This window comes from Marivita sp. (assembly GCF_051251565.1).
In the GTDB taxonomy this organism is placed as follows: Bacteria; Pseudomonadota; Alphaproteobacteria; order Rhodobacterales; family Rhodobacteraceae; genus Marivita.
Genome location: NZ_JBPOFB010000020.1, coordinates 1 through 43,541 on the forward strand (window position 1 = coordinate 1; position 43,541 = coordinate 43,541).

At 56.1% G+C, this 43,541-nt stretch carries 37 protein-coding genes, 1 pseudogene and 2 riboswitches; of the genes and pseudogenes, 24 read left to right on the plus strand and 14 right to left on the minus strand.

Translation table 11 applies throughout. The features are described 5' to 3' along the window. Window positions 1-45: 45 nt before the first annotated feature. The 7 genes and pseudogenes from ACSHXH_RS16875 to ACSHXH_RS16905 form a co-directional block, all read left to right on the plus strand. Window positions 46-306 (plus strand): annotated as a pseudogene (locus ACSHXH_RS16875) (recombinase family protein); the annotation flags it as partial. After that, window positions 292-447: a helix-turn-helix domain-containing protein gene (locus ACSHXH_RS16880; protein ID WP_435673003.1), complete on the plus strand. Its 156-nt coding sequence runs from the start codon at window positions 292-294 to the stop codon at window positions 445-447. The pseudogene ACSHXH_RS16875 and the gene ACSHXH_RS16880, both read left to right, overlap by 15 nt. A gap of 282 nt (window positions 448-729) precedes the next feature. Beyond that, on the plus strand, window positions 730-2,319 hold the full coding sequence (locus ACSHXH_RS16885; protein ID WP_435672969.1) for an acetate--CoA ligase family protein: 1,590 nt from the start codon (window positions 730-732) through the stop codon (window positions 2,317-2,319). 1,093 nt (window positions 2,320-3,412) lie between these two features. Then, the gene (locus tag ACSHXH_RS16890) at window positions 3,413-4,375 is read left to right on the plus strand and encodes a hypothetical protein (protein ID WP_435672970.1); all 963 of its coding nucleotides are present in this window, start codon (window positions 3,413-3,415) and stop codon (window positions 4,373-4,375) included. A gap of 238 nt (window positions 4,376-4,613) precedes the next feature. Next, window positions 4,614-5,579: a hypothetical protein gene (locus tag ACSHXH_RS16895; RefSeq protein WP_435672971.1), complete on the plus strand. Its 966-nt coding sequence runs from the start codon at window positions 4,614-4,616 to the stop codon at window positions 5,577-5,579. Next, a complete protein-coding gene (locus tag ACSHXH_RS16900) occupies window positions 5,579-7,375 on the plus strand; it encodes a hypothetical protein (RefSeq protein ID WP_435672972.1) in 1,797 nt (598 codons plus the stop codon). Before ACSHXH_RS16895 ends, ACSHXH_RS16900 begins: the two co-directional genes overlap by 1 nt. A gap of 27 nt (window positions 7,376-7,402) precedes the next feature. After that, the gene (locus tag ACSHXH_RS16905) at window positions 7,403-8,062 is read left to right on the plus strand and encodes a class I SAM-dependent methyltransferase (RefSeq protein ID WP_435672973.1); all 660 of its coding nucleotides are present in this window, start codon (window positions 7,403-7,405) and stop codon (window positions 8,060-8,062) included. Between the two features lie 86 nt (window positions 8,063-8,148). Here the strand turns inward: ACSHXH_RS16905 and ACSHXH_RS16910 are convergent, their stop codons facing one another. The 3 genes from ACSHXH_RS16910 to ACSHXH_RS16920 form a co-directional block, all read right to left on the minus strand. Continuing rightward, window positions 8,149-8,346: a hypothetical protein gene (locus ACSHXH_RS16910; protein WP_435672974.1), complete on the minus strand. Its 198-nt coding sequence runs from the start codon at window positions 8,344-8,346 to the stop codon at window positions 8,149-8,151. A gap of 12 nt (window positions 8,347-8,358) precedes the next feature. Further along, window positions 8,359-8,592 (minus strand): hypothetical protein, encoded by a 234-nt coding sequence (locus ACSHXH_RS16915; protein ID WP_435672975.1) that lies wholly within the window; start codon window positions 8,590-8,592, stop codon window positions 8,359-8,361. 427 nt (window positions 8,593-9,019) lie between these two features. After that, window positions 9,020-10,195: an acyltransferase family protein gene (locus tag ACSHXH_RS16920; protein ID WP_435672976.1), complete on the minus strand. Its 1,176-nt coding sequence runs from the start codon at window positions 10,193-10,195 to the stop codon at window positions 9,020-9,022. A gap of 536 nt (window positions 10,196-10,731) precedes the next feature. Beyond that, window positions 10,732-10,844: riboswitch (guanidine-I (ykkC/yxkD leader) on the plus strand. Window positions 10,845-10,935: 91 nt separating this feature from the next. Between ACSHXH_RS16920 and ACSHXH_RS16925 the strand changes: the two genes are divergently transcribed. The 5 genes from ACSHXH_RS16925 to ACSHXH_RS16945 are packed head-to-tail and all read left to right on the plus strand — an operon-like array spanning window position 10,936 to window position 15,232. Continuing rightward, a complete protein-coding gene (locus ACSHXH_RS16925) occupies window positions 10,936-11,994 on the plus strand; it encodes a putative urea ABC transporter substrate-binding protein (protein ID WP_435672977.1) in 1,059 nt (352 codons plus the stop codon). A 24-nt stretch (window positions 11,995-12,018) separates the two neighbouring features. Further along, a complete protein-coding gene (locus ACSHXH_RS16930; RefSeq protein WP_435672978.1) occupies window positions 12,019-12,831 on the plus strand; it encodes an ABC transporter permease in 813 nt (270 codons plus the stop codon). Then, the gene (locus tag ACSHXH_RS16935) at window positions 12,828-13,595 is read left to right on the plus strand and encodes an ATP-binding cassette domain-containing protein (RefSeq protein ID WP_435672979.1); all 768 of its coding nucleotides are present in this window, start codon (window positions 12,828-12,830) and stop codon (window positions 13,593-13,595) included. Before ACSHXH_RS16930 ends, ACSHXH_RS16935 begins: the two co-directional genes overlap by 4 nt. Next, window positions 13,576-14,820: an agmatinase family protein gene (locus tag ACSHXH_RS16940; protein WP_435672980.1), complete on the plus strand. Its 1,245-nt coding sequence runs from the start codon at window positions 13,576-13,578 to the stop codon at window positions 14,818-14,820. Before ACSHXH_RS16935 ends, ACSHXH_RS16940 begins: the two co-directional genes overlap by 20 nt. Further along, window positions 14,810-15,232, plus strand: a complete 423-nt coding sequence (locus ACSHXH_RS16945) for a hypothetical protein (protein ID WP_435672981.1) — start codon at window positions 14,810-14,812, stop codon at window positions 15,230-15,232. The genes ACSHXH_RS16940 and ACSHXH_RS16945 overlap by 11 nt, the downstream gene beginning before the upstream one ends. A 21-nt stretch (window positions 15,233-15,253) precedes the next feature. On the opposite strand, the gene ACSHXH_RS16950 is transcribed toward ACSHXH_RS16945, so the two are convergent. The 3 genes from ACSHXH_RS16950 to ACSHXH_RS16960 are packed head-to-tail and all read right to left on the minus strand — an operon-like array spanning window position 15,254 to window position 18,287. Then, on the minus strand, window positions 15,254-16,279 hold the full coding sequence (locus ACSHXH_RS16950) for an ABC transporter substrate-binding protein (protein ID WP_435672982.1): 1,026 nt from the start codon (window positions 16,277-16,279) through the stop codon (window positions 15,254-15,256). Next, complete coding sequence (locus ACSHXH_RS16955) at window positions 16,249-17,622, minus strand: sensor histidine kinase (RefSeq protein ID WP_435672983.1); 1,374 nt, start codon at window positions 17,620-17,622, stop codon at window positions 16,249-16,251. The genes ACSHXH_RS16950 and ACSHXH_RS16955 overlap by 31 nt, the downstream gene beginning before the upstream one ends. Next, entirely contained in the window at window positions 17,619-18,287 is a 669-nt protein-coding gene (locus ACSHXH_RS16960; protein ID WP_435672984.1) for a response regulator transcription factor, read from the minus strand. The genes ACSHXH_RS16955 and ACSHXH_RS16960 overlap by 4 nt, the downstream gene beginning before the upstream one ends. Window positions 18,288-18,390: 103 nt before the next feature. Here ACSHXH_RS16960 and ACSHXH_RS16965 point away from each other — a divergent pair, with 103 nt between their 5' ends. From ACSHXH_RS16965 to ACSHXH_RS16990, 6 genes are all read left to right on the plus strand, one after another. Continuing rightward, a complete protein-coding gene (locus tag ACSHXH_RS16965) occupies window positions 18,391-19,377 on the plus strand; it encodes a tripartite tricarboxylate transporter substrate binding protein (RefSeq protein ID WP_435672985.1) in 987 nt (328 codons plus the stop codon). Between the two features lie 119 nt (window positions 19,378-19,496). Further along, on the plus strand, window positions 19,497-19,985 hold the full coding sequence (locus ACSHXH_RS16970; protein WP_435672986.1) for a tripartite tricarboxylate transporter TctB family protein: 489 nt from the start codon (window positions 19,497-19,499) through the stop codon (window positions 19,983-19,985). A 13-nt stretch (window positions 19,986-19,998) separates the two neighbouring features. Further along, window positions 19,999-21,522: a tripartite tricarboxylate transporter permease gene (locus ACSHXH_RS16975; protein ID WP_435672987.1), complete on the plus strand. Its 1,524-nt coding sequence runs from the start codon at window positions 19,999-20,001 to the stop codon at window positions 21,520-21,522. Continuing rightward, window positions 21,512-22,720 carry a CaiB/BaiF CoA transferase family protein gene (locus tag ACSHXH_RS16980; RefSeq protein WP_435672988.1) on the plus strand — a complete coding sequence of 403 codons (1,209 nt, stop codon included), beginning with the start codon at window positions 21,512-21,514 and terminating at the stop codon, window positions 22,718-22,720. The genes ACSHXH_RS16975 and ACSHXH_RS16980 overlap by 11 nt, the downstream gene beginning before the upstream one ends. Then, complete coding sequence (locus ACSHXH_RS16985; protein ID WP_435672989.1) at window positions 22,717-23,496, plus strand: citryl-CoA lyase; 780 nt, start codon at window positions 22,717-22,719, stop codon at window positions 23,494-23,496. Before ACSHXH_RS16980 ends, ACSHXH_RS16985 begins: the two co-directional genes overlap by 4 nt. Then, a complete protein-coding gene (locus tag ACSHXH_RS16990; protein ID WP_435672990.1) occupies window positions 23,483-24,514 on the plus strand; it encodes an AbrB family transcriptional regulator in 1,032 nt (343 codons plus the stop codon). Before ACSHXH_RS16985 ends, ACSHXH_RS16990 begins: the two co-directional genes overlap by 14 nt. Here the strand turns inward: ACSHXH_RS16990 and ACSHXH_RS16995 are convergent. The 4 genes from ACSHXH_RS16995 to ACSHXH_RS17010 are packed head-to-tail and all read right to left on the minus strand — an operon-like array spanning window position 24,476 to window position 27,781. Then, on the minus strand, window positions 24,476-25,210 hold the full coding sequence (locus ACSHXH_RS16995; protein ID WP_435672991.1) for a GntR family transcriptional regulator: 735 nt from the start codon (window positions 25,208-25,210) through the stop codon (window positions 24,476-24,478). The two genes, ACSHXH_RS16990 and ACSHXH_RS16995, sit on opposite strands and share 39 nt — an antisense overlap. Further along, window positions 25,203-26,363 (minus strand): acetylornithine deacetylase, encoded by a 1,161-nt coding sequence (gene argE, locus ACSHXH_RS17000; protein WP_435672992.1) that lies wholly within the window; start codon window positions 26,361-26,363, stop codon window positions 25,203-25,205. The genes ACSHXH_RS16995 and argE overlap by 8 nt, the downstream gene beginning before the upstream one ends. A gap of 4 nt (window positions 26,364-26,367) precedes the next feature. Next, entirely contained in the window at window positions 26,368-27,552 is a 1,185-nt protein-coding gene (locus tag ACSHXH_RS17005) for a M24 family metallopeptidase (RefSeq protein WP_435672993.1), read from the minus strand. Window positions 27,553-27,592: 40 nt separating this feature from the next. Continuing rightward, complete coding sequence (locus tag ACSHXH_RS17010; RefSeq protein ID WP_435673005.1) at window positions 27,593-27,781, minus strand: hypothetical protein; 189 nt, start codon at window positions 27,779-27,781, stop codon at window positions 27,593-27,595. Here ACSHXH_RS17010 and ACSHXH_RS17015 point away from each other — a divergent pair. The 3 genes from ACSHXH_RS17015 to ACSHXH_RS17025 all read left to right on the plus strand — a co-directional run bounded on the left by ACSHXH_RS17015 (window position 27,707) and on the right by ACSHXH_RS17025 (window position 31,257). Continuing rightward, window positions 27,707-29,080, plus strand: coding sequence for an aminotransferase (locus ACSHXH_RS17015; RefSeq protein WP_435672994.1), 1,374 nt, complete (start codon window positions 27,707-27,709; stop codon window positions 29,078-29,080). The two genes, ACSHXH_RS17010 and ACSHXH_RS17015, sit on opposite strands and share 75 nt — an antisense overlap. A 163-nt stretch (window positions 29,081-29,243) precedes the next feature. Then, window positions 29,244-30,044, plus strand: coding sequence for an HAD-IIB family hydrolase (locus tag ACSHXH_RS17020; RefSeq protein ID WP_435672995.1), 801 nt, complete (start codon window positions 29,244-29,246; stop codon window positions 30,042-30,044). After that, window positions 30,037-31,257, plus strand: a complete 1,221-nt coding sequence (locus tag ACSHXH_RS17025) for a glycosyl transferase (protein WP_435672996.1) — start codon at window positions 30,037-30,039, stop codon at window positions 31,255-31,257. The genes ACSHXH_RS17020 and ACSHXH_RS17025 overlap by 8 nt, the downstream gene beginning before the upstream one ends. Here ACSHXH_RS17025 and ACSHXH_RS17030 read toward each other — a convergent pair. Further along, window positions 31,248-33,014 (minus strand): sugar phosphorylase, encoded by a 1,767-nt coding sequence (locus ACSHXH_RS17030; RefSeq protein ID WP_435672997.1) that lies wholly within the window; start codon window positions 33,012-33,014, stop codon window positions 31,248-31,250. The genes ACSHXH_RS17025 and ACSHXH_RS17030 overlap by 10 nt on opposite strands. Before the next feature lie 174 nt (window positions 33,015-33,188). Here ACSHXH_RS17030 and ACSHXH_RS17035 point away from each other — a divergent pair, with 174 nt between their 5' ends. Continuing rightward, entirely contained in the window at window positions 33,189-34,067 is an 879-nt protein-coding gene (locus ACSHXH_RS17035) for a BadF/BadG/BcrA/BcrD ATPase family protein (RefSeq protein ID WP_435672998.1), read from the plus strand. 7 nt (window positions 34,068-34,074) lie between these two features. Here the strand turns inward: ACSHXH_RS17035 and ACSHXH_RS17040 are convergent, their stop codons facing one another. Both ACSHXH_RS17040 and ACSHXH_RS17045 read right to left on the minus strand, forming a co-directional pair. Continuing rightward, window positions 34,075-34,893, minus strand: a complete 819-nt coding sequence (locus tag ACSHXH_RS17040) for an ABC transporter substrate-binding protein (RefSeq protein ID WP_435672999.1) — start codon at window positions 34,891-34,893, stop codon at window positions 34,075-34,077. Between the two features lie 3 nt (window positions 34,894-34,896). After that, window positions 34,897-36,729, minus strand: a complete 1,833-nt coding sequence (locus ACSHXH_RS17045) for a TonB-dependent receptor plug domain-containing protein (protein WP_435673000.1) — start codon at window positions 36,727-36,729, stop codon at window positions 34,897-34,899. Window positions 36,730-36,859: 130 nt separating this feature from the next. Next, window positions 36,860-37,065, minus strand: a riboswitch (cobalamin riboswitch). 370 nt (window positions 37,066-37,435) lie between these two features. Between ACSHXH_RS17045 and ACSHXH_RS17050 the strand changes: the two genes are divergently transcribed. Further along, the gene (locus ACSHXH_RS17050) at window positions 37,436-40,414 is read left to right on the plus strand and encodes a DUF4214 domain-containing protein (RefSeq protein ID WP_435673001.1); all 2,979 of its coding nucleotides are present in this window, start codon (window positions 37,436-37,438) and stop codon (window positions 40,412-40,414) included. A gap of 259 nt (window positions 40,415-40,673) precedes the next feature. Further along, a complete protein-coding gene (locus tag ACSHXH_RS17055) occupies window positions 40,674-41,633 on the plus strand; it encodes an extracellular solute-binding protein (RefSeq protein WP_435673004.1) in 960 nt (319 codons plus the stop codon). Between the two features lie 28 nt (window positions 41,634-41,661). Here the strand turns inward: ACSHXH_RS17055 and ACSHXH_RS17060 are convergent, their stop codons facing one another. Next, complete coding sequence (locus tag ACSHXH_RS17060; RefSeq protein WP_435673002.1) at window positions 41,662-43,341, minus strand: ABC transporter permease; 1,680 nt, start codon at window positions 43,339-43,341, stop codon at window positions 41,662-41,664. Between the last annotated feature and the right edge of the window lie 200 nt (window positions 43,342-43,541).

Consider the following 43,541-nt stretch of genomic DNA (forward strand, 5'->3'; position numbering starts at 1 on the left):
GGAAAAGCCCCGTCGCCTTCGAGCGGAAAGTAGCTTAAACGAGCACTTGGGGCGGCACAGAAGCGTGACAGGTCCATCATCTGGAGCATCGATAGGCTTGCTCGTGACTTGCGTGATCTACAGGACATCATCAGCACTCTGAATGACAAAGGGGTCAGCATTTCGTTTCTGAAAGAGAAACTCACTTTCTCAGGAGATAGCGACGATGCGTTCGCTCGGCTTCAGTTGCAGATGATGGGGGCGTTTGCTGAGTTTGAACGGAACATCATCAGATCAAGACAAGCAGAGGGTATCGCTCGTGCGAAGGCTCGTGGCGTCTATAAGGGACGCAAGAAAACTACTGATGAAAATCGTCTGCGTAAGATGAAAGCTGAAGGTCACAGCGTCACAGAGATTGCTGAACTTGTTGGCGTCAGTCGGATGACTGTGTACCGGTCGCTGGGATGACCGCATAGGCAGCCCTGCACTTATATCACGAATGCCGCTAAGAAGATCAGTTCAGTTGGCGGCTCACTTCGAGACGTGCAGATGCTAGCAGGATATGCGTCACTTGCTGTTATCCAAAGATATATCGAAGGCGACGGTGAGGCACGGGCGAAGGTGGTGGAATTGGTTTAGTGCTGAACAGGCTGATGACTTGAGCTACCGTGGCAATCTTCACCGTAACCTGTACAAAGAAGCAAAAACTTACTAGCTCATGTGTGCAAATTACAAAAAGTGAACGAGCCCTTGAAAATAGATATCAACCAAATTGAGGGATACGCCTACGGTGCCGTACAGCCTTCAATCACTTTGCGTTTTTTGGAAGACACAATTGACGTACAAAAGCATGAAGCAGGCTTCAAAAAAATACTGGATCAGCTTCCTCGCTTTGAGGATGACCATAGGTTTTTCACTGGCGATGAAGCGATCGAGCACGCCACCCCACAAGCCCTATTCGTCACAATTTTAGATACGCTCAACCACTTCTGTGGAGACCAGAGATTTACACCTATTCGTGTGTTTGAAGAAGATCGATCGCAGTGCTTCTCCTTGCCCACGCTGTCTACTGCAATGTCACGATTTAACATGAACGCAATACAGGCACTGCTGAAGTTAGCGAACAAAGGCGCATTGGGCAAAGAGCTCGCTGGCTTTTTAGAAAAGCAAAAGCGTTTAGCAAGACAGTTTCTGCCGGCGGGCACAAATGCGGGTAACTTCATAGCGGCGGCAGCAGAGCGCAAAATCCCGTTCAAAATATTCAATGGAAGGCACATCATTTTTGGATACGGCAGTGGTTCACGTATTTTTAACAGCTCGCTAACAGATGAAGAGAGCGCAATCGGCGTTCAGCTGGCAAAGAGTAAAGTCGACACCAACCGACTACTGAAAATGTCAGGTATTCCTGTCGCCGAACAAGCACGAGTGCGGACCATTGATGATGCGATACGCTTTGCTGAAAAGATTGGCTATCCGGTAGTTCTTAAGCCCGAAGCTGAGGAACAAAGTCGGGGTGTTTATGCCAATATCATTGATGAGAGCGAACTAAAGGAATGCTGGAAACTTCTTTCTACTAGCTCGTACACATCAATATTGATTGAGAAGCACGTTCCTGGACATATATATCGTATCAACACAATTGATGGAGAGGTCGCTCGAGTAGTACGGCGGAACCCCCCAGTAGTCGTTGGAGACGGAGTATCTACCATAGATGAGCTTATCTCCGAAATAAACAAAGAACCTCTAAGAACGGATCCAAACTCTTCTGTGTCGATGATCATCGTTGATGAAGACGTTGTTAGAAGCCTCGCACATCAGTCTTTGACCACTAGCTCGGTTTTGGAAAAAGAACGCACGTGCTATATTAGTTCAAGCTGTCGAAACGATACTACAACTGACTTCTTAGACGATTTTCACCCAGATAACCGAAAGCTTTGCGAAAAAATCAGTCGTATCATGAGGCTAAATGTAACCGGAATTGACGTGATCGCTGTTGGTGCATCTCAGAGCTGGCGTGACGGAAATTTTGTCATTTGCGAAGTGAATTCACAGCCTCAACTAGGTGTTTCGCATATGCATATTTACGATGATTTTATTACGCAAAAAATCAAAGTGAAGCCGTTTATAAGGCTTATTGTATCTTCCGCCTCCCCAGATGAGAACAGTTTGTTCGACCCGATTTACGATAATATGGAGGTCAAGACATCGCCAGAGATTGCTTTACGGCAAGGCTGCCCGGTCCAGTATTTTAATGAACTCGAAATATCCGACGACGTTCCAGATGAGGAGCGGAAGAAGATTAAGCGTATGTTTGTCAGCGTTCAGCCAGAACTCGGTTAGTGATAAGTATCACTTGGTGGCATTGTTTATCTGAGACAAAGTTAGACACGAATTTAGACAAATTCCGCTAAGCCATTGATTATAAACGTTGTCGGTGTATTGAAAATCCTCGTGTCGGTGGTTCGATTCCGCCCCCGGGCACCATTAAAATATAATAATGTGTGTATTAGGTTATTCCGATGACGGGCGTCAGATTACCTGAAATGTTCATCGGTCTCAGTCCGGCATCTCTTGCGGGGTAGCTTACGGCGAGCAAGATAACCACAGCCACTATCCAGTCGACCGCGCTTTGAAACGATGGACGCATCATGGGCTTATTGCGCGGATGTAACCAAGAGCGGCTCAGGCGCTTTTTGTCGGAGAAGCCCCTTCTCTTGTCCTTCATTTTAGCCCATGATTGTAGGTTTTCTGGTCGCGCAGAGGGCAGGTCTGTGGTCGGCCCAGAGACTGGGCGACAACGGTTCGACAGTCATTTACGCACATTGACGTTCTGCGATTATCAAGTATCGCCAGAGCGCCCAGTCGAGGCGGTCCGTATGCCCTCAACCCATTGCTGCGCTCATGTCACATTCTGATGTTCCGAAAACGCATCGCTCGTGGCTTTGTCAGATGCCCCTCTGTGACCACTGTGCCTACTCAAAACGTTCGAAAACTCACCGATCAAATTTTGTGACCCGCGATCGAAATGTGCTTCACCTAACTTCACTTCCACAGTGAGGAGAGAATTGGAGCAGCATATCAGATCTGCAACACAAGAAATCGGAAAAGTTGTTTCTTCATGCCCTTCTTGATCAGGCTGTAAATGTCGTATGTCGATAGCTCGCATTTACCCCATGAACTACACAGCGTGCTATACACGGGTTAAAGATACAAATTTGGCAACGCCAAATGGTTTCGCGTTACTCAGCGTCACATTGCAACGTGTCATCGCACATCGATGGTGCCCTCCTTAACTTTCAGCGCTCACATTTCTCGAAAGAGAATCAACCCAAACACGGAAAATCTGGGCCAGAGGTGTCAGGTAAGCATGTTTAATGCTAATAGAGTCAGTGTAAATTCACAGCTCGGAGAGTACAAATTAATGTGGAGCCGCATGAAGAGCCCACTTTGGGCTGTGACCTCATATTTCAACCCATGCAAATATCAAAAAAGGTACGGAAATTTCATCAAGTTTCGGGAAGCACTGAGCGCACCGCTTGTTGTGGTTGAATTGGAAAAATATGGAGAGTTCGAACTCTCTAAAGATGATGCTGATATTGTCATCCAATTGCAAGGTGAAGATGCCATATGGCAGAAAGAAAGACTCATTAATGTTGGTATAAGTCATCTGCCTGATCATGCAGATTACGTTGCGTGGGTAGATGGCGATTTGGTTTTCGAAAACACTGACTGGGTGAAGGATACAATTGATAAACTAGCTGGTGGGACAGATTTGGTTCAGTTGTTTTCGGGGATTCTTCACCAAGGTGAGCATGAACAACAAAAATCTGCAGATTTTAGCATTTTTCCATCTGACTATGTTCAAGAGGTTTCCGTAGCAAAGGTTTTGCGTGATGGCGGAGACATATTTGATAGCATTGGTGTACGAAAATTTCATAATTTGCATAGTACCATTCACGTCCCCGCATCGGCGGCGGGTCATGCTTGGGCAGCTAGGATAAATAGAAAAACAAAAACACAATTTTACGACGCTAACATACTTGGGGCTGGAGATCGTATAGATGTTGCTACGTGTTTCACGCCTCAAGAGGACAGGGATAAGATTATCGAGCGCCATGTCATGTCCGACGCTCATTATCAGCACCAAAGAAGATGGATGAGAAACCAAGGAACCAGGACCGTTGGCTATACTCCCGGACGTGTCTTTCACTTTTGGCATGGTGACTTCAAAAATCGCCGGTACGCAGAGCGTAGTAAGATTTTGATTAATCATAATTTTGATCCCACAAGAGATATTGAATTATCCGATACCGGTGCGTGGCAATGGACGAGTCCAAGCAGCCAATTGGCTAAAGACGTTGCACATTACTTTAGAGGGCGGCGGGAAGATGGGTAAGTCAACAAGATCAACTTTAGGGATATCTGACGAAAACCATCGGACACAACTGACACTGCCCACGGAAGATGAGAAAAAACAACTATTGCACGGCCAGAATACCTAAAGATACACGCCACAATGCCTGGATATACTTGTTCCGTCTAACCAACCAAGCGACCAAGTCGGCCATATGTTTGCGGCTTGGATTACGCGCCATAGCCTTTGAGGATGCTAATTAGTAAAGGAAAGGTGGAGCATGAGCGTTGATCTCGCAAGCCCTTTGTGGGTTGTCACATCCTACTTCAACCCATGTAAATACCGAAAAAGATTTGATAACTTCCAAACTTTTCGGCAAAATTTGTCCGCACCGCTCCTCGTGGTGGAGTTGGAGAAAAACGGAAATTTTGAGCTCACTCAATCTGATGCGAATGTTGTTCTCCAACTAACTGGAGAAGATTCGATTTGGCAAAAAGAACGTCTAATTAACCTTGGAATTAGCGCATTACCAAACCATGTAAAATATGTCGCATGGGTAGATTGTGACGTCATTTTTGAAAATGACAATTGGATGTCTGAAGCAATTGCGAAAATGGACAATGGCGCAGGTGCAGTACAGCTTTTTTCCTCTGTTATTCATCAATCCAAGGAGCAATGTGCTGAAAATGTGCCAATTGCTTCCATTCCAAAAGGTGTAAAACATGAAATTGGAATGTCAAAATATATTGCCGAAGGAGGTTGTCTCTATGATTATTTTCGTCCACACGACTCGCTTAACTCGCATGAAAGTGAAAAGCAGATCAGGCCAGCACATGGCCTTGCATATGCCGCACCGATTGAACGTAAAACATCGCATCAATTGTATGATGCAAACGTTATTGGCGGAGCTGATACTGTCGTAATTGCAGCTGTCCAATCTCAAATTTCGGAATATCAGAATTTCTTTAGTATCTCATCCAGCCACTTTCGACACATGCAAGATTGGGCTGCTTGCGGAAAATCCGGGAAACTTGACTTCATAGATGGTCGAATACTTCATCTCTGGCATGGTGATTTGACCAACCGCCAATACTTAGCCCGACATAATGTTCTATTGCAGCATGATTTTGACCCAAATCGCGATCTTAGGCTTGCCGATAACGGTACTTGGTGCTGGACAAACCCTGATAGCCAACTTGCGAGAGACGTTGCCTCATATTTCCACGCGCGCCAGGAAGATGGTTGATGAAACCAGACTCCTATTTCTTGGCAACCGACCGCTGGATGTACCGAAAAGGCGCCGCCTTTGGAATGAAGGGCGCGTCGCTCACCATTCACATTAAGGTCAAGGACATTCCTGAGGCGGATTGGTCTGCGCTAAACGATCTGTTTGCTGAGATATTTGAAAACGATATACCTGCGATAGAGTGGCCCTCACCCTTGGTCGGGCCAGAAGCGTTGCATCATGTCGTCATGTGGATGGTCCACACCTTGAGGTGGGCAAAAATTCCAGTGCGCAAAGAGTATCGCGTCCTCTCCCCAAGAAACAAAGCTGGGACGGTCCAATTGGTCGTGCCCACTTTGAAGCCGCCTGCAACCATTGCCGCGTTCCGAGAGTTCTCTGCCGCGCTGCCTGATATCTTGCGTGCTTTGCCGGATCGAGCCGGGCTGGAGACGGTGATGCGCAAGCTTATGGTCGAAGTGCAGGCGTGCACTTACCCCCACCGCGTGCGCGGACAGAACCCCGTGTTCTTTCACTATATCGCGCAGAAAATGGACCTGCCCATTTTCGAGAAAGATGGCCCTTATCTTGTGCTGGGAACAGGTGTGCATGCGCACCGACTCTCAAGCACCATTACAGGTGCGACCCCCTCTCTGGCGGTGAAGTTGGCCCGCAACAAACATGTAACAGGTGAGTTATTGCGTAACGCGGGACTGCCCGGTGCGACGAACCTTTTGGTGCAATCACTTGAACAGGCTTGCACCGTTGCGCGGGACTTGACCTACCCCGTCGCAATCAAACCCGCGGATAAGGACGGCGGACAAGGGGTTTTTGCCGGAATTGAAAATGAAGAGACCTTGGCTTGGTGCTATGAGCGCACGCGCGAAGTGTCCAACGCGATCTTGATTGAAAAGCATTTTGAGGGAGTTGGTCATCGGATTACTCTGTTTCAGGGAGAGCTCATTTCTGCCACGCGAAAGCTTCCAGCCGGCGTAGTGGGGGATGGTTTGCGCGATGTCGCAGCCTTGGTGACCGATGAGCAGCAACAGCGAGACCTTGCAGAGAAAACGACAGACGCGCGGCGCGCGCCCTTAATCATAGACGAAGAAGCCATGGGCATGTTGCGCCAACAAGGCCTTGGTCCGGATGATGTGCCCGCCAAGGATAGATTTGTTACATTGCGGCGAAAGAACAACGCAAGCGCGGGAGGCTCTTCGGAACAGTTGGATTGGGATATAATTCACCCAGCCAACCTCGAAGTATGCATTGCAGCGGCAGATTTGTTGGGTCTGGACGCAGCAGGCGTGGACTTGCTTATTCCAGACATCACCGTGCCTTGGCATCAAAACGGCGCCCTGATTTGCGAAGTAAATGCGCAACCACAGGTCGGGTTTGAAGTTGCTGAGAGAATCGTGAAGCGTCTTTTTCCATCAGGAGCACGCATTCCGCTGACACTATTGGTTGCGCAAAAACCGAATGCCCTTTCCCTGGCGACATGCAACGCAATTGCGCAACAATTTTCTTGCAATGCGATCAGCACGGCAAACTTTATCGCTGCTGATGGTGTTGTGGTGCGCAGGTCATTCCAAAATGGGTTTTACGCTGCCCAGACTATTCTTACGGATCAAAGGACAAAAGAAGCGCTTTGCGTTCTGTCACTTGACGATGTCCTCAGGTCTGGATGGCCCACAGACACGTTCGATCGGCTTTTGATTCATCATGACGTCAAGGGATCACCCTTGGAACAACTGAAAACAGACGCATCGGGCTATTGTGAAAAGATCCTGCATTTGCGCCCAACCAACCGTAGCCCTCGTTAAAACTGTCAGAAATTAGAAAGAGATACCATGAATTCCAATTGGCTTCGGCAAGTCATCGAGACCCCAGAACTGCAAGGAATGGGTCATAGCCAATCTTTAGAGGATCTGAACCTTGGTTTTGGATGGGTGTATTACGGGCTGGCGCGCGCGTATCGCCCCAAGCATGTCGTCTGTATCGGCTCCTATCGTGGATTTGTCCCGATGATGTTTGCCCGCGCGTTGCGGGACACTGGTGCAGGCGGGCAAGTCACGTTTATTGATCCGTCTTTTGTCGATGACTTTTGGAAAACGCCATCACAGGTAGAGGATTGGTTCGAGCAATACGATGTACCCAATATCCATCACCATCAGATGACCACTCAGGAATTTAAGGCGTCGGGCCTGATTCAAGATCTACCGCCAGTCGATTTCCTATATGTAGATGGATATCACAGCGAAGATCAGGCCCGGTTTGACCATGAAACCTTCTTGCCTCATATGAACGAAAACGGGTTGGTCTTTTTCCATGACAGCGTCACGCGGAAAATGTCAGATATATACGGCACAGACGGGGCGTATCCCTATTCGGTTTGTGACTATATCTCGACCCTCGCGGCCCAAGATAACATGCAGGTGATTGATTTTCCCTTTGAAGATGGCCTTACATTGGTTCGCAAGACGACCGCCTCGGAAAAGCCTATGAGCTGAAGCCATAAAGTTCGCTCACGTTCTCGACGGGACTTACCCCAGCAATAAAGGCGATTTGCCAAGCCTTTTGGCGGGAAAAGGTATGCTTACATGCGGGTGCGGGTTTCAGGGTGAAGCGTGGTGTCTGAGGTGCCCAAGTCAACCAATTCGTCTGGGCCCGTTTCAAGATTGAACAGGATCAGGTCAAAACCTTCGCAGCGAATGTATTTCCAACGGCCACCAAAGATCATCTTGGTATGGGCACCTCTCGTCCATCCACGCGAACAGGCGGCCCAGATTGTCATCAAGCTGATTGATCAAGCCCAATAGGCTGGAATGACGTGTTCCCGCACATGGTCGCGCGAATAGCTGCGACAGACCCGGGCGTCCAAATAGGCGCGCATCAAAGGGTGTTTGGTTTCAAGTCCCGCATCTGCGCGCACCGGATCTATGATGTGACCCGCATCATTGATGTCGTGGTAGGGCGCGGCACGATATAAGGCCAATGCGGCTTGATATAGCTCAGGTGGCTCTGCGCCAAGGCCGCCCATCTTCTATCGCGTCTTGCATAATGGCCATGGCGCGATTGGTTATATAGGCGGTCTCGGAGTGCTCTTCCGGGACATCGGCGGCAAGACGGGAATTCTTCAAAAGCCAAACTGACAGTCCCTCTCCATCGTCACAAGCACCGGAATTGGCGAAATCTTCCCAAAGGCTTTCACTCTGATAACCCTGCGCAACGAGGTAGTCGTCATGGACAGACCAGTTTTGGCGCGGGCTGTTTGGCTGTGTTGCTGTCCGACGTGACAACTCCCCTAATCTGGGTGTTTGATCGGCGCGATTGCACTTTCCCAATCGTCGAACTGGCAATGCAGCTGAAACGGAACCGGCGCTAACGCGTTGCGCTGAAACTTAGGGTTCAGGGCTGACAGACACCACGCGGCCACATAGGGAAGCGGGACCAAAGCTCTTGCGCGTTCAGACGACTTTCCTGGTAGGAGCAGCCTGAAGAAAAACAGGCCCATTTGTGCCATTGGAGTTTACCTGCCGCCGTTGGCCTAGGCGCATCGCCGGCTTCTCAATCCAACGCCATGACAGGTAGGCCAGCACGGCAAGGATCGGAAGCGCTACTGTGAAGATCTCCATCGGGCTGGGAACTGTACCGACAATCCCAATCATCGCCATCACAACAAGCTGCTGTATTGGCCAGCCGTAGATATATACGCCATAGCTGATGTCATGCGGCATTCCTTTGGGCGCAGCCCCGAGATAGGCAAGACACAAGACAGAATAACTGAGCGCTGCAATGATCATGTAGATTGCAATCGGTTCCGGCAGGCGCGGTGCGAGTGTCACGACCAGCAACCAGACAATGCACGCCACACGCCCACTGATCGGAAGTAAGTGCGCAACACGGTGCGCAACAACCCCGAAGAGGAACGCGACGACGACATAACGTCCTTCGGCAAGCAAGAATGCGAAGCCGCCTTGCGCGCTGTCCGCCAGCAAATGTCCAACCGACGCGAGGAAAAGCACAACAGCGGCATAGGTCCAAAAGACCAAGCGACTGCGAAAGAACATCCCTGTTGCTGCGAAAATCCCAAGCAAGGCGTAGGCGGCAACTTCATGGCGTAAAGACCAGACTGACCCGTTCAAGGCGTGCGGGAAAGGCAATCCTTCAAACGCACCCGGAGCTTCGAAAAGGATAGCGACCAGCGAAATCAGGCGCAGGGCGTAGGTCATTCCCTCAACCAGTCCGGCATCGGTCCAAGCGCCAAGTCCAATCAACAGCATCGGTGTCAGAACGGCACATACCATCAATGCCGGGAAAATCCGAAACAGGCGTGCAATCGTAAATCCAAAAAGATCCGTTTCGCGGCGACGCGCACTTTCCGTCACAAGTAGCCCTGAGATAAAAAAGAACAGGTAGACAGCGTATTGGTGAAACCCGTGGATGGTAAGCCACGCAAAGGGCACCTGAACCTCGGGCCCAAATGCAAGATACCAGCTATGTCCGAGCACCACCAATATAGCCATAGATAGCCGAATCTGATCAAAGTGGTTATCACGACCGCCGATTTTGTCTGACAGACGCACCACCGGCTTTCCAACCGTCGCGCCCTGGCCAATCCCAAAGCCGGGTATCTCGACCACGGCCTTTAGCGCGGCGGAGGTTCACTTCGCGGCGCGGTCCAATCCGCACATTCTGGCGAGGCGGTGCATAACGGTTTGGGAAAGGGTGGTCATTTTGGGTCTGCACTCCGATAGCCCGACGCGCAGAACCACGATGGTACTGCACGGTATTCTTACTACACAGTGAGATTCATTCCGGGGCTGCGCAGGAGGATAGACCTGTGGGGCGATCGGATAGGGTTTCGCCTTTTTATTGCCGAGCATCGTGCAAATCGATGCGGCACGCGCCGCAAACACTGCCAAGGCCATTCCTAAAGACCCGAGATTTAGAACAGATATGCGGCCCTTGGCGATCCATTTGAATTCCTCCGCACCGAATGATTCTTGGTCGCATGACCTTTTTGACCGATCCACACGCACGCAAAACAGCCTGACCTTTGCTTCCAGAACAATCAGCCCTCCTAGCAACCGCTCAAAAATTCATCATCAATACCGTGACGCCGCGCGTCCAAGACGGATAAGGTTTCAGTCTCGCGGCATGTCGATGATGCTGTTCGAAGCAGCGCATCTAGGGTTCCGCCTCTTTTCGTAGTCAGAGGGTCTGGTCCGAGAGATGCCACCACAGCGGCAAATTCCGTTCGGTACACGGCGGGGCAAAATCCCGGGAGAACACTGCGAAACGGGATGTCCGATCTCTCCAGTTCCGCCTCGGTCAGCCCGACGATGCGCAATTGGCGGAACGCTGCAAGAAGGGATGTCCCATGTCTGCACTTCGTCATTTCGCCATCAGCGCGGCCACCATCGCGGCTGTTCTTGGATCGCCACTCTCCGCACAGGAAAAAACTGAATTTCGGATCGCATGGTCGATCTATGTCGGCTGGATGCCATGGGGCTATCTCGAAGAGTCGGGCATCATGGACAAGTGGGCCGAAAAATACGGTTTCGACATCGAGATCGTGCAGATCAACGATTATGTTGAGTCGATCAATCAATACACCGCTGGCGCGTTTGACGGTGTGTCTGCGACCAACATGGACACGCTGTCGATCCCAGCGGGCGGCGGTGTAGACACCACCGCTCTGATCGTGGGCGACTTCTCCAACGGCAATGACGCGGTTATCCTCAAGGGCGACGGCGATCTGGCAAGCCTTGCCGGCAAGCCAGTCAACCTCGTGGAGCTTTCGGTGTCGCATTACCTCTTGGCTCGCGCCTTGGACAGCGCCGGGTTGCGCGAAGCCGATCTTGCCAGCGTGATCAACACCTCCGACGCAGACATGGTCGCGGCGTTTCAAACTGACGACGTCGAAGCGGTGGTCACATGGAACCCGCTCGTTTCGGCAATCCTTGAAGACCCCAACGCGACCAAGCTCTTCGACAGCTCTGACATTCCCGGCGAAATCATCGACCTGATGGTCGTCAACACAGAAACGCTCGCGGCGAACCCAGATTTCGGCAAAGCCATGGTCGGCGCATGGTACGAAGTGATGAACCTGATGGCGGCAGGCGATGAAGCCGTCCTGACAGCCATGGCCGAAGCGTCGGGAACCGATCTGGCGGGTTACAAGGCGCAGCTTGCCTCAACCGAAATGTTCTACGATCCTGCCGAGGCCGTCGCATTCACGCAAAGCGCGACATTGCCAGAAACCATGGTCAGCGTGGCGGAGTTCCTGTTTGACAAGGGTATCCTGGGCGAAGGCGCGCCATCTGCCGATTTTGTCGGCATCGTCTATCCGGACGGGTCCAACACCGGCGATCCCAACAATGTCCAGTTCCGCTTTGACACGACCTACATGCAGATGGCTGCGGACGGCGCACTTTGAGCATGCTCTGCCAACGGGTTTGACATGAGACTGATCAATCGTCGGCCGGGTGTTGCACTCAAGACTGTGCTGACCCTCCTGCCTTTCGTGTTGGCCTTTATCGCCTACTCGATTGGGTCGGACATTCGGTTGGCGGAAAACCCGTCAGACAAGTTGTTGCCCGCACCTTCGACCATTGCGGCCACTGCAGAACGCTTGTTCACCGAACCTGACCGCCGGTCAGAACGAATCCTGCTGTGGCACGACACAGCCGCCAGCCTGACGCGGCTCGCCCTGGGTGTCGGTATTTCGGCTGCGTTGGCCATGATCGTTGGCTTGGCGATTGGACTGCTGCCGCATGTGCGCGCAACTTTGGCGGGGTTTGTTGCAGTTCTGTCAATGATCCCGCCTCTGGCTGTACTGCCAATCCTGTTCATCGTGTTCGGTTTGGGAGAGCTGTCCAAAGTTGTGCTCATTATCGTTGGCATCCTGCCCTTTCTGATCCGGGACTTGAGTCAACGCGTTCTTGAAATACCCAGAGAAATGATCGTGAAGGCGGAGACATTGGGCGCGTCGAGCCTGGTCATTGCATTGCGCGTCGCCCTGCCACAACTATTGCCGCGCCTCATCCAGTCAATCCGCCTGTCACTGGGCCCCGCATGGCTGTTTCTGATCGCGGCCGAAGCCATCGCGTCAGAGGTTGGTCTTGGATACCGCATCTTCCTTGTCCGACGCTTCCTCGCCATGGATGTGATCTTGACCTACGTGCTGTGGATCACGCTTTTGGCCTTCGCTATGGACTTTGCCCTGCGCTGGTTATCTCGCAAAGCGTTCCCGTGGACGGAGGCAAGCTTGTGAGCTTTGTCACCGCCGCGAACGTCTTTCAGTCATATGGCAATCGCCCCATCCTCGAACGCGTGAACGTCGCAGTGGACGAAGGTGAATTCGTCTCTATCGTTGGCGCGTCCGGGTGCGGGAAATCCACCTTCCTTCGTTTGCTTCTGGCACAGGAACAACCCACGCGCGGAGAGATCCGTATTGCCAACGCCCCGCCTGCCTTGGAGCCGGGTCTGGACCGGGGAGTCGTCTTTCAAAGATACTCCGTCTTTCCGCATATGACCGTGCGCGAGAACATCGTGGCGGGCGAAAGCTTTCGCACCACATGGGGCAGCTTTTCCGGCGCCCAGAAGAAGGCAGCGCGCGACCGCGCGGATGAGACCCTCGCCCGCATCGGTCTCGATCACGTCGCGGACCAATACCCGGCGACCCTGTCGGGCGGGATGCAGCAACGTCTTGCAATCGGGCAGGCGTTGACTGCGAAACCGCGTATCCTGCTGTTGGACGAACCCTTTGGCGCGCTTGACCCGGGAACCCGGAACGCAATGCACGATTTCCTGACGGACCTGCGGGCCGAGACGAAAATGACCGTCTTCATGGTTACACACGACCTTGAGGAAGGGTTCAAGCTGGGTGACCGGGTTCTGGTCTTTGACAAGCCGCGATGGGACCCCACCGATCCCAACGCCTACGGCGCAACCATCACCTACGATTTTGACGCCCGAGACGGCGGCATCCCGTTCCAACGCATTCTGGAGGACACCAATGCACATCGCTCCAACTGACCGCACACGGTCACGCCATCCTGCTGATCTAGGACACACGGACCGCAGATTTCATCATCCTGACCTGACCAAGCTGCGCGGCTGGAAAGCGATGCAGGCCGAAGCCGATCTGCCCGAGGGCCGCTGGGACGAAGAACGCCGCTGGGCACTGCGCATGGGCCTGACTGGTGCCGATACGATCGAGGACAAATCCATCCCAACCTTCGCGCGCGGAGAGCTGCCACATTACGCGGGCATCAATACTTTCCTCAAGGCGCCCTATGCCGAAGACGTGACAGAGGTAAAAGATTATGATGCCACGGTCCTAGGCATCCCGTTTGACGGCGGCACCACCTACCGCCCCGGCACCCGTTTCGGTCCTCAGGGCCTGCGCAAGATCAGCGCGCTTTATACGCCATACAATTATGAACTTGGTGTCGATCTGCGCGAACAGATGACGCTGTGCGATGCGGGCGACGTTTTCACGATCCCAGCCAATCTGGAAAAGTCGTTTGATCAGATCAGCCGCGCCGTAAGCCATGTGTTCTCGTCCGGCTCCCTGCCCATCATGATCGGCGGCGACCATTCCATCGGTTTTCCCTGCGTGCGCGGCATTGCCGAATGCACCTCAAAAAAGATCGGGATTGTCCATTTTGACCGCCACGCGGACATTCAGGAAAAAGACCTTGATGAACGCATGCACACGACGCCGTGGTTCCATTCAACCAACTTGCCCAACGTGCCTGCCAAGAACCTTGTGCAGGTCGGCATCGGCGGCTGGCAGGTGCCACGCGAGGCGGTGAAGGTGGCGCGCGAACGCGAGACCAACATCATCACCATGGGCGACATGGAAAAGATGGGGATCGACAAGACTGCGGAGATGGCGCTTGAGATGGCGTGGGACGGGGTTGATATGGTTTACCTGTCATTTGACATCGACAGCATTGATTGTGGATTTGTGCCGGGCACCGGCTGGCCTGAACCCGGCGGTTTCCTGCCGCGAGAAGCGCTGGCGCTGGTCTCGAAAGTGGCCGCCGAGGGGATTTGCGGCATGGAACTGGTCGAGGTGTCGCCGCCCTATGACACGTCAGACATCACCGCCCTGATGGGCACACGGGTGATCGTTGACGTGCTGGGATCACTGGTCGCGTCGGGCAATCTGGGCAAACACAAAGCCCATATCGACAAACCGGTCACCATTCCGCACGGCGACTTTGAAGGAAAGCGGTGGTCCAATGCCACATGACATCGTGAACGGCCATATCGGCCACAACCATGACCACGACCATCTTCACAGTCACTTGCCGCCCGAGGACGAAGCTGCAGCGCTACAGGTGCTCACAACCCAGTTCATCGACGGGTTCGTCTCGGCAGCTGACAAATCAGCATATCTTCGCCTTGCCGGTGTACCTTTTGAACGGACTGGTAAGGGCGGTGAAAAAACGCTCAAACTCGTTGATGTTGAACTGAAGACGGAATGGCAGGTGGGCACCGCATCGCCATCGTTTGGGTCTCGGGAATTAAGCTATCTGCCATTCCCCGGTGAGATGATCGCTGAACGCACGAATATGTCCCTGGTGTATGTGTCGCTGGCCGAGAAAACCCATCTCGACATCAGGGACTTCCTTGGCCACCGGCTTCGAGAGCACAGGCTGTGACGCGCAAAAAGTGCCGCAGTTCTAACGTTGCTCAAGCGCGTTTTCCCACTCCGTCAAGAAAGCCCGACGGTTGAGTGGATCAAGATACACCATCAGCGCCGGGCCAAGGCGGATGGGGCCAAAGCCGACACGGTTTCTGGTCCCGGAAAACCCAAGCGGCGGCAAAGGCCAAATTCCAGGGGCATCGCGTTGTCCTAGGTCGGCTAGCATGTCGATAAACGCGCCTGCGGCTTGGATTTCCTGCGCAGTCGTCGGAATGATCGCGGTGCGCAAGATGACATTGGCAAAATCCTGCATCCCAAGGATTTGCACCCGCCCGCCGGAATCGCGTGCAAGCCGTTCGGCGGCATAGCTGCCCAACACATTATAGGCCAGGGCAAGCCTGCCTTCGGCCACATCGTCGATCATCTGGCCTGAACAACAGTACAGTTGCGGGTTCAGGCGCCCCATGACCTCGGACAGGCGCCAATAGGCATCGGTTGACCGCGCTTCTTGGGTGGCGAACAGATAGCCAAGCCCACTGTCGCGGACATCATACGTGCCCACCGCGCCGTCAAACCGTTCAGGAAATTCCCGAAGCAGCGTGATCAGGTCTTGCCGGGTTGTCGGAAGCTCGAGCCCATCGAATTGCCGCGTGGATAGAACCACGACTGCGGGCTCTGCGGTGAACGCAAAGATCAGATCCCGCCAACGCGCCCAATCAGGCAGGGCCGCCGTCTGTTCGGATGTGTGGCTTTGGGCAAACCCGTCATTGGCCAATTGAAACTGAAGATCCATGGCTGACGACAAAGCCAGATCAAACGCAACCCCGTTCCGAATGGCGCGGGATAACTCGGCGGACGACACCACCGTATAGTCAATGGAAAGGGCGCGCTGATTGGATTGAAACGCCTTCACATATGGCTCGAAGACATCAAGATCCGCTGTCGATATGACACGCAAAACCCGATCCCCTGTGCCGGGAAAGAACCTGTGATCCTCGATTTCCAATGCAGACACGACGGTCGCAAGGCAGCTCAGGATGAGGGCAAGACAAGCGTAGCGCATGTGCCTGCGGCTCCTTTTCGTTGTTCAAGCTCAAGACGCCCGCCATGTGCCGTGAGCACGTCTTTGACGATCGTCAGGCCAAGACCGGACCCGACAATGCCTTGGGTGTTCGTGCCACGTTGAAAGCGGTGCGTCAGGACGTCAACCGGACCGTCCCCCAAACCAGACCCTTGATCCGTCACAGTGATGCGGATTTCCTTGTCCTGCTCTGTGACGGATATCCGCACATCGGTTTCGGGCGGCGAATATTTGATCGCGTTATCCAGAATGTTGCGCAGAGCATTGTCCAACAGCACCGGGTCGCCTTCAACATGTGCGGGCACCGCGTCGATCTTGAGGTGTATGTCCTTCATAGACGCAGTGGGCTCCAGGGCGGCCGCGGTTTGGCGGACAAGGTCGGACAGGTTGATCGGAGATCGCGCCAGATCGTCGGCACGGTAGATCACGGTTGCATGGTCAAGCAATTGCCCCGCTGACCGCGAGCTTTCATCAACCGCGCGGATCATCTGGCGAAGGCGCTGTTTCTGGTCTTCGTCCTTGGCGGAGCGCAACGCGATTTCGGCCTGCGCGCGGACAGTCGCCAGCGGTGTGCGGATGCGATGTGCGGCCTCTGCAATAAAGTCCTCGGCGCTGCGGATGGACTGCCCGAGACGGTCCATCAAACGGTTGAGCGACGACATCAGTGGCGCAAGCTCTGTCGGAGCAGCGCGCCGCAAGGGCCGCAGATCTGACGGTCCGCGCCGCGACACCGCCGCTGCAATCTCGTTCAACGGCCTAAGCGATGCACGCGCGGCAAAGCCCGAAAGGGTTACCGCCACCAGAAAGAACGCCACCGACAACAGCGCGGCAAGTTGTGACAGCTCTGCCGAGATCGACGCAACCCCGCCCCGTGTCTGCGCCACGGTGACCGTCACGGGAACGGGCTGCGTCCCTGCCAGCACCAACCGTGTCACGGTGGCCATGCGCACCTCTTCGCCGCTGTATTCGCCCGTGTCGAACACCACCTGACCAACCACGGCTTCCAGCTCGGTCGGGACTGGAAGGTCGGCATACCCGGTCAACACCCGTGTGCCATCGGTCACCCTGTAGAACACCCGGTCCTGACTGATCGCGCCCAGCATCGAAAACGCGGAATAGGGCAGTTCAAGGCGCACCTCGCCCTGTTCACTGCGCAGGGTTTCGGCAATGGTGGTCACCGATGCCGCCAACACGTTGTCTTGCGTGCGCTCCGCCGCCTGACGCGCAAGACCTGTGACCATCCACCAGCTGAGCACGGACAAAAGGGCGGCGACACCCGCCAGCAAGAACGTCAGACGACGTCCGATTGATCCTGTGCCTGTCACGCTTCGTCGGTCTCCATCCGGTAGCCAAGGCCCCGCACGGTTTCGATCCGCACGCCCATCCCGTCAAGCCGACGGCGCAGGCGGCCGACATAGACTTCAATGGCGTTCTCGGACACTTCGGCATCATAGGTGAACAAGCGATCCATAAGCTGACTTTTCGACAGGATTTGACCTCGGTTGCGGGCAAACACTTCGAGCAGACGGATTTCGCGGTTGCGCAAATCAATCGACCCGCCACCATGCCGCAGCGTACCAGCAAGCGGATCAAACACGGCATCGCCCAGCGCGATCTCGTTGCGGGCCTCACCGCCGCGGCGACGCAGCACCGCGCGGCACCGCGCTTCAAGCTCGGAGAAATCAAACGGCTTTGTGATATAGTCGTCCGCCCCCTGATCCAAAGCGCCAACACGGTCAGACACCTGCGACCGGGCCGTTAGCACGATTACGGGGGTTTCCAGATGCGCCCGGCTGCGCGCCAGAAAATCGCGGCCATCGCCATCGGGCAGCATCACGTCCAACAGGATCAGGTCATAGCGCGCGACGGCAAGACAATCCTCGGCCTCCGACAGGCTGGCGGCATGATCGACGGCATGCCCATCCAACGCCAGCCGGTTCACGATGGCCTCTGCCAATTCCCGATTGTCCTCGACGAGTAGGTAGCGCACCCGGTGTCTTCTTTCCTAAACCATGTCAGGCTTGTGTCAGGTTACTGTGGTGAAGTCAGACCATGGGCGGCAGAGGACCGCCTGTCAAATGGGAGGATAACCAATGAACACTCTTGAGTGGTCACGCCGTGCGCTTATTGCTGCGGCCACTGCAACTGTTGCCGTATCCGGCATCGCATATGCCGGCGGGCACCAGAAAATGGAATCAGTCCATTTCCTAATTCCCGGCGGCGCCGGCGGCGGCTGGGACGGCACAGCGCGTGGCACGGGCGAAGCGCTGATGAATTCCGGTTTGGTCGGAACAGCGACTTATGAAAACATGTCGGGTGGTGGTGGTGGTGTTGCCATCGGAAACCTGATCGAAAACGCGGCAAGCAGCCACGGCACACTGATGGTCAACTCGACCCCGATCGTGATCCGCGCGCTGACCGGTGAGATTTCACAAAGCTTCCGTGATCTGACGCTTGTGGCGGGGACTGTTGGCGATTACGCGGCGCTTGTCGTGAATGCAGACAGCCCTCTCAACACGATGGAAGAAGCGCTCGCCGCATACCGCACAGACCCGAATGCTTTTGCCATTGGTGGCGGTTCGGTTCCAGGCGGCATGGATCACCTTGTTGCCGCGATCGTTATGCAGGCCGCAGGCGAAGACCCCACCGCGTTCAACTACATCGGTTATGACGCTGGTGGCGAAGCGATGGCAGGCCTTCTGTCGGGCGAGATTGATGCGCTGTCGACTGGCTTTTCCGAAGCGGTAGCTTTGGCAGAACAGGGCGAAGTCCGCATTCTTGGCGTCACCGCACCCGACCGCGTGCCTGCGTTCCAGGATGCACCCAGCTTTGCCGAACAAGGCATTGATGCGCAATTCGTCAACTGGCGTGGGTTCTTTGCTGCGCCGGATCTGCCGGCAGAGCAACTGACCGCGTATCAAGACATGCTGGCCGCAATGATGGAAACACCCGAGTGGGAAGAAGTCCGCGCGCGTATGGGTCTGGTCAACATCTTCCGCCCAGGTGACGAATTCAAAACCTTCCTTGAAGGTCAAGAAAAGCAGATCGGTGATCTGATGCGAGACCTCGGATTCCTCTGATCCCTCCGGCGATCTGAAAAGATCGCGGGGTCTTACACAGCGGATGCCCGGCTGGCGTGACCGGCAATGGGCATCCGCGCCTCCATACCTTATTTCAAATCACTCGGGAGGGACGAGAGATGGCGCTAGATCGCTGGATCGCTCTGGCCTTTATCGCGCTGTGTTGCGTGTATGGCTATGCAGCTTTTTTCACCATGGACGACCAATTGCCGCCAATCCTACAACGCAACCCCGTGTGGCCATCGACGTTTCCAAAAATCCTGACAGTTCTTGGTATTGTTGTCGGACTGATTGTCCTCTTCACGTCCAAGCCCGCTGACTCTGGCCCCGCAAAAGACGGTACAATCGATCTGAACCGGCTGGGGGATTACAATGTTGGCCAAGCGCTTGGGTTGCTCGCGCTGATGGTGGTCTACGCCCTGACGCTGCGCCCACTGGGATTTGTCGGCTCAACTGTCGGCTTTCTGGTGCTTGGTGCCGTTATCCTGGGCGAGCGACGCTTTCACATCCTGATCCCCGTAACGGTCATCGCCGCCGGGTCGATCTGGTATCTGGTCCAGGAGGTGTTGGGTATCTTCCTACGCCCGTGGCCCGGCATGTTCATGTAAGGGGGGACTCGACATGCTCGAAGGAATTCTGATTGGTCTCACCGCCGCAGTCACCCCGTTCAACCTGATGATGGTCGTGATGGGATGTGTCATCGGGACTTTGATCGGCATGCTGCCGGGGCTTGGGCCTATGTCGATCATCGCCATCATGATCCCCGTGGCCATTGGTATTGGCGATCCCACAGCGGCCTTGATCCTGCTGTCCGGCGTCTACTACGGCGCAATCTTCGGAGGCTCGACATCGTCCATCCTGCTCAATGCACCGGGGGTCGCCGGAACGGTGGCCACCAGCTTTGATGGCTATCCCATGGCCCGAAAGGGGCAGGCGGGCAAAGCACTGACCATCGCCGCCGTAGCCAGCTTTGCGGGCGGGACCATTGGCGCGATCCTGTTGATGATCTTCGCCCCTGCCCTGTCATCCGTCGCGCTGCTGTTCCATTCGGCCGAATACTTTGCCCTGATGGTGGTCGGCCTTTCGGCCATCGCCGCTTTTGCAGGCACCGGACAGGTCGCCAAAGCGCTGATGATGACGCTTCTGGGTCTGATGCTTGGGACCGTTGGCGAAGGGGCATTGTCGAACATGCCGCGCTTCACCTTTGGGATGATGGAGCTGCAAACCGGCTTTTCCTTCATCACACTGGCCATGGCCATGTTCGCCCTGCCCGAAGCGTTGTTTCTCGTGATGAACCCGATGCGCGCCGTGAGCGGCTCTGACGGCGACAGCGGCAAGATCACCAATATGCGGATCACCGGCGCCGAGGCACGTGCCATTGCACCTGTGATCGGACGTCAATCCTTGCAGGGCTTCTTTATCGGCGTTCTGCCCGGTGCGGGTGCAACCATCGCATCATTCCTTGGCTACGCTGTGGAACGCAACATCGCCAAAGGCGCCGAGCAAGAAGAGTTCGGCAAAGGGTCGATCAAGGGCCTTGCCGCGCCCGAGACAGCCAACAACGCCGCCTGCACCGGATCGTTCGTGCCCTTGCTAACGCTTGGTATTCCCGGCTCTGGCACCACGGCCATCCTGTTGGGAGCCTTGCTTGCCCTGAATGTGACGCCGGGGCCGCGCCTCATGACAGACACACCAGAGGTGTTCTGGGCAGTGATCATTTCGATGTATCTGGGCAACCTCGTTCTGTTGATCCTGAACCTGCCACTGATCCCGTATATCGCCAAGATCCTGACGATCCCGCGCACCTTCCTGATCCCATTCATCCTGTTCTTCACCTTGATGGGCAGCTACCTTGGGCAGAACAATTCCACCGAATTGCTGATCCTTGTGGGCTTTGGTGTGATTGCCACGATCCTGCGCTTTGCGGATTATCCGCTGGCACCGCTGCTGATCGGGTTCATTCTGGGCACCATGCTAGAGAACAACTTTGCCCGCGCGATGCAGCTTTATCGTGGCTTTGATTTTGTCCTCGAACGCCCGATGACACTTGGCCTGTTGGTTCTGGCGCTGCTTCTTGTGGTTCTGCCAAGCTATCGCGGGTACCGCGCGCGCAAACGGGCCGAGGGTGTGGCCGATGGTGACTGAACACGGTCCCGGGCCCCTTGACGGGGTCCGGGTTCTTGACCTGACGAATGTGCTGGCCGGGCCGTTTGCCTGCCACCAGCTTGTGCATCTTGGGGCCGAGGTGATCAAGGTCGAGGCGGTTGGGCGCGGTGATCTTGCGCGCAATCTTGGGGCCGATTCCACCCTGTCCGCCAAGGGCATGGGGATCAGCTTTCTCGCCCAAAACGCGGGTAAGTCTTCGATCACGCTGAACCTCAAGGATGCACGCGGTACAGAGGTGCTCAACCGTCTCGTGGCCGACGCGGATGTGCTGGTCGAGAACTTCCGACCCGGCGTCATGGATCGCCTTGGCATCGGGTATGACGCGCTGACGCAGATCAATCCTCAACTGATCTACTGCGCCATTTCCGGCTTTGGCCAAACCGGCCCTTGGGCGGATCGCCCTGCCTATGACCAAATCGTCCAAGGCGTGTCTGGCGTGATGTCGATCACCGGCGATCCTGACAGCGCGCCGTTGCGGGTGGGATATCCGCTGGCTGACACGATCGGCGGGTTGACAGCGGCCATGGCGATAAGCGCCGCGCTGAACGCCCCCAGCCGCGGGACATTCATTGATGTGTCGATGCTCGAAGCGGTGTTGGCGACGATGGGATGGGTTGTGTCAAACCATCTGGTCGGCGGCGTAACGCCCCAACCGAATGGGAATGAAAACCCAACGTCGGCCCCGTCAGGGGCGTTTCAATGTGCCGATGGGTTGATCAACATCGCGGCCAATAAAGACGAACAATGGGTGATCTTGGCGCGCCACCTCGGACGCGACGATCTGTTGACCGCCCCCGCCTTTGCCACCCGCGAAGACCGCAAGGCGAACAGACTGCGCCTCAAGGCCGAACTCGAAACTGTTCTCACAGAACGGTCCGCGCAGAATTGGGCGGAAGAGCTGAATGTGCTTGGTGTCCCGGCGGGTGCGGTGATGACGGTACCTGACATCCTGGCACATCCCCAAATCAGCGGTCGAAATTTTGTCACCCGGTTCGACACAGTGCCCGGGATGGATCAAGGTGTTGACCTTGTCTCAATCGGTGCGATGTTTGACGGCACGCGCCCAAAGGCGACAACGCCTCCCCCGGCGCTGGGACAGGACGCAATCAGGATTTTGACAGATCTGGGCTACACCCCAGACAAGATAGACGTGCTGCGCCAGGAGGGCGTGATTTGACCGAAAACAACGATGTGTCAGATTGGTGGCGGACCAAGATCATCGACATGGAACCGGGACGCATCCATTTGCGAGGCCAACCGGTTCAAGACCTGATCGGCAATATCGGCTTTGCCCAGATGATCTGGCTCATGGTGACCGGCGAAAGTATCACCGGACCGCGTGCAGCGCTGTTTGAGGCCGCACTTGTGTCCGCAGTGGACCACGGCCCCCAAGCGCCCTCAATCGCGGCAGCCCGGATGGCCGCGACCTGTGGCATTGGCCTGCAATCGGCCATGGCAACGGGCCTCAATATGCTGGGCGACGTGCATGGCGGCGCGGGTGAACAGGCGGTCACGCTATATAGGCAGATCGAGACCGCAGGCATAGACGCCCTTGCCGAAACTCTGGACACATGGCGCGCGTCACATGGGCGGTTCATTCCGGGGTTCGGCCACCGGTTTCACAAGCCGGTCGATCCCCGCGCGCCCCGGCTTCTTGGACTGGTGGACGATGCGGCACTGGAGGGCGCTGTGTCCGGCGCATACGCCAAGATTGGCCGCGCCATTGAACGCCATTTGGCCGAAGAACGCGGCAAACCGGTTCCAATGAACATCGACGGGGCAACGTCGGTGATTTACGCAGAGCTTGGGTGCCCTGCCCCGCTGGCACGGGGGTTCTTTGGCCTATCCCGGTCGGTCGGAATTCTGGCCCATGCCTGGGAACAGACCCAGCAAGGCGGGCGAAACAAAGGCCCAACACCCCCCGCGTACCGATGGACCTATGATCAAGACTGACGCGTTCAAGGCGACAATGCTGACGCTTGTGATTGGCGCAATCGGTGCCGTTCTGTTCCACCTCATAGGCTTTCCAGCAGCGTTCCTCACCGGACCGGCAACGGCCGTCGCCATAGCATCCGTGGTAGGGTTGCGGACCCATGTCCCGCTTCGGCTTTGCGATGTTGTGTTTCTCATCATCGGCGCGCAAATCGGAAGCACGGTCACCTCCGAGGTGATTGACGCCGCGCTGACATGGCCGCTGTCTTTTGTGGTTTTGACACTGACCCTTGTCCTGATCCTTCTGGTCGTTCCCGCGACCTTGAAACGGTGGTTCGGCCTTGATCGCATCACTGCATTCCTTGCCTCGGCACCCGGTCATGTGACCTTTGTGCTGGGCCTCTCAACCGACATGAAAGCCGATGTCGCCCAAGTCGTCCTGATCCAGACCATGCGGGTCTTTTTGCTGACATTGCTGGTGCCCGTATTGATCGCATTCTGGGGCATTGAGGGCACAAGCACGTATGTCGTGCAAGAAACGGGTGCGCCGTCCACCCTTGCACTGGTCCTTATCGTGGCCCTCCTGCTTGGGCTGCTTTTAAAACGCCTGCGCGTTCCTGCCCCCCTCTTGCTAGGGGCGATGGCTGTGTCTGCTATCGGATATGGCAGTTCGGTGGTGTCCGGGATCATTCCTGCATGGATCACGATTTCAGCTTTTGTGTGTATGGGCGCGCTGATTGGCAGCCGGTTCAGCGGGATCGCGGTGTCACAGATGCGCGCGGCGTTTTCCGCAGGCTTACTGAGCACGCTGCTTGCTTGCATCGTCGCCGCCATTGGGGCGTACATCGCGGCGCTGCTGATTGGTCTGCACCCGGCGGCGCTGTTTCTTGCGTTTGCGCCGGGTGGCGTAGAGGTTATGGCCGCGCTTGCAATCGAGACGCAGCTGGAGCCTGCCTTGGTCGCGGCACATCACGTCTTTCGCCTGATTATTCTCGGCGTGCTATTGCCGCTCTTTGCCATCAGATACCGCGACGCCTGAGCGCGGATCGGAACAGCGCAGCAACCGATTGAAGCTCATCGAGATATGAGCGCGTTGAATTTGCGCGACAGCCTCAAGATCGTCCGAGCGCAGCGCAATCTGGATGGCTTCCAGCTCGTGCAGAAAAATCCTGTATTCCTCATTGAGGTCGAGTTCTGCTTTGATCGCACGGACCAACCAGAGGCGCTTTGTTTTGTAATAGAGACGCTCCAACACCTGCTGCAACGGGACGTTGGCCGTCAGTTGTAGCAGCGTTTCGAACACCTCCATGTCAAGCAGAGTAAAGCTCTGCGGTGTGCCCGTGGCAATCATATCCGCCGCCCGGTCGATCAGGTTTTGCCAGCATCTCCGAAACGCCGAGTTGGGTGCCACCGGATCAAGCCGCCCGGTCAGGGCCGTCAATTCGACCCTGAGACGGTACGCCTGTTCAAGCTCTTGGATATTGGCGTCGGTGACAATCGTGCCCACACCGTGCACCGAATGCACCAGGCCTTCCTCTTCCAGACGCGCAAGAACGCGCCGGACGGGCGTGCGGCTGGTGCCAAACTCTTCGGCAAGAGCCGTTTCCGACAGCTGTGCACCTGGAGGATGATCAAGCAGACAAATGCGCTGGCGCAGGTCAAAATGCATCGCCGCGTGGCGGTCCTTGACCGTCAGCGCCGTGTCCTCGTGCGATGTGCCCAAAAGGTCAGGCACGCAGCCTGTTTCCCAGCTTTTCCAACATGCCAAGACATTGCGCCAATTGTTCAATCGCAATGAACTCATCCGCCTTGTGCGCCTGTTCGATCGACCCCGGACCGCAGACAACGACATCTGTGCCCAGCGCCTGGAAAAGCCCGGCTTCGGTTCCAAACGCCACCACGTCACAGCGATTGGCCCCGGTGAGTTCTGAAACGATGCGGCGGGCTTCGTTGTCATCCGTGGGCAGCAGGCCCACCACTTCGCCGATCACATCGGTGGTGATAAAGGCATCAGGGTGCACCGCGCGCATCTTTGGCAAGAGTTCGGTTTCGCAATACTCGCGCAGGCTGGCTTTGACGAACTCCGCATCCCCCGGCTGAACCGGACGCATTTCCCAATCGACCTGCGCCGAGGGTGCGATGACGTTATGCGCCACGCCGCCAACCAACGCGCCAACGTTGACCGTTGTCCAAGGTGGATCAAACGGCGAGTCCTTTGGTGCGCGCGCCCGCAACGCCTCTTTGAGGCCAAGCAGGTGGTTCACATAACGGACCGCATATTCGACCGCGTTCACACCGTGATCTGGAATTGACCCGTGCCCCGCCAGCCCATTGAAACGCGTCGTATATTCGTTGCAGCCTTTGTGCCCGTCGATGATCCGCATCTCGGTTGGTTCGCCGATGATGGCAACCCCCGGCGTCAGCCCCCGCTCTGACAGGACATCTGCCAGATGCCGCGCACCGAAACAGCCGACCTCTTCGTCATAGGTGAAGGCAAAGTGGATGGGTCTGTCGCGCGTGCAGGCGGCAAAATGGGGGGCCATTGCCAAAGTTGCCGCAATGAACCCTTTCATGTCACAGCTTCCGCGCCCGTACAGACGGCCCTCAGACGGGTCCATCTGAAACGGATTGCGGGTCCAGGCCTGATCGGCAACCGGGACAACGTCGCTGTGCCCGGACAGGACGATTCCACCGCTTCGATCCGGTCCCAACGTGGCAAACAGGTTCGCCTTGGTCCCGCATGGCGACGTCATTACGTCACAGCGTGCGCCAACATCGTCCAGCAGGGTCGCCATGTGGCCGATCATGTCCAGATTGCTGTCTGCCGAAATGGTCGGATAGGCGATCAGGTCGCCCAGGATTTGCGTCGTCCGGTGAAGGTGGTCCACTGCCCTAGTCCTTGACAAACAGTTTGCGTTCAACCTGGCACAGGGCTTCGGCTGGACCGTTATCAGTGATCAGGATGGTTTCGGTTGTCTCAAGCCCCCATGTGTCCATCCACAATGCAGGCATGAAGTGAAACACCATTCCGGGCTGCAAAACGGTTTCATCTTCGGCCCGAATAGAGGCCGTGCGTTCGCCCCAATCCGGCGGATAGCTTAATCCGATCGGATAGCCGCAGCGCCCTTCGCGGTGGATACCATGTTTCTGCAACACGTTGATAAAGGCATTGGCAATGTCACACGTCCGGTTGCCCGCGCGGGCGGCGTCCAGCCCGGCTTCGATTCCTTCAATCTGCGCCCGTTCCGCATCCAGCATCGCTTGTGGAGGTTTGCCTAAGAAAACTGTCCGACAAAGCGGCGCATGATACCTGCGATAGCACCCCGACAGCTCAAAGAACGTCGCCTCGCCTGCGCGCATTGGCTCCCCGTTCCACGTCAGATGCGCGGCGGTTGCGTCCAGCCCCGAAGGCGTCAACGGTACGATGGCAGGATAATCGCCCCAGATGTCGTCCACACCCGTGATCCCGGCATGCATGATGTCTGCGACCACATCATTTTTGCGAACACCCGGTGCCGCGCGCGCAATTGCGGTTTCAATGACATGCTCGGAAATCCGGGCGGCTTTGCGGATGAACGCAACTTCCTCGTCGGACTTGATCAACCGCTGCCAGTTCACAAGCGCGGTTGCATCACTGATCTTTGCATCTGGAAGTTCGGATATGAGAACCTGATGCGCCTTGGCCGAGTAATAGTAGTTATCCATCTCAACGCCGATGCGCGCCGCGCCCAACCCAAGATCGCGCAGCCGTTCGGCAAGGTCTTGCATCGGATGGCGGACCGTCGATTGCACATACCGGTCGTGATAGCCAAAGATGTTGTCCGCGGACATCCAACAGGTGCGCAGCGCCCCGATTGAATCCATAAAGCGCCCCCACCAGATCGGTTCGCCCTCCAGGCGCAAAAGCACACCCTGATGGACGTAAAAGGACCAACCGTCATAGCCTGTCAGCCATGCTTGGTTTGAGGGGTCAGTCACAAACAGGGCATCCAGCCCAGCGGCGTGCATTGCCTTGCGTGTCAAAGCAATGCGGCGGTCGTATTCTGCGTCGCTAAACGGGGCATTTCCGTCAGGCATGGTTGGTCCTCAGCGCTTTATTTTGTAAGATGTGCACAACTCAGCGGAAATACTGCTGAACGGCGCCCAGAATCAGGCAAGTATTCTTGACATGATCTGGAATCATCGCCTGTTGTGCACAACGATTTGCCACCTTTAATGAACGGAAAACGACATGCTGCGGAATGACCAACTTGATCAGTGGGATCGAGACAACTTTTTCCACCCCTCGACGCACCTTGCGCAACATGCTCGCGGCGAAAGCCCCAGCCGGGTGATCAAAACCGCGTCAGGCGTGCATATCGAAGACCGCGACGGCAATCGCTTTTTGGATGCGTTTGCCGGTCTCTACTGCGTAAATGTCGGGTATGGGCGGCAAGAGATCGCAGAGGCGATTGCCGCTCAGGCGCGCGAATTGGCGTACTACCATTCCTATGTCGGTCATGGCACCGAAGCGTCGATCACCTTGTCCAAGATGATACTTGACCGCGCGCCCGATCACATGTCCAAGGTCTATTTCGGCCTTGGCGGGTCGGATGCCAACGAGACCAATGTCAAACTGGTCTGGTATTACAATAACATCCTGGGCCGCCCACAGAAGAAAAAGATCATCTCGCGCTGGCGTGGCTATCATGGTTCGGGTTTGGTCACCGGATCACTCACCGGGCTTGAGCTTTTCCACAAGAAATTCGACCTGCCTATCGAACAGGTGGTGCACACAACCGCACCCTATTTTTTCCGCCGCGAAAATCTGGATCAGACCGAGACCCAGTTCGTCGCCCAATGTGTGGCTGATCTCGAAGCGCTGATCGCCCAGGAAGGCGCGGACACCATCGGGGCCTTTATCGGGGAACCCATGCTGGGTACCGGCGGCATTGTCCCGCCACCCGAAGGCTATTGGGCCGCAATTCAGGACGTGCTGCAAAAACATGATATTCTGCTGATCGCCGACGAGGTCGTGACAGGCTTTGGGCGTCTGGGCACTATGTTTGGCTCTGAGCATTACGGGATCAAGCCCGACATTATCACCATCGCCAAAGGTCTCACCTCGGCCTATGCGCCGCTCTCCGGGTCCATCATATCAGACAAGGTCTGGGCGGTTCTGGAACAAGGCACAGACGAAAATGGCCCCATCGGGCACGGCTGGACATATTCCGCGCACCCTATCGGGGCGGCGGCGGGGGTTGCGAACCTCAAACTGCTGGACGATTTGAACCTGATTGAAAACGCGGGCACGGTCGGCGCGTATTTGAACGCAGGTTTGACCGAAGCCTTGGCCGATCACCCCCAAGTCGGAGACGTGCGCGGCGAAGGCATGATTTGCGCGGTGGAGTTTGTGAAAGACAAAACAGACCGCGTTTTCTTTGACCCCGCCGACAAGATCGGGCCACAGATCTCGGCCAAGCTTTTGGAGCAGGACAAAACCATCGCCCGCGCCATGCCACAGGGGGATATTCTGGGTTTTGCACCGCCCTTCTGCCTGACCCACGAAGAGGCGGACACCGTGATCGCCGGAACCGTCCGGGCCGTCAAAGCCGTACTTGGCTAGGCAACGCATCAAAACATTTGGCCCAGGCCGTCAGGATACATCCCCGGCGGCCTGTTCCTTTTTCTGGGCATTTGCACCACAACGACGACGGGCACCCTTTGAAAGGGCCCCTGAATGTCGCTTTTCGCTTGAGGCCTGCCAGCTCAAAGCCGACACTATCGTGATGAAGAATCCACCGGAACTCGCCGTCTTTACCGATCTGGACGGCACGCTTTTGGATCATACCACCTACCGGTGGGACGCCGCGCAACCTGCGCTTGACCGTCTTGCAGCACTGGGCATCCCCGTCATTCTGGCAAGCAGCAAAACCGCTTCCGAAATGACTTATTTGCGGGATCAAATGGCGCTGACCCAGTACCCCGCCATTGTGGAAAACGGATCTGGTGTGATCGGCCTTGATGGGCAGGACATGACAGATCGCTACGCAGTGTTGCGCGACACCCTTGATGGTTTGCCTGGATCTCTGCGCCGCCTCTTTCGCGGGTTCGGCGACATGACCGTGGACGAGGTTGCTTTGCTGACCGGATTGCCGCCCGACGCCGCACAGCGCGCAAAGACGCGGATGTTCTCGGAACCGGGGGACTGGTCGGGCGACGCCAACAGGCTGAACGCGTTCCGCACGGTGCTGGCTGAACATGGCGTGACCGCACAGCAGGGCGGACGGTTTCTGACGCTGTCGTTCGGAACCACCAAAGCGGATGCGATGGTCCAAATTATCAAGGTCGTCGCCCCAGCCAAAACGCTGGCACTTGGTGATGCGCCCAATGATATTGCCATGCTTGAACAGGCGGATCACGGTGTCATCGTCGCCAATCCGCACCGCGCACCCTTGCCAAAAACTGCCAGCGAAGCCGATGGCAGGATCATGCGCACTACAGACCCCGGCCCGCAGGGGTGGAATTCGGCGGTGCACGCCTTTCTCGACGCGCACGGACTCAAGACAGGATCAAAGCTCTATGGTTGATTTTCACCAGAACGGTAACATCACGACGCTGCACAATCTGCGCACCCGGTCGCTTCCGGAAATGACCTACGAGCTTGAGACATTCGCCCAGACGCGAAAAATGTCGCTGATCCTGCCCTGCCTCTATTCAGAGCTAGAAACCGATGCAATGCCGAACATTCTGGCCGAATTGGCCAAGGTTACCTATCTGCACCGAGTGATTGTCGGGCTGGATCGCGCCGATGAAGATCAGTTCCGGCACGCGTGCGCGTTCTTCAAGGGGCTGGATCAAAACCACATCGTGATCTGGAACGACAGCCCGCGCATGCTGGCCTTGGGCGAACGGCTTAATGCGATGGGTCTGGCCCCTACTGAGCAGGGCAAGGGCAAGAACGTCTGGTCCTCAATCGGGTATCTGATCGGGTGTCAGGACAGCGCCGTCATGGCGATCCATGACTGCGATATACTGACATATACAAATGAGATGCTCGCACGGTTGATCTACCCGGTGGCCAATCCGACGTTCCCCTATCAGGTCGCCAAAGGGTATTACGCCCGCATCGGAAACGAAAAACTGAATGGGCGTGTGACGCGGCTTTTGGTGAGCCCATTGTTGATCGCGTTGAAACGCGTGATCGGGGACCGCGATTACATCGACTACCTGCGCAGTTTCCGCTACCCGCTATCTGGTGAATTTGCGATGCGCACGAACATCCTGCCCGACCTGCGTATCCCATCTGATTGGGGGCTCGAAATCGGTGTCCTGTCCGAAGCGTGGCGCAATCTGGCCCCCAAGGCGGTCTGCCAGGTCGAAATCGCCGATGCCTACGACCACAAGCACCAGTCGCTCAGCGCCGAAGATGCCGCGACTGGGCTGAACCGCATGTCCACGGACATCTGCAAGGCGATTTTCCGCAAGTTGGCCGCGGATGGCACCATTTTTACCAACAACGTCTTCCGCACGCTCAAGGCCACATATTACCGCAGCGCATTGGATCTGTTGGATGCGTATTACAGCGATGCGCAGATGAACGGCCTTACCATCGACCGCCACGCAGAAGAACAATCTATCGAACTGTTCGCCGAAAACATCATGCGGGCTGGACAGACGTTCCTCGAAAACCTGCGCGAAACCCCGTTTATTGCAACCTGGAACCGCGTGCATGCCGCCGACCCGGACTTCCTGCGCGATATGCAGGCCGCGGCATTGGCAGACATGCAGGACTATGCGTGACCCGCGTTGCTGATCCAGCGGCACTGGTAGGGTGCCAACTCAACATCTTCGTCCGACACAACCTCGCCTGACAGCAGGTCGCGCCAGTCTTCATCAGCAATGATGTTCAGCGCAGTGACCGGCAGGGTCACTTTGTCCTTGCTGACATTGTGCAACGCAAAAACCGATTGCCGTCGATCGAGACTTTGCCGCCAGATTCCAAAGACCCGGCTATCGCCTGTGGTGACCGTGAATTGGGTTGCGTTGGGATGAAACGCCGTTTGCTTCTGGCGGATCTTCAGCCGTGCCTTCAAAGCGCGCAAAACCTGCCCGTGAACTGACCCGTCCTCGGCCAGAAGCGATTGCAGCGTGTCGTAATCCCACCTGTGCCGATTGATCGCCCGGTTCATCCCGCGCCGCACCACCGCATCGGTGTCATTCGGCGTGGCGAGCATCGAATGGATGTAGAAGGCGGGAATCCCCTCAAGCGACATGACAATGGTTTGCGAACACAAGAACCGCGCAAGGTGATGATCATCGGGCCCATCAAAGGTTCGGCTGAGCGCCGCAAAATAGGTTGTGTTCAGTTCGTACGGGGCTTCACCGCCGTTCGGCAAAGCACGCATCGACACAAGCCCGCCAGAGGCTTTGACGCTCTGGATCATCGCATCCTGATCGTCGGGCGACAACAAACCTTCGGCGGGGCGCATGCCAATTCCGTCATGGCTGGCCGTGAAGTTCAGGTAAGCACAGCCAAGCGGCGCGGGCGGCATAGAGCGTTGCCATTTGTCGAGGGTCTTTGCCGTACCGGACAACAGCGCATGCAGAATCAGGGGCGGCAACGGGAAATTGTAGATGACGTGCGCCTCATCCCTCTTGCCAAAATAACTGAGGTTCTCAGCCTTGGGCACATTGGTTTCGGTCAACAACACAATCGGTTCGACCGCATAGTCACACAGCAATCGGATCAGCTTTACGATGGCATGTGTCTGCGGCAGATGGATCGACGGCGATCCGACCTCTTTCCAAAGAAATGCCACCGCATCCAGACGAATGATCTGCACCCCGTTATCAATATGCGTCCGGATCGTGCGCAGAAATTCCAGCAGCACGTCAGGGTTGCGGAAATCAAGGTCAATCTGATCATGGCTGAAGGTGCACCACACATGGCGAGGGCCGTTCTTTGTCTCGACTTTCTGCAAAAGCGGCGTGGTCCGGGGACGTACAACCATGCTCAGATCATCGTCAGGGCTGGCCTCAAAGAAGAACTTGTCATAGGGCGGCTTCCCTTGCCGGTAGGCGTTGAACCACGTGCCCTGACTTGACACATGGTTGAGCACAAGATCGGACATCAGTTTGAACTGGTCCGCGATCCGGTTGATGTCTGCCCAATCCCCCAGCTGCGGGTTAACCGCCATGTAGTCCGTAACAGCAAACCCATCGTCCGAGGTGAATGGAAAAAACGGGAGGATATGCACGCCGTTGATGACGCCCCGCAGGTACCGGCGCAGGAAGTCATTCAACAGGTCCAATGGCTTGTGCACCCCGTCCACAATCGAATTGCCATAAGTGATGATCAAAGCATCGCCCTGCGACCAAAGGGCATTGCCGGGCGCGCGCCCACGTTTGCGGCGCTGCGCGTTCTCGGGCCAGAACGCCTCTATGATCTGGGACGTCAGAATATCTGCGTTCACGTCAGGATAAATCTCGCTGACTTTGGACGCGATGGAGCGGCTCAATGCCGGCGTTTTTTCTTTGTTCAGAACGTCTTGAGGCATAGCCCACACAATCACGACCGTTTCGCGGTTTCAAACAGTTCGCAACCTTGGGCCACCAAACGCAAGCGCGCGTCTAGGCCTGCCCAAATTTTGGGCAATAGACGGCTGTGTTTTGGACGAGCACCCACAATCCGCGACTGCACAAACCCGACAGCACTGTGATACAGCGCAAGTATGAAACCAGCATCGACCCTCATCATCGGTATAGACGGCGGCGGCACCGGCTGCCGTGTCGCGATTGCGGACAAGGACGGCACGGTCCTTGGCACCGCGTCGGCGGGACCTGCCAATTACACGACCGATCCGGACATGGCGTTGCGGAACATTCTGACCGCCCTGACCGATGCAACACAGGCTGCGGGCCTGTCCAAGGTCAGGGTTGCACACGCCACAGCGCATGTCGGTCTTGCCGGGATCGTCACACCAGAAGCAGCCACCGCCTTGGCCGCTGACCTGCCATTTGGCGCATGCGTTGTCAGTGATGATCAACTGACCTCTGTGATCGGGGCCTTGGGCGACCGGGATGGCGCTGTGGTCTCTGTAGGAACCGGATCTTTTGTGGCCGTCAAAAAGGGCACAAAGAACCGGTATATCGGCGGCTGGGGGCTTCACCTCGGGGATCAGGCATCGGGCGCGTGGCTGGGGCGACAAGCGCTCCAACGCGGTGCACTTGTCCTGGACGGGCTTGCCGACTCATCAGACCTGATCGACACGCTGCTTGCGCGTTTTAACGGCAATCCCGGACACCTCATCGCCTTTGCTGCAAAGGCTACGGCCTCCGCCTATGCCGAGTTGGCCCGCCCTGTATTCGCAGCCGCAAACGCGCGCGATCCGAATGGAGTGATTTTGGTGCAGGACGGGGCAAAGTACCTGAACCTGTGCCTGCAATCCGCGCAGCTTGCCGATACTCACGTCATCTGCCTGACCGGAGGGCTTGGTCCGTCCTATGCCCAATGGCTAAAGCCTGCGCATCAGGCGCGCATAGTCTCCCCCTCGGGCGCCGCCCTGGACGGTGCGTTGCAACTTGCGCGCAGGCGTGCGGATCAGCAGTAACCGCAGCTTAGTCGCCGTTGCTGACAAGCAAGGCGTCAATCAAAGCGGATACATCTGCAATGGCACGCATCACATAAGGCGTGCCACACACCCAATCCACATTCGTGTGCAACACCGGGACCTGTGACAGCGCAGGATGGGTCACCATCTCTTCGGACAATGAGAACCCATCATAGGTTTGCGCCCCGATCAGAAGATCAGGAGCGTGCAAAATCACCTGTTCAAGCGACAAGGTGCCGTTGCCCTGAAACCCCAATTCAACAGACAGGTTCCGCGCCCCCCCTGCCACAAGGATGTCATGGCTCAACGTCCCGGCCCCAAGCGCAAAGCCATTCGGGAAAAAGAACGCCGCCAGTGGGGCGTCGTCAGTCAGGGGGCGCGGTTTTTCCAAGGTCTGTTCCAGATCTGATGCGATGCGGTCTGCCTTGGCAGCCTGACCCAGCACATCCCCCATCTTGCGAATTTCGCCCGGAATGTCAGCAAGCGCACGCGTGACCGGGAATTGCACGACCTCGATCCCGATGGACCGCAAAAGCGCGATCAAAGCGGGATCGTTGTATTCGCCCGCAACAACCACATCGGGTTTCTGAACAGCTAGCGCTTCGGCGCGGCCAGTGTTCTTGGCAAAAAGACCTGCTTTGGACGCCATCACCGAAGATCGCGGATCATCCGCCAACAGACTAAGCGACACAATCTGATCCGGCTCGGCCAGAAGCATCACCAATTGATCGGTGCAGACATTGATCGACGCCACGCGCGGGGAATCATCGGCGCTGGCCCACACCGGGGCCAGCACAATAGCTGTCAGCGTCAGAAGACGCCCCATCCTTTAGAACGAGGTCTGGATGCCAAAACGGATGGTCCGCTCTGGCGCGTTGAACCCACGCACGGTCTGGTAGGACGCATCCCCCACGTTGTCGATGGCTCCATAAACCGATGCCCTTTCGGTGATGTCATAGCGCGCAGACACGTCCCAAACGGAGTAATCATCCAGCGCAGTCGGTGTTCCGAACCCATCCAGCGTATCGGCAACATGGGTCACGTTCACGCCCACTTGCAACCGGTCCGTGATATCCGCCTCAAGCGCGAGCGACAGATCATGACGCGGTACAAGGATCACCCGGTCCCCGTTGTTTTCGGCATTGGTCAAGGTATAGGCCCCAGACATACGCACGCGGTCCGTGATGGCATACGACCCACTTAGCTCAAGCCCGCGCGTGACCGTCGTCCCATCGGTCTGAATGTAGCACCCAAAGGCTTGCGAGGGCAGGCAGTTCGGAGAGGCCCCAAAACCAATCAGGTTGTCGATCTCGGCCCAGAATAAGGTGGCCTTGACCGAACCGCTGTTGCCGTAGTTGTGTTCAACGCCAAGGTCAAAGCTCAGGCTTTCTTCGGGGTTCAGGGGTGCCGACCCGGCAAACGGGCCAAAGCGTTCGTACAAAGACGGTGCACGGTATCCGCTACCCAAGGACGCGCGTAAAATCGTTGCGTCGTTCATTTGGTAAGACAGCGCGGCACGTCCAGAAAGGCGACCGTCAAAGTCTGAATAATCATCATACCGAAGGGTCAAGGACAGTTCGACCGCATCTGTTGGAGTCGCCTTAATCTCTGCAAAGACCGCAGAGTTGGACGCATCATATGCATCGCCGTCAAGTTCAGATCGCTCCTCGGTCCAGTCCGCCCCCAAAGCCAAGGACATGGTCGACGAAACGTCTCCCTGCGCAAGATAGGCTGCGGTGTCGCGTTCGCCTACAAAATCGCGCGTGAAGCCGTTGCCGTCAAACCGGTTCGTTTCAAAACGGCTGAAGGACAGCTCATGGGTCCATGCTCCAGTCTGAACCTCACCAAACACGCGCGCGCCGCGGCGTGCTTCATCAATCTCGCCAGTGTTGTCCGTCGCAGATCGGTCAAACTCGGAAACACCCTCAGACCACAATCCGTTAACGCCCAAACGAATGGCGTCGCTGACTTGGTAGGCCGCAAAAAAGTTCACAGCGGTTTGTTCGAACCCATCGTTTTCATCATCGGTGTCGCGTGCCGAATACCCTTCGGATGTGACACGGCCAAGGCTCAGGGCCAGTTCCGCGCGGCTATCGAGATACCCAACACTCAGATTTGCAGCGCGGGTGTCAAAGCTGCCAAGCTCAAGCTGTGCCTGACCGGACACGCCATCCACACTGGGCCTCCAGCTTTCGACCTCGACAACGCCGGCAATTGCTTCGGAGCCATACACCGCTGACTGGGTGCCTTTGACCACAGCGATCCGGTCCAGTGCACCGGTTGTCAGCGTCCCAAAGTTAAACGCGGTTTGCGGCCCGGACGGATCGGCAACATCAATCCCGTCAACCCGCACGCCGACATAGGGCCCACTCAGCCCGCGAATACGAACCGTGGCGCTGCCACCCAATCCGCCATTGGCACTAACGGCAACACCGGGAAGTGTATCAAGCGCCGCTGTGACGCCAACCCCGCCGCGCAGGATGTCGTCGGTTTCCGCAACATCAATAGTGGCCCCGGTGGTGTTGAGGTTGGTTGGAAGAAGGCCGCCGAAAACAACGATCTCTTCAAGTTCGATAACGGTGCCACTCAGGTCTTGCGCGGCCAAAATCGACGGCGCAACAAGCGTCGAGCACAACAGCAGTTTGGTGGTGAGACGAGCCATAGGAATATTTCCAGTCTTGTCCGACGAAACACGCCGGAATGGTAACAATAATCTGGAATGCACGTGCATCCGCAGACGGTGATGGACACCACTGCGGACGGGCCGCCGTCTCATCGCGCCCCGCGATCAGACTGGGTGTTGGTTCACGGCAGGTCTCCTGACTTGCGGGTCATCGCTCTGCTGGCCTTCCCAGCGCCCGTGTCAGGCACCAGTGGCAATTTCAGCGTCGCTCACCGCTCACAGTTGCGGGGGCAGTCGCGGGTTTTTCCAAAGAAGCACCGCGTTCCCTTTTAACCGAACGCTGTAACACGCCCGGACCGTAAACACCTTCATGTGCACCCGACACATCCGGTCCGTCAAGCCCAGTCTCAATCCCGCGTAAAAACGTGTTTGGCCTCAGGTAGCCAGTTTTCCTGATTGATCAATCGTGTGAACACCCAGGCCCTCGACCCGGAAAATCTGCCTGATGTTGCCCATTCCGGCCAGCGCTGGTGTCGAAAGTACGCGTGGGCCAGCAAAGGACCATCGAAGTAGGTAACCGGCAAAATTTGTCTAAATTTCCTAATTTTTAACGTTGGAATCGCCGCATTACGATCACGAAACAGCCCAAGTTGAAGGATAGGTTTGAGCCTTCAATGAGCGCAACGACGTAGGCAGACTGCACAATCTACCAGTCTGCATGCATGCGAACAAGGGAACGCGACACGTGACATTTACGATCCAGTTTGACTATCGGTTTGACAGCACAGGGTTCTTTTCCAGCGCCGATCGACGTGCCGCATTAGAAGCGGCCGCAGCTGAGTGGGAAGCCGTGATCCGAGACGAGTTCGACGACCTGCCCGTTGGCACGATGTTCAGCGTCCAAAACCCAACGACATTGGCGATCGAGACCGTCACGCTGACCAATGCTGTTGATGACATAATCGTCTTTGTCGGCGCAACCGAATTTCCGGGGCCGACATTGGCTCTTGCCGGGCCAGACGGATGGGATGCCGAAGGAGACGCTTATTCGGCACGGATCAGCAGCGATTTCCGAGGCACGGGTCCAGTCACCGATTTTGAACCCTGGGCCGGCGGGATCACCTTCGACAGTTTGACCAACTGGTCTTTCAGCCTTGATGGTCCGGTTGAGGGGAGAAGCGATTTTCTGTCCGTCGCGGTGCATGAAATCGGGCATATCCTTGGCATCGGCACCTCCAGCGCATTTGACCGCTGGATTGTGAATGATCATTTCACCGGCCCCAACGCGCTTTCCGTCAACAACGGCGACCCCATCCCCGTCGAGGAGGACCACGCACACGTCGAAGAAGGGTTTGCCGAGGACACGGTGTCCCTTGATCCGATCCTAACAATCGGGAAGCGCGTGCTGATCAGCGAGATCGACAAAGCCCTTTTGGCGGATATCGGATATGAAATCGAGGGATTTACTCAACAAGGAAGCACTCCGCCGCTGGCTAGCGCAGAGGGCGAGTTGATTTTTGGACGGAACGTCGCTGACATACTCGACGGTCTGGGCGGCAACGATTCACTGCAAGGCGCAAGCGGCAACGATATCTTGCGCGGTAACACCGGCAACGACAACCTCTTTGGCCAAGACGGCAACGATACGCTGTTTGGCGATCAGGGTGATGACTATCTTGACGGCGGCGCAGGCCAGGACGAATTGCGCGGCGGTGCTGGAAAAGACACATTCTTTGGCCAAGGCGGGCAAGATATCTTCGTGATTGGCGCTGGCGATGGCCGCAACACTCTGTCCGACTTCGATGTGTCGACCGAAACAATCCGCCTGATCGATAGCGGGTTTTCATCCGCAACTCAGGTCGTGGATGCCATCACCAAACCGTTCAGCAACGTGTCGCGCATCACCTTATCGGATGGAACGACGGTAGACGTATTCCACACATCGCAAAGTGGCTCACCTTTGTCCGCATCCAACTTTGAATTGGTAACCAAAGCAGGCCCCACCGGATCAGACGCGTCGCCGGATACGGAACAGACGAACCCTGAGGAAACAGGACCCAAACTCATGAATGGCACCGAAACAGCAAACTTATTGTCTGGAACACAATCCGACGACCATATTTTCGGGCTTGGCGGGAATGACACGCTGAGCGGCGGAGGCGGGAACGACACGCTGACTGGCGGAACCGGGTCGGACGATTTCGTCATTCAGCCGGGCGACGGGATAGTACGCATTACGGATTATCTGCTTCTGTCGGACAACCTCGACCTGTCCGGCTTTGGCCGAGCCGACGTGGTCCAAGCCCTTGCCACCGCGCAGAACGCCAACGGTGTTGTTTTGACATTTGGCGATGGTACGGTCCTCAACATCCAAGGACCCGGCGTGACTACGTCTAGCCTGTCACTGACCGACATCACCGCGGGCGGGGCAGACGCACCAACAACCGGGCAGGTTGAAATTGATGGGGATTTCCGCGTCGGACAAACCTTGACTGCTAATCTTGTCAGCGTCAGCGATGATGACGGTCTGAATGCAGGGAAAACAATCTACCAATGGATGCGCGATGGAGAGCCCGTGCAAGGCGCAATATCCGCAACCTACGTCGTGGCAGAAGCCGACCTCGGCAGCGCACTAAGCCTCCGGGTCAGCGTGTCGGACATTTTTGGAACACGTACATCCCTGACCAGCACGCGTACGGAAATCACGGCGGACGGCTCCAATCATCCCTCTGTCCCAGACACGCCCGAGACGCCCGAAGGCGGGGATGGTGACACCTCCACAGACAGTCAGGACGACGTTTTCGATGAAGAACAGGACGTCAATTCCGTAAACGACACACACGTGACCGCCACGCCGTATAACGATGTATTCACAGCACGGTCCGGAATGGAGACGATCTTTGGCGGCGGTGGAAATGACAAAGTGGTCTTTGCAAGTTCACAGGACAATTTCACAGTGTCCATTCGTGCTGATGGCATATCAGTGACGGACCGGAGGGCTGACGGAGTTGGCACGATTGAGCTGCTCGATATCGAACAGATCGATTTTGAATTCCGCTCATTGGGGACTTCAGACGCGGTTACTTTGCCCGACCACGACGCCCTCGGAAATTTGTCAGACGACGAATTCGAATTATTCATCGAATTGTATATCGCCTATTTCAACCGTGCCCCCGATGCCATCGGCTTGGCCTTTTGGGCAACCGCCTATGCAAACGGAACGTCGTTGGACGAGATGGCCCTCTTGTTTGCAGGTCAGCCTGAGACACAAGGCATCTATCCCGAAGGCACCAACATCGTCAGGTTCGTCGCGGACATCTATGAGAACGTGCTTGGACGGGCACCTGATCTGGAAGGGCTGAACTTTTGGAAAGATGCGCTCAATTCGGGTGCGGTCAGCCAGAACGAATTCATTCTTGAAATTCTGCGGGGCGCAAAAGCAGACCCGTTTGCCGGAGCGTCTCAGGCATTCATAGACCGCCAAATGGCCGACCAAGTATATCTGGAACAAAAGACGGACCTCGGCGCATTGTTTGCCGTGCATCGGGGCATGTCTGATGTGGCGGACGCGGCGGCAGTGATGGACGTGTTCGACGGAAGCGAAAATGGTTTGGCATCCGCTATTGCCGCTATTGATGGGTTCTTTGCAGACGCGAGTGACGCCGACAACGGCGCGTTCCTGATGCCACTAATCGGTTTTCTGGACGCGCCTTCGCTTCTTTGAAATCTACCCGGTCGACCGGTGCAGTGCAGATCGCAGCCTTGCCCGCGATGTTGCGGCGGGCAAGTTGGTCTGTTCCATCGTGCAGTTTTCGCGCTGAAATTTTATCTGACTATTTTAGTCGGAAAGAGTTGATCGACTTCGTGAATCATGTAATTGACTATTTTAGTAAGAATAATGTCAAACGGAGATTCCCATGCACGTCCTTCGAACAACTTCGACGCTGGCTTTGATCGCCAGCACGGCGCTCAGTTCGGCTGTCATGGCAGCTGGTGAGGTCAACCTGTATTCATCGCGCCATTACGACACGGATGAACGTCTTTATAGTGATTTCACCGAAGCTACCGGCATCACCATCAACCGTATCGAAGGTAATGCCGACGAACTGATCGCGCGGATGCAGGCAGAGGGCGCAAACTCGCCAGCCGATATTCTTTTGACGGTCGACACATCCCGGCTTGAGCGGGCAAAAGATATGGGCGTCCTGCAAAGCATTGACAGCGACGTTCTGGAAACACGCATACCCGACAGCTTGCAGGACGATGACAACCAATGGTTTGGCTTTAGCCAACGCGCCCGGATTATCTTCTACGATAAAACACGGGTCGAAAGCCCGCCGCTTGATTACGTGTCGCTGGCCGACCCGCAGTATAAAGGGATGGTGTGCCACCGATCCTCAACCAACGTGTATACTCAAACTCTACTGAGTGCCGTGATCGAGAACCACGGCGAAGACGCGGCCCGTGGCTGGGCGCAAGGTATCGTCGACAACTTCGCGCGCGACCCACAGGGCGGCGACACCGATCAGTTGCGCGGGTTGGTATCGGGCGAATGCGATATCTCGATTTCAAACACCTACTATTTCTCGCGTGCGCTTCGTCAGGACGTCGAAGGCCTGCTCGAAGCAGATCGCGCGAACATCGGTTGGGTTTTTCCCGCTCAAAACGCGGAAGGCGCCCATATGAACCTTTCAGGGGGCGGTGTCGCAGCCCATGCGCCTAACCGCGACAATGCAATCAAGTTCCTTGAATACCTATCATCTGATCAAGCACAGCAATATTTCTCGGCTGGGAACGACGAATACCCTGCGGTGCCCGGCGTTGGCCTGTCACCATCTGTAGCAGCGCTTGGCATTTTCCGCCCTGATGATGCCGATTTGTCCGAAGTGGCGAAAAACCTGCCCATCGCGCAGCGCATCTTCAACGAAGTTGGCTGGAAATAATCCAAACCAAACGGACCACAGGGGGCGCTTAGGCGCCCTCTTCTGTTTTCCCCTGTTCATTCCGTATTCTGCGACACAAAAGAATAACCGGTAGCGTTCCAATCGCAACAATCACAAGGCTTGGCACTGCGGCCCCTGCCAACCGTTCATCGGAAGCCAGTCGATGCGCCTGCACAGCCAGCGTGTCAAAATTGAACGGTCGCATGATGAGCGTCGCGGGAAGTTCCTTCATCACATCAACAAACACGATCAAAAGGGCCGTAAACAGGCTTGGTCGCAAGAGCGGGAAATGCACGCGGCGCAGCAATCCCCATTCATTCTGCCCAAGCACCCGCGCCGCTGCATCCATGTTTGGATTGATCACCGCCACGCCCCCTTCATACGCGCCGATTGCGGCCGCCAGGAACCTGATCATGTAAGCACAAACGAGCAACCAAATTGACCCGGTGAACAACAGCCCGGTCGACACCCCGAACGTCTCACGCATATAGGCATCCAACGTGTTGTCGAAAAACGCAAACGGAACCAGCAGCCCAACCGCAATCACCCCACCCGGCACGGCGTATCCAAGTCTGCCCACATACAAGATAGCAGTGGCAAACCAAGAGGTCCGGTTTCGTGCCAAGTTACCAAAAAGCAGGGCAACAGCCACGGTCAACGCTGCCGCGCACAAACCCAAAGTCACTGAATTTCTGGCAAAGTGGAGATATCGCTGGCTAAAAAGGTTCTGTTCCGACCCGAGAGCCATTTCGGACAACATTACAACAGGCAAGATACATCCTAGAAACGCCGGAAGGAAACACACGAGGAACGCCAGCTTCTCAGCACTTCCTTTCAACGCAACCCGTGGCATGCGTTCGAATTTGCGCCCAAACGCATAGCGCGCCTCACCTCGGTTGACGCGCTCCAGGATCGCCAACAGCAGCGCAAAGGCCAAAAGCCCCAATGACAATTGGGCCGCCGCCGCGCGGTCTGCAAAAGTGAACCAACTGGAGTAAATCCCAACCGCGAAAGTTTGCACCCCGAAATAGGACACTGTTCCAAAATCTGCGATAGTTTCCATAGCGACAAGCATCGCACCCGATGCAATTGCGGGACGCGCCATAGGCAAGGATACGCGCCAAAACGCCCCCACCCGTGTCTGTCCAAGGGATTGCGCGGCATAGAATGTCGTCGCACTTTGCGAAGCAAACGCCGCGCGCGCCAGAAGATAGACATAAGGGTACAGCACCAGCGTCAACATCGCCGTCGCGCCCCCCAATGACCGGATTTCCGGGAACCAGTAATCCCGCGGCCCCCATCCGGTCGCAGCCCGCAAAGCGGTCTGGACGATCCCCGGATGGTCCAGAACATGGGTATAGGCATAGGCCAGAACATACGCTGGAAAGGCCAGCGGCAGAACCAGGGCAATCTCTAGAACCCGTCGTCCCCAGAAGTCAGTTGTTGTGACAAGCCAAGCTGAAATGGTACCGATCAGCGTGCTGAACACAACAACAAGAACAAGCAACGCCAGCGTGGTACGTGTGTATCGACCAAGCACGGTTTCAGCCAATGATTGCAACGTGTCTGTTGATCCCATGAACGCCGCGATGATCACGCTGAAATGAGGCAATACACAAATCAAAGCGATTAACGTCGCAACAATCCAGGGCAACTTCCCCTGTCTGGGACCGTTGGCGTTTTGTGAGGAAAGCGTTGTGTCTGCCATGTGATGTATGTCCGGGTTTGGCGTAGCCGGCGCTATATCCGATATGTTCAGTCAGGTTTTTCAGACCTGTTAACATTTCACTCAGGCAAAAGAAATCCCACCCCGAGATATCCGGGCTCTAATTTCCCTTGTATTGCGTGGTTTTATATTTTTTTTGTGGTTTGATGGTTGCGGGGGTAGGATTTGAACCTACGACCTTC

Excerpts from the sequence above, each read along its gene's own strand:
- ACSHXH_RS16890 (WP_435672970.1), top strand. The coding sequence starts at position 3,413 with ATGAAGAGCCCACTTTGGGCTGTGACCTCATATTTCAACCCATGCAAA.
- ACSHXH_RS16945 (WP_435672981.1), top strand. The coding sequence starts at position 14,810 with ATGCCACATGACATCGTGAACGGCCATATCGGCCACAACCATGACCAC.
- ACSHXH_RS16965 (WP_435672985.1), top strand. The coding sequence starts at position 18,391 with ATGAACACTCTTGAGTGGTCACGCCGTGCGCTTATTGCTGCGGCCACT.
- ACSHXH_RS16905 (WP_435672973.1), top strand. The coding sequence starts at position 7,403 with ATGAATTCCAATTGGCTTCGGCAAGTCATCGAGACCCCAGAACTGCAA.
- ACSHXH_RS17040 (WP_435672999.1), bottom strand. The coding sequence starts at position 34,893 with ATGGGGCGTCTTCTGACGCTGACAGCTATTGTGCTGGCCCCGGTGTGG.
- ACSHXH_RS16895 (WP_435672971.1), top strand. The coding sequence starts at position 4,614 with ATGAGCGTTGATCTCGCAAGCCCTTTGTGGGTTGTCACATCCTACTTC.
- ACSHXH_RS16925 (WP_435672977.1), top strand. The coding sequence starts at position 10,936 with ATGTCTGCACTTCGTCATTTCGCCATCAGCGCGGCCACCATCGCGGCT.
- ACSHXH_RS16980 (WP_435672988.1), top strand. The coding sequence starts at position 21,512 with ATGGTGACTGAACACGGTCCCGGGCCCCTTGACGGGGTCCGGGTTCTT.
- ACSHXH_RS17035 (WP_435672998.1), top strand. The coding sequence starts at position 33,189 with ATGAAACCAGCATCGACCCTCATCATCGGTATAGACGGCGGCGGCACC.
- ACSHXH_RS16940 (WP_435672980.1), top strand. The coding sequence starts at position 13,576 with ATGCACATCGCTCCAACTGACCGCACACGGTCACGCCATCCTGCTGAT.
- ACSHXH_RS16950 (WP_435672982.1), bottom strand. The coding sequence starts at position 16,279 with ATGCGCTACGCTTGTCTTGCCCTCATCCTGAGCTGCCTTGCGACCGTC.
- ACSHXH_RS17015 (WP_435672994.1), top strand. The coding sequence starts at position 27,707 with ATGCTGCGGAATGACCAACTTGATCAGTGGGATCGAGACAACTTTTTC.
- ACSHXH_RS16990 (WP_435672990.1), top strand. The coding sequence starts at position 23,483 with ATGATCAAGACTGACGCGTTCAAGGCGACAATGCTGACGCTTGTGATT.
- ACSHXH_RS17010 (WP_435673005.1), bottom strand. The coding sequence starts at position 27,781 with ATGTTGCGCAAGGTGCGTCGAGGGGTGGAAAAAGTTGTCTCGATCCCA.
- ACSHXH_RS17060 (WP_435673002.1), bottom strand. The coding sequence starts at position 43,341 with ATGGCAGACACAACGCTTTCCTCACAAAACGCCAACGGTCCCAGACAG.
- ACSHXH_RS16910 (WP_435672974.1), bottom strand. The coding sequence starts at position 8,346 with ATGACAATCTGGGCCGCCTGTTCGCGTGGATGGACGAGAGGTGCCCAT.
- ACSHXH_RS17025 (WP_435672996.1), top strand. The coding sequence starts at position 30,037 with ATGGTTGATTTTCACCAGAACGGTAACATCACGACGCTGCACAATCTG.
- ACSHXH_RS16930 (WP_435672978.1), top strand. The coding sequence starts at position 12,019 with ATGAGACTGATCAATCGTCGGCCGGGTGTTGCACTCAAGACTGTGCTG.
- ACSHXH_RS17005 (WP_435672993.1), bottom strand. The coding sequence starts at position 27,552 with ATGCCTGACGGAAATGCCCCGTTTAGCGACGCAGAATACGACCGCCGC.
- ACSHXH_RS17020 (WP_435672995.1), top strand. The coding sequence starts at position 29,244 with ATGAAGAATCCACCGGAACTCGCCGTCTTTACCGATCTGGACGGCACG.
- ACSHXH_RS16970 (WP_435672986.1), top strand. The coding sequence starts at position 19,497 with ATGGCGCTAGATCGCTGGATCGCTCTGGCCTTTATCGCGCTGTGTTGC.
- ACSHXH_RS17055 (WP_435673004.1), top strand. The coding sequence starts at position 40,674 with ATGGCAGCTGGTGAGGTCAACCTGTATTCATCGCGCCATTACGACACG.
- ACSHXH_RS17030 (WP_435672997.1), bottom strand. The coding sequence starts at position 33,014 with ATGCCTCAAGACGTTCTGAACAAAGAAAAAACGCCGGCATTGAGCCGC.
- ACSHXH_RS16900 (WP_435672972.1), top strand. The coding sequence starts at position 5,579 with ATGAAACCAGACTCCTATTTCTTGGCAACCGACCGCTGGATGTACCGA.
- ACSHXH_RS16915 (WP_435672975.1), bottom strand. The coding sequence starts at position 8,592 with ATGGGCGGCCTTGGCGCAGAGCCACCTGAGCTATATCAAGCCGCATTG.
- ACSHXH_RS16975 (WP_435672987.1), top strand. The coding sequence starts at position 19,999 with ATGCTCGAAGGAATTCTGATTGGTCTCACCGCCGCAGTCACCCCGTTC.
- ACSHXH_RS17045 (WP_435673000.1), bottom strand. The coding sequence starts at position 36,729 with ATGGCTCGTCTCACCACCAAACTGCTGTTGTGCTCGACGCTTGTTGCG.